We start from the raw sequence: 57,671 nt of genomic DNA, 5'->3' as shown, positions 1-57,671 counted from the left end.
AATAAATTCTGTAGTATCAATATCCGGATTTACTTTTAATAGCTCGTTCATGTCTTTTCTTGTGATAATAGGAGCCGAAAGCTGTTCCAGTGAATTGGAATAAGGTCCGTAGTCATAATAAATAGAGTCATGATTTTTTGTAACAATAATTCTGGCATTGCTGTCATAAGCATCCAGTCTCAATTGATGCCAGTCTTTTGGAGCCTGAAATGTAAAACTGTGAAAATCCATTGATTTTGTTGTTTGAGAACTCTCGGTACAGTTCAGTAGTATACAAGAAACGAAAATGAATAAGAATCTGTTTTTCATGGGTGTTTTTTTATTTAAACTGAGCGTAGCTTTCTGATAAAAAATAATATTCATAAAAATTACAGTTCAGTTGTAAAAGAGCTGCAGGTTCTAAAAAAATTATTCATAATTTGATCATCATGTAAAGTCTATGACTTTTTTAAAATAAAGGTTCACCGTTCAAATCCGTGGTCAGCACTTCACTCATATAATCAAAAAAGGGACGCATGGCAAGCAGGGTAAGAAGTACCTCTTTCTGAAAAGTATCTGATAAAACTTCTCTATCAGTAAATTTCCGCATCACCAGGAATTGCTTTTTCCTGATCAGGTCTATGGCCGGGTGATTTTTATCAAAACCGCGTGGTGCTGTTTTTACAGAATCACCTTTTAGTTCTCCAAAATATTTTATGAAAGTTTTATCGGAGGTGATTTTTTCAATTTCTGTACTGCTGATTTCGAATTCTTTGCGGATACGAAGTAAATCTTTGGCATCAGGTCCCCAAAACCCACCTCCTACAAAACTGTTGCCCGGTTCCAGCTGAATGTAATATCCGCCTCTCAGCATGGGCTTTGAACGGGAATATCCAACGCCAAAATTGGTTTTATAAGGTGTTTTGTTTTTGGAAAAACGTACGTCATTATAAATCCTGAAAATATGAATTCCTTTGAGCTGATCATACTCCTGAAGTTCATTATAAATCTTAGTAAATAAAACTTTATTTTCTTTTACAATGGCATCGTATTCAGATTTATGTCTGGCAAACCATTCACGATTGTTGTTTTCTTTTAAATCGGTAAGAAATTCAAATGCTTTTTTCATATCTTTTATTAAGTGAGGATTATGTTTTTATCCATTGCAATTCAATGTATTTTGTACAGTCATTTTTCATCTCATCATATCCATCGAGTAAAATGGCTGAACCTCCTTTTTTTACTATTTCTTTAACTATTTTATAAGTTTCTTTTGCTCCACTCAAGTCTTGCCCTACTAAATCAAAAATAATATTATTTGTTTTTGAAAGAGTTGCATATAAAGTTAATAAACGCCTTGGATTACCTGGAAGGGTATTGACTTTTATTTTTTTATTGATCCATTCTGTCTCATAAATTTTTGTGGCATAAGGACTTTCAGGATCTGCGTTCTTTCTTAAATATTCTCCTACAGTTACAGGAAAAAAAATGTCTCTGAACTTTGATTCTCTGAAATGCTCTGCAAAAGTCATGTTATTGTGGATGATAACATTTTCATGGCTTGTCTTACCACAGAATATATCTTTGAGAAACATTTCCGTTTCGTAGAAATGATATCCGTTGTAGAGATGCAATACTATAATTTCTCCAGAGTTTAGAGTGAACGGTGGAATATAAAAAGTATCAGTTTTTATTCCTTTATTTTCGATGATTATTTGTGTATTTCTTGTCCAGCCAAGCTGGTTAAATATGAGTTTTTCATATTCTTTGTTCCCATTTATGGCTTTTATAAGATCTTCAGTGTTGTCCGGAATATTACTTGCGTGTTTTAGCTTATTTTTATAACGTAGCTTATAGTGATACAATTCTACTAAATTAGATGTGTTATTAGCTTTTTCTAAAATTGTATGATGTAATTGGTCTGCTTCACCATTTTCTTGTGGATGCAGCCAATATATCAAATTCGAAATTCCTATACGTTCTATGATGTCTCCTTTGTTGAATTGATCAACAAGATAATCGGCAACAGCTTTAGTGCCAAACGTTCTCAGGCAAGGTCTCAGAAATATTCTGTTGAAACTGGGATCTTTATGATTTATGGCTGTTTTGAGTAAAGATTTAAATAGGTCTTTGCTAAAATTGTCATATAAATACAGTAAACTGGCTACAAAATACTTGTCTGATATTTCAGAATTATTTTGGAGAATATTTATTAATTCGGCTGTTTGTTGTTCTGATAAATTTTGATTATTTGTTTTGAATTCAGATAGTGCTTTATTCTCCTGCTCATAATCATGAGCCAATAGGTTACCTATGGTTTTATACTTTTCTAGAATGGCTTTAATTTCCATATGTAATAATTGGACTGTATAAAGTACTTAATTTGTTGGCTTAAATAGAAAATCTTATTTCATAGAAGAAAAAACTCTTTTAGCAGTACTAAACTTAAATTCATTTTAACCATCATATTTTATAGTTTATGATATTATTAAATATTATTTTTATTATCTTCTAATCTTTCTTTCAATCCTTTAGAGATCAGGTTATTTTCTATCAGATAATTACTCATCATTTTAAGAAAATATCTGCATTCTTTTAAATAATCTTTGTCAGGTAGAGGATTACCCTTATTTTTGAGATAAGTGTTTGCTTGGTTGACGAGTACTCCAGCACTTTCGAATTCTTTGCTGATGAACAGGGTTCCAATTAAGGATATGTATGAAACAAATTCGTATTCACCTTGATTTTCTCTTAGATATTGAGAAGGCATCTTTCTGTTCATCTCCTGAAAATAGGAGGTAATTTCAATGTCTTTCAGATATTTTTCCTTTTCTATCACAAAGCAGTCGTCCACTATTTCGCCATCAAAATCTATTTCAAGATCATAATACCCGATGGGTTCTAGGTTTTTAAGATATATTTCGTTTTCCACATACAGGCCTATTCTTGCCCGGATAACAGGCTCGCTGTATCGCTGTTCAATCAGGTATTGATATCCATCAAAAAGAAAGGTGATTTCCCCAGGCTCAAAGCCCCCTATAAGCTCTTCAGGATCTTCTGAAAGTATTTTATGAAGAGTATCAAATGCAATCCTTTTTAGATCAAATGTTTTAACTCTTTCGATGAGTAATGTTTTAAGTTCCTGAGCAGCCATATTATGGTTATTAGCTTTCAAAGCTACACATAAATATTATAATAAATTGATGATATGATGATATCAGATTCAAAAAATTAAACCGCTCGGAAAGCAGGGCAGTTAGAATGGAATCTATTTTTCAGACATTATTTTATCTTTCTCCTTTTGGAACTCATCTTCAGACAGTACGCCTGAATCTTTAAGTTCTTTAATTTTTTTCAGCCTGTCATATTTCGTTTCCTGATTAAGACGTTGGGATTTATCTTTGGGCAGAAATTCATCAGGAACAATAAGCTCACCTGATCTGATTGCATTTTCAATGTCAATTTCATAGTTCATGAGACCACTTCCAATTTTAGCATAGTAGACAAAACCATTTTTCTTGCTGCCTCTCGGCATAATTTTTTTTACTTTGAATATCAGTCTGGAGTTACTTCTTCTGAAAGAATTGGCTTGATTAGCTAATCCCTGATATCCCGTCGTTGAATAATAGTTGAATAATGAAGAAGCATTGGTTCTGATGAATTTAAAATCTCCGTCATTCATAGAACCTGTCCCTATTTTTAGATCTAAATTTTCATATATTTTAAAACCAGTTGACGTTGTGAGGGTATCATTTTGAAATTTTGGTGCATTCTGAGTGTAGTACACTCCGAAAATTAGGAGTGTAAATAATACGGCTGATTTTTTCATTGTTTTATTTTAATAATCAAAATTGAAAGCCAAAAATAAAACGGATGAAAGGGATTGCCTTACGGGAATCCTTATCTATAAGAGGAAATACATCAATATAAAATATCGGAGTCAGAAATGATAAGAAGGATCGCTTCAGTAAAAGTCTCTGCAATTAACTCATAGTTTTCATTAAAATTTTTGAATACTCCTTTTTTTCCTTTTACAAAACCCATATGATGTGAATTGATCAGATAATCCGCAAATACAATGAAACTTTTATTATTTTCATTATGATATTCTTTCAGAATTCTTTCTAGTGGCCAGATAGAAAACATATTTTGTGTCCAGTCCCAATCTGCAAATCCATCCAGTCTTAAATAAAATTCTTTACAATCATCCGGAAACTGAAACCCGAGAATTTCTTCAGCTTCTTTAATGGACTCAGGTGTTGCAGGTGGACTAAGTTTTATGTTTTCACTGGTCCATTTCTCTTTAATTTTATCGATCCGCAAATGTATCATCAAAGTTATTAATGAAATTATCGTACAATTTTAATCTGCTGCAAAACCCCTTTCTCATCTTTAAAACTAAAAATATAAGTTCCTCTTTGTACTTTTGATAAATCTATATTTCTGTTATAATAGGCAAAGCCCCTGCTGATTACCTCTCCATCTGTAGAATAAACGGTAAATTCGAATTGATTACTGTTATTTTTATTGCTGATGATAAAACCGTCTCTGGATGCATTGGTATAGACTCTTGTTTTAGTCTCACGGTCTTCCCCAGCTGTATTTGAAGAGAGTGCATTCTCAGAAATATCAGCTGCCTGTAAGCTTTTAATAGCTGATTTGGTTACAGAAGTTGTACTTCCGCCGATGATGTATAATTTATCATTGTATACTTCCGCAGCAGCGTGCCTTCTGGGAATCATATTGGATGTTAGCTGATGGAATTTATTGGTTGTAGTATCGAAATAGGCCAGAAAAGTCTGATTATTATAACCTCCTGCAATAAAAATCTTATTACCGGATACAGCTAATGAATGTCCTGATATGCCGGCTGGCATTGTAATCTGATCGGTCCAGCGATTGGTGTTGAGATCGAAAATATTGATCAGGCGGGATGAAGTACCGTTAAAGCCACCAATGACATACAGCTTATCATTTACAATCTTGCCCTTTGCTTCTCTGGCAGTAGGCATATCCGGTAATGGATGCCATGTATTGGAAGCAATATCATAATATTGGAACCTGTTGGAAAAGGAAGTAGTGGCAGCGCCGTTAAGTCCGCTGCCGCCAAACACATATATTTTTCCGTTATGGATGGCAGAACCTGCATTTCCTGTATAGGAATGGTTCACAGCTCCCTTCGTTACTTTCTGTGTTTCAAGGTCTACAATTTCAAGATGACTGTTTCCCCAACCGTTAAAAATATAGATTTTATTATCATATGTCTCCGAATTAGCAAATTTTTTAGGACTGATAGTAACATTGAGAAGACTCCATTTGTTGTCTGTAATATTGTATTTTTCAATATAATTGGCAGTACCTCCGCTTTCCTGATAGCCGTTGCTCACATAGATATTATCATCCACGATAACACTGGTTATAGCCCCTCTGCCTACAGACATATTCGCCAGATTTTTAAATTGAAGCGTTTGTGCATGGGTTAGCAATGAACCAAAAAATGAAAAGAGTAATAATTTTGCTTTCATATGCTGAAATTTAGTTTTTGGTTTTGAAATTAATATAAATTTGATTGTTAGAGTTATAATCCTTCGTAAAAGAATATTTTTAATAATGTTAGGTTATCCATATATTAATTCTTTGGACAATTTCCCAGGCTCCATTATTTTTCTGAAGTATATAGCCCGTTCCATCCCCATAAATTCCTGCATAATAATTTACTTCAATATAAGCAGTTTGTCTGTCATGAGAGAAAAAGACCTTTGAGAATTCTAAATATTCATAAATAGCATATTTTTCTTGGTCATGTTTAATTTCAGATAATTTTAAATTTCGATATTTTTTCTTTATGGTTTTACTTATTTCGGTAACCTTGTTTTCGTTGTATTGTGATACAAAATCTTTATGGTCTTCTTTAAACAGGAATTTTTTTGCAGTAGAATCACGTTTTCCCTCTGCTCCTATGGGTAAAAAATATTTTTCAAAATCATTTTCATCCATAAAATTGAAATTTGTTTCAACTTTTATTAAAGTGCTGGAAATTTTATTCTGGGTTGAATCTGTTTTTTTTGCTTTAAAATGATTGGAATCAATAATCTTTTCAATAATCAGATCGTTATCTGAGTATTTATTTCCCACTTTTTCAACGGAACAGTTTAATATTATTATACAGGAAAATAATAACAGGAAAGGTTTCATCAGTTTTTATTCAGCTTTTAAATTGGTTTTTATTGCAGCAGGCAGTCCATCTTTGTTTTTTACCTTCTCATAATATTTTTTAGACTTTTTCATCAGCTTTTCATCAGAATTTTTTATTCCGACCTCCTGCAGGCACAATGCGTAGGATCCATTAAATGTATCATCTTTCTTAAAGTTTGATTCTGCTTTTTCAAAATACGGAATAGCCTCTTCATATTTTTCATTGAGAGTTAACAATACCGCTTTGAGGCATTGGGTATCTTTGTTGGGAATGTTATATTTACTTTCAGCAATATTTATATTGTCAAGACCATTTTTATAATCTTCTATAAATAAAGAAGTGAGCCCGATGCCATAATATCCTTCAGGACTTTCAGGAAAATATTCTGTCATTTCCTTGAATTTTCTTCTTGAAAAACTCATTCTCCCTACTTTCATAGCAAGAGAAGCAAGATTTTGCTTAAATTCTATTGATTTGTTTTGGGCAAGACTGTCTGCAGCATGGTAGAAAATTACAGCATCATTTTCCATATTACTTAATCTTAAAGTGTATCCCGCCCAGAAATAGGCATCACAAAAAGAGTTGTCAGTTTCTATTATTTCTGAAAAGATTTTGAAAGCGGCTCCGAGATATAAATTTTGCTGCACAGATTTTATTCCAAGAGGATATATTTTATTAAATCTTTCAGTGTCCGGTTTTTTGCAATAGGTTCTGTTTCCTAAAAAGTAATCTGTTTGATTTTGCTGTGCTGAAATATTGATCAGACATAACATAGCAGATAAAAGCAATAGAATTTGTTTCATGGGTTAAGTTTTATACTGACGAAAAGTATGGGCTATACAGAAGTTCAGGCTGAATTTTATTTAGTTTTTAATAGGCATTGCCAATATTTTTCCTGGACTAAACTAAGAAAAAAATGTGAAAAAGGGAGAAAGAATATTTAAAATGGAATTGTATTTTACTGTCTCAAAGTTGAGAGGTTTTGAGGAGCTGTGATTTAGTTTTCTATGAATAATTTAAATTTGACAATTTCGGTTGGCGATTCCACAAGGATCCAGTAAAAATTATCTTCTTTGTTTATGATCTGGTACATATACCGATCTCCTTTTTTGCTGAAATTCTTTCTTCCGTTATTATTGCTTTCAATAAACTCTAACTCAAATCTATTTTTACCAATCCACTTGTAAAATAATTTTGAATATGATCCATCAGCAAAACTTTCTTTCCAAAAGCTTTTGTCTGTTTGTACAGTTGTTTTTTCACCTCCATACTCAAAGTAGTGGAAAGTGGTATTTTTTTTGAAAAGATTGATTTCATTTTCAGATACTGTAATGGCTGGGTGTTCATTCAGTCTTACCCAATCATCAGTCTTGGGTGGATCGTTTTTCTGTAAATAATCCCTGAAGGACTGACATCTATTTTGTAATCTGAAATATATCTGATCAAATTTATCCTGACGTTCTGAATCCGTAAACTGAGCCAGATAAGGAAGAATAAATTTCTGGTTGATACTTTCTATTTTTAATGAATCATTAAGCGATTCATTGTCTTTAAGATCTAAACACATTTTATCGATAAGTTGGTCGGTTGTATCTGAAAGATTTTGGGTGTATAAAAATGCTGAGCAGAATAAAGCGGTTATTGACATTATGTTTCTCATGAGAATGGTTTTAGTTTTTGTTACCAAATCTACAAATTACCATAATGTTTTTGAATAAAGCTGTGGATTTTTATGTAACTATAAAATCAAAACCACCCCTGTGAGGGTAGTTTTATTTTTACAAATCCTGAGAGTTGCATAGGCCGGAGAGGATAAGATTTTTATATCTGGCAGTAAAATTTTTTCATCAGCGCCTTTTTTTGTTGAATTGTATTCAACCAATGTTGCAAATGCTTTCTGCAATCTTTCAACCAGGGCCTGGTCTGAACCAAAGTTGAAAGGTGATCTGTATTTATTATAATTGGGACCGCTTATTGAAATATAGTCATAATAATTTCCTTCGCCTTCACGGTCATAATCACAGTGGGCAAAAAGTTGTTTATTCCCCGAAACATAAAAGTCAGAATAATCAGTTTTCATTCAATAAAGTATTTTAACTACAATAAATTGCCAGCCGTATCTGATTGAATCCACCTTTTCCTCTGAAATCTAATAAATAGGCACTCAAATTTTTACTTTGCCATTTAATATCATTCCTTGCCATTTCTTCTTTAGACTTTTCTAAATCTTCATATACTTCAAGGTAGGGTTTTCCAAGATTTTCAGTTATATATTTTTTTATTTCGTGGAATTTTTCGTTAAACATTTCATTCGAAGTTTCAATTTTTTCATTTTCATTCCATTCATAAGACTTGAATTTGATTTGCTCATCTTTGGTGAAAAAATAATCTACTTTAAGAATGAAGTTGTTTTCGTTTCGTTGATATGATCTGGGAATTTCAAACTTATACATTTCAAAACTTGGATAAATATCTTCCCCAATTCCCCAAAAATAGCCGAGGGAGATATCTTTTGATTTTTTATCTATTTCTTCTTTTTTAATTTCAGAGAACTTTTTAAAGAAAAAATCAATTTCATCCCAGACAGGAACATTACTATATTTATTTCCTGAACAACTGTAAAATATTAATATAATAAAGAGAAAAAGAATTCTTGATTTCATTAGTATATATTGTTGCGATTGTATAGGTGAAAAAAGGTATTGATGAAGTATCGAATTTTATTTAGTATAATCTCCTGCAATAATAGATTTCTCCATTGTACTTATGATCTCAGAAACGGGAATGGTAAATATCCCGGCATCTCCTTTATCGAATTCTCTTTTCCAGTAAGAATATCCGTCCATTTCAAGGGAATCTGGTTTTTTGCCGGTTTCACTTTTCAGAGTGGTGACACTTTTGTCCAAAGCTTCTTCTGATATAGGAATATGGCTGAAATATTCTGCAAAACCCGTAGGACTGGCAGGGTTTTTAATTTTCAAACCACTGATGGAAATATGAATCACTTTTCCGGTTTCAGGATATTCTTCAATTTTTAAGATTTTAAGAATTGAGCTTTTTTCCGTTGGGCGGGTTTTGTAATTCCATTCCTGGCCGGCGCTGTATTGGTCTTTTTTTGTGCAACTGAAAAACAGTAAGAATATTCCTACGATTAAAGTATAGAGTTTCATGAAGGGTGGTTATTAGTTTTGTTTTTATTTCAAATAACTTTGTTCAAGAAGTTCCACTGATTCTGCTTCAGTTAATGGTGTCTTCTTATCGGTATTATTTGTTAAATTGAATGAGATCAGATTGTTGTTTCTCACGGCATACAGCAAATAGGAAGTACGGTCCTTATTATCATTTTGGGGCATATTTTTTATGATAATTTTCCAGATAATATAATTTTTTTCTTCGTTTCGCTTTACTTCGGAAACTTCAGCTTTTACTCCGGCTGAAGAGGCCCAGTAATCATATTCCCATTTGTAATATGCATTCAGCAATTCTTTTTCTGTTAAGCCTTCTTTATAAAATTCAAATTTTTCAGGTTTTCTTACTGAAATCAATAAACTTATTTTTTCGTCTTTATTGCTTAAGCGAAACTGTCCAGATTGTTTCAGTCGATCTTTATATTCCCATTTTCCGGGAACTTCAAATAATTCTCCATTGATTTGAAAAGGAGTTTTCTTTTGTGCAAAAGAAGAGCTAGAAATCAGAAAAAGAACAAAGATTGAAAAAAGTTTAATGTTTAATTTCATTTTGATAACAGTATGTTGTGATAAATTTAGTTAAACCCAAATTTACATATTGTACCAATATAAATTATATACTATGATGATGTTGTTTGAGCTATTTTTCTTTTTTCCTTCTTTGCTATCCGAAGTCCCCTGACTTTGGATTTTCTTTTTATTGACGCAAAGTCGGGGAGACTTTGTGGAGCGAGGTTACAGCCTTCTACAATGGTGCAAACTCATGTGAGCAACAGTTATTATTTTAATTGAATTTCAATCTTTTTATCTTCCATAAATAACTTTATCCAATTCGGATTTTCATTATTTCCTGGAATGCATTCGATTAAACTTTTATTATTTTTATAATTTTCTATGGCTTGTTCCCCAAACTTGATTTTCATTTCATAAATTTCATTGCCATTATATCCAATCCAGGCTTTTGTTATTATTTGCCTGTTGTTTTCAATATTATGATAAAGTAAAGATTTTGTGTCTTCTGGTAAATGATTTATACCATCACACCAAAAAGTCTTAGCATAATATTTTATCTTTTCATTTTCAATGTTTTTAAAATCCAGAGACCATTCTAAATGACTGCAAAATTCTAAATTAAACATGGGTTCATTAAGATTATAATTAAAAGCACCACAATTGGGACATTCAATATATTCTCCATTCAATTTTTCAAACTCACATTCTGCACATCTGCCATTTCTATTGTTTAAATGCTGAATAATAATTTTTGCTTCATTTTTGTCTACATTGAATTCGTCAATTATTTTTTTTTCAGCAAATACTTTTAAATCGTTTTGTATTAAAATATAAAGATCAAGCTTTTGTTCTTCAGAAAAGTTTAGAGTAATAACTTCATTTTTACATTTGTTGCAATTAATTTTCATTCTGATTTTCTTACAAATATCCAAATTTAGATAAATTATGGGTTCAAATTTAAATAGAGAGCATTTGAACAAAAATTGTTCTTTTAGAATAGCTTTTATATTTTCCCTTTCCTTTCAAGAAGGAGATACGCTGCATCCAGCATTTTGATCAAATGGATGTACGGGTTTATCATATTCCTTTCCGGAAGATTGCTGTATACCCCAAGTGAGAAATAAGCCATCCCGGATATAAAATAATCAAACTCCTGTATGCTGTATTCTTTGAATGCTTTTTTGAAAACCAACAGAGGATTTTGGTATTCTTTCTCAGAAAGCAAGCCAAGAACTAGTGGAGAGACTTCTTCCAACGGAATATTGACGAACCCTTTCTTTTCCTTTGTCGCTATGAAGTAACCTGCACGGATGAATGAACGCATCGCCTGGTAAAAATGAAGAATGACGGACGGATCTTCTTGTATCCGGCTGTTTCGTTTGAGAGCATAATTCATAATGCTGTTTAGTTGTTCTTTGGATGCTGTAAGGTCATTGAACTGAAAATAGCTTTCCATCAGCTGTAAGCCGTAGTATTTTTTGTGGTCTTTTCCCATCCGGGACTGAAAGTCTGTTCTGTTTTTTTTCATGAGTTTGTATTTTTTTAGTGATTTTAAAATGATTGATTGGTGTACAATTTTTTGAACCATTAAGAATGTTTAAGGGATTAAGAATCATTAAGATCATAGCTGAAGCTATGTGTTCAGCGGACTGCTTCATCCATCTTTGATGGATCTTAACTTACCTTATTCTCTTTGTTTCTCTTAATGGTTACTATTTTTCAGGTATATTTTTTTTGAACCATTAAGAGTTTTTAAGGGATTAAGAATCATTGAGATCATAGCTGAAGCTATGTGTTCAGCGGACTGCTTTATCCATCTTTGATGGATCTTAACTTATCTTATTCTCTTCATCTTTCTTAATGGTTATATTTTTTGTTTTTATTGTACGATTTTACTGGCCATAAAGGAAGAAGTTCTGAACTTTTTACCCATACAAGCCTGATGAATAGTATAGAATTTGTGTTTTTCTAAAAAGCCCGAAAGCCGCAATGGATTGTACACCCCATTGTACCGTATCATGATACTTTATGTTGTAAAGCAGGCTTAGAAAAAGATGTAGAAAACAGAACTGCATGAAATAAAAACGGCATGAGACTCTACAATATCTGTAATAGGGGTACTGGTATACCTTGAGACAGATAAGGAGAGCCCACGCCTAGGTCGTGAGCTTCCTGCTTATCTTCTTGTCTCTTAAAAATTACCAGTTTTCTATTACAAGATTCTAAGCAATAGCTTCTATATTTCTTTGAAGTATCGCAAAATTACATCTTCGGATGTAATCTAATAGCAAATATAATATATTTTCTCGCATATGGTAATATATTACCATGAAATATTTAATTGAAATTCCAAAATTGCTACTAATTATAAAATTAATGGATAGCAAAGACGTTTTAAAATTGTATATGCAGTGTTTTTCTGAACATCTCAAGGAGATAAGAAAGGAGAAATATAATTCTATGGATGCTGTTGCACAAAATTCAGTCTTTGATTCCAGTAATTATAATAAATATGAGAATGGTAAAGGAAACCCAACCATTGAAACTATTCTTAAAATGGCTTCAGCATTTAAAATTCCACCGAAGGAATTATTTGATTTTGACTTCGATATAGAAAAATATAAAATTGATGAATAAATCCTGACGAAAGTTAGGATTTTTTATTTTAAGGGGGAGTTTTTATTTGCTTAAGCTTGAGAAATTTTGCCAATAAAATGATGTTATATGAAGTCATATGTTCCAGTATTTTCTAATAAGTGATTATACATAGCCTTAACTTTAACTTTTTCTTCTTCATTTTTTGCTTTATCAATGATCTTTTGGAACATACCATTATTTAAATAATATGTTGAAGTTCCAGAATAATAAAAGTCCATAATGAAATCGTGACAAAGCTCAAACACGTTTTTGATTTCAAAAAATTGATCAGGGTGGAAGATAATTATTGTATTATCTTCTGGGTTGTCATCATATTTTACAAATTGTTCTTTAAAATTTCCAGGAATTGTATTGACATATTCTACTATTTTAAAAATTTGATCTATTATTCTAACTTGAAATAATGAGTCATTTTGTTGTTTATCAAACATAACTTCAATTAATTTTGAAAAAACTGATGTTAGTTTATGCGTAAATGGGGAATTTACATTATTTAAAGATAAATATGACTTGCAAAAAACTTCGATATAGAATATAATGTTTTGAAATAACGCAGGAGTTAATTCGGATAAATGGCCAAAATTATATGAATCAATGTCATATATTTTTTCACTTTTACTAATTTCAATTGCACGATCTAATAGTAATGATATTACGGTATACTGAATCGCACATGAATTTACCATGCTATTTTCTGTAGTTTTATTTTTTGCAATTAATCCATAAGTACTTATCCATATATAACCAAATTCACTCTCTGAAATATGTAAAGTTCTATTTCTATCATAATAGAAATATTTTTTGGAAAATTCTTTATAGTCAACATTTATTGAGTTAAGGAGCTTTATAAAATAATCTCGATCAGTAAATTTGAACTCATGCGCAAAAGATTCCTTTTTGTTTATTCTCTTAATTAGATAATCTAAATCAGCTTTTGTTGATATTTTAATAAATTTAGCTTCGTTTTCTAACATAGGCGTTTGGTGATTATTTATTATTTAAAGTTGGTAAATTTTGTGCAGTAGGTAATGTTTTATTTTGATAAAGTTAGAATGTTTTTAATTCCTAATTCTGTTACTTGTTCTTTGAATTTTTCAATATTTGGATAAATAAAATCCTTTGTAATTCCCATTTCTTTTAGTTTGTCTTTAATAGCTGGAATCAAAGATTTGTGTATATTAAAACAACCTGATACACATTCTAAAAACATATTCTGTTTATATTCTTCTTCATCGAGTAATTCTTTTATGTCATGAATGTATTCCTTATAAGTTTTCTCAATGGGATACCATGGGTGATTATTATATAGAAATAGCCCATCTTGATTAATAATGTTTAAGCTATTAACAATTTTATATAATTCTTTATTTGGAATTATTATACTCATAAAATTTTCATTGACTTTCTCATATGGAATATTTTCATCTTCAAAATTTTTATCAAAAGCATATTTCCATGCTTTAAAAGCTGTGCTTTCTTCATAGCAATAATACAATGAAAAGTAATTTTCAATAGGATTATCACTTGGTGTATATTTTATATTGTCTATTGCAAAATATAAAGCAACGTATGGATTGTAAGTAAAATCAAGAAAAGGAGTAGGTAAACCATAATGTTGCATATAGCTTAAAAAAGCAATAGAGTTTTTAGGGTTTATGCCTGATACCTCTAATAACTTAGAAATAACTTCATTATTCCATTTTTCAGCTTCACTTATTAATTCACTTATAAAGCGACAATAATGTTCGGGTATTTTATCTTCAGGGGCTTGTAAATGTAAGTCTTGTGCTATATAAAGTCTTTGTGCAGAATTATACATTCCATATTTTGCTTCAGCACATCCTCTATATATAAAGCCTGTTCCTTTTGTTTGAAAAGTTTCTAATTTTTCAAATATTGCATTTATATTTATATTGATTGGAAGTTCTCCATCTTTAAAAAATTCTGCTTTCTCTTCAAACGTTGAATATTCAAATAATTTCATTTTTGTTTAAAAGTATTATTGTAAGTTATTAAACTATTCTGTATATCTCAGCAAACATAAAAACTTTAAAATATAGAAATATTTAGGCAATAAAAAAAATAAAACCGCCCTATAAAAATAGAACGGTTAGTATATTAAATTGTCTCAGCAACAGCTGTTACATCATTCTTGGCATTCCGCCACCCATTGGCATAGCTGGTTCGTCTTTTTTCACTTCAGTGATTATACATTGAGCTGTTAAAAGCATTCCGGAAACAGAAGCTGCGTTTTCAAGGGCAACCTTAACCCATATTTTGCCAATATAATGTTATCTGTAGTTGCATTATTCGGTTTTTGATCGAACGAATTTAAGTGTGTCAGTAATTATTGGTTTTGTCCAACCAATGTTTTCATCGGGATTTTTTTGTTCAAGGACTACTTTTACAGTATCATAAAGTTTGTCAAGATAAATTATTTTTCTTCCGTTTCCAATTTCGCTGGAATTTTCATCTGTCGATAATCGAAGTTCAAACGGAAAATCTATAAAGTAGTCCCTATAATCATATTTAAAAATTATTTCCAATGGATAACTGATATTTGAAATTTTATTATTTTCATCGTATTCTATTTCAATTTTTGCAGTGTAAAACATTACATCTTTTTTGTTTAATAAGGTATAATTATTTTTTAATGGTTTATAAAAAACATTTTCAATACGCTTTTGTTTAGCTTGTTTTACATCGTTTTCTTTTGTTGCTGCAAATACTATAAATGAATAGCTTAAAGCATTTCCAATTAAAAGAGGAATAAATAATTTTTTAAAACTGAATTTGAAAATTTTTGATATTGCGAAAGTTTCAATACACACACTTCCCAAGCACATCAAAAAATAAGTTGCAATCCAGTTAAATTTGTCAAAAGTTGCATTTGGAAGAAATCTATCAATTGCAAAATGCCAAATTAACATTGCAAACATCATCACAAGAGTTCCAAGAAATCCAGAAATTAAATTTCCGATTATTGATATTAGCACAGATTTTTTCCAACCAATTTTAAGAAATACATAAATAGTTATGGTTTCAATAATTATTGTAAGGAAAATTAAATACCAAAATTTTTGAACTTCTTCACTAACATAAATAGCGGGCCAAATTACATTTAATAAAGTCATTTATTTTTTGCGAGATATTGGTTTTGCAATTACAGATAACGTCCAAATATACGCATTGCGCACAAATATCACATATATATTATTGCGCTTATTTCATATATGTATTGTACAATTGCTTGTTAAACAGCGGTTTATTTTTAGTTGTTTTGGATAAACGCAATAGTATATAATAAATGATAAACAAAGGAGTTATCTACAAAATAAAAAACCGCTCCACAAAAGTAGAACGGTTTATATATTAAATTTGTCTTAGCGACTCGCTATTACATCATTCCTGGCATTCCACCACCCATTGGCATAGCTGGTTCAGCGCTCTTCACTTCTGTGATAACACATTCTGTTGTAAGAAGCATTCCGGAAACAGAAGCTGCATTTTCAAGGGCAACTCTTGTTACTTTAGTTGGGTCAATGATCCCTGCTTCAAGCATGTGAACGTATTCGTCAGTTTTCGCGTTGTATCCGAAGTCTCCTGAACCTTCTGCTACTTTAGCAACGATTACAGAACCTTCACCACCTGCGTTGGCAACGATTTGTCTTAATGGCTCTTCGATCGCTCTTTTCACGATCTTGATCCCTGTTGTTTCATCAGCGTTAGATCCTGAAAGATTGTCAAGTGCAGAGATGGCTCTTACTAAAGCAACACCACCACCAGCAACGATACCTTCTTCAACAGCTGCTCTTGTAGCGTGTAGGGCATCATCTACTCTGTCTTTTTTCTCTTTCATTTCTACTTCAGAAGCAGCACCTACGTAAAGTACAGCAACACCACCAGCTAACTTAGCTAATCTTTCCTGAAGTTTCTCTCTGTCGTAGTCAGACGTTGTAGTTTCCATCTGAGCTTTGATCTGAGCTACTCTTCCTTTGATTTTCGCTTCGTCACCACCACCGTTTACAACTGTAGTGTTGTCTTTGTCGATCGTTACTTTCTCAGCAGTTCCAAGCATATCTAAAGAGATGTTTTCCATTGTGAAACCTTGCTCTTCAGAGATTACCTGTCCACCTGTAAGGATCGCGATATCTTCCAGCATTGCTTTTCTTCTGTCTCCGAATCCTGGAGCTTTTACAGCAGCAATTTTAAGAGAACCTCTTAGTTTGTTTACTACCAAAGTAGCTAAAGCTTCTCCTTCAACTTCTTCAGAGATAATCAATAAAGACTTACCGCCTTGTGCAATTGGCTCAAGAACAGGTAACAATTCTTTCATTGAAGAGATTTTCTTCTCTACTAAAAGGATATATGGGTTTTCTAGTTCAGCTAACATTTTCTCAGGGTTCGTCACGAAGTAAGGTGACTGGTATCCTCTGTCGAACTGCATACCTTCTACAACGTCTACTGTTGTATCAGTACCTTTAGCTTCTTCTACAGTGATTACTCCTTCTTTACCTACTTTTCCGAACGCTTCAGCGATTAAAGAACCGATGGTATCATCGTTGTTGGCAGAAATAGAAGCAACCTGCTTGATTTTTTCTGAAGAATCTCCAACCTCCTGAGATTGAGATTTAAGGTTTTCAACAACAGCAGTTACCGCTTTGTCGATTCCTCTTTTAAGATCCATCGGGTTAGCACCTGCAGCTACGTTCTTAAGACCTTCTCTTACGATAGCCTGTGCCAATACAGTAGCGGTAGTCGTACCGTCTCCTGCGATATCGTTAGTTTTGGAAGCTACTTCTTTTACCATCTGAGCTCCCATGTTTTCTACTTTATCTTCAAGTTCGATTTCTTTTGCTACAGAAACACCATCCTTAGTTACGTGTGGAGCACCGAAAGATTTTTCGATCACTACGTTTCTTCCTTTAGGACCTAAAGTTACTTTTACTGCATTAGCCAATGCATCTACCCCTCTCTTTAGAGCGTCTCTTGATTCAATATCGAATTTTATTTCTTTTGCCATAATTTTTTATTGTATTAATGTACTTTGTACAATGTATTAATGATTTTGTATTCTGAAAATATCATTTTACATGAATACATTTTACTTTTTACAAATTAACCGATGATTCCCAATAAGTCAGCTTCTCTTACGATTAAGTAATCTTTCCCTTCTAACTTCAATTCAGAACCTGAATATTTACCATAAAGAACTTTGTCACCTACCTGAACTGTTGTAGGCTCGTCTTTTTTACCAGGACCTACTGCTACTACAGTACCTTCTTGCGGCTTTTCCTTTGCAGTATCCGGAATAATAATACCTGAAGCTGTTTTAGTTTCTGCTGCGATTGGCTCTACCAGAACTCTGTCTGCCAATGGTTTAAAGTTTACTGACATAATATATTTAATTTTTTAATTATTTCTGTCTTCTAATTCTCTAAATGTATGCCATGAGACGCTGATGGATGAAATGGCAGATTTTTATTTCCGAATGTGAAAAATTGGCAGAAAAATTATTTTTTGCGGGCTGGAAATCCGAAAAGATAACTGGTCATCACAGGGACAAGGAACAAAAGGACAGTAACGGTTGAAACCAATATCTCCATAGTATGGCTGCCTAAAAATTGAGCGAATGCCGTGGAAGGGCAGAAGTGCTCATATAGAGATAAGCTTAGTTTAATTCCTAAAACAGCAATCACAATAAAAGCGGCAGTTTCCAGGAAAGGAAATACCTGCATCAAACGGACAAACCACTGCGCAATAAATCTCATTGCTAAAATTCCTATAAAAACTCCTAATGTAATCAGAAGTAAGTTGTCTGAAAAAGCGACTGCCGCAAAAACGTTATCTATGGAAAAAGCAAGATCCATCACTTCTACAATGGCAACCGTAGCCCAGAATGGCCCCAACAGTCCAATTGAATTTTTATACAGCCAGCTGGATTCTTTGTTAGGGCTTTCTTCCGGACTTTCTTCATCACTTGTGTTTTTTATTTTTTTGATAAACCAGTCAATGGAGATGTAGAGCAGATAAATTCCTCCCAGGGGTTTCAGCCACCATACGGAAATCAGTACTGAAGCAAAGATCAGGGCCAGGCCGCGGAATACATAGGCGCCCAGAATCCCATATTTTAAGGCTTTTTTTCTTTGCTGTTCCGGAAGATCCATTACGATGGTAGCCAGTACTGCAGCATTGTCTACGGACAGAAGGCTTTCAATAAGAATAAGGTTGGCAACGATGGCCATAGATTTCGCAGGGTTTTGAAGAATATCATTAAGAAGATGTGAAAAATCAGAAAGTATCATTTTTTAAGAAGTGGTATTTTGATTAAGTTTTGAAATAATGGCGGCAGAAATAGTAATGCCGATGAAATTGGTAACAGATCTGGCTTCATTCATAAAACGGTCTATGCTGTACAGCAGGGCAAGATCTGTAACAGGAATTTTTCCGAATCTGCTCAGGGTAAACATAAGGGCGAGGAAACCGGACCCCGGAACACCGGAGGCTGTCTTCGATGCAATGGAAATAATGATGAACAGCCAGCAATAGTCCTGCACAGTAAGGGAAATATTATAAAACTGAACAAGGAAAATGCATGAAATAGAAAGGTAAATACAGGCTCCAGCCAGGTTGAAATTATACCCGAGAGGAATGACAAAGCGAAGAATTTTGCGGTCATATCCCTGAGATTCCATTTTATCAAAAATCATCGGAAAGGCTGTCTTGGAGGAAGAGGTGGCTACTACCAGGATGATTTCTTCTTTAATGCTGATCAGAAAATCCCAGAGATTAATTTTGAAATAAGCCGTCACCAATCCCAATATTCCGAAAATAAAAAAAAGACAGGCAAGATAAACGGTGGCAACAATCTTACTTAAAGGCAGTAAAGTATTAATTCCGTAAACGGATATTGCATAGGCGATATTACAGAAAATGATTACCGGAAGAAAGATATAAACATATTTGATTAATTTAAAAAACAGATTTTTCCCCTCATCCAGAAAGTGAAGGATTTTATCTTTTCCTTGATACATGCCGATGGCAATTCCTGCAGAAATTGATATCAACAGGAAGATCAGATAATTGCTGATCCGTAAAGGATTCGTTACTCTCGTTAAAAGGCTTTCGGGCAGGCTTTTATTAATGGCAGCCAGATTAATTCCCGTGTTGGCCCCAGGTTTTAAAAGAAGACCGAAAGCAATTCCTAATACAATACTGACAGAGGTGATGATCAAAAAATAAAGAACCATTTGACCCACAATCCGGAACGCATTTTTAATACTGAAGATGTAGCTTATCCCATAAGTGACAGCAATGAAGATAACGGGAACAATCAAGACCTCAAGAAGTACAAAGAAATAATGACTTACACTTTGCAGCTGCCTGCCGGTTTCCGGAAAATAATAGCCGGTTAATGCTCCACAGATAATGGCTGTGAATACATATAAAGTAAGGTTCCTCAGATAGGAATCTGTAAAGGTTTTTTGTTTGAATAGAGGCTTCACCGTATATCTTTTTACAGGATAAGAATACAAAAAATTATAGAAATAATCTTATATAATACCAAGAATCAGTGCTCCTAACAGCATCACAATAGAGGAGCCGATGGCCCATTTTAAAGTGAATTTCAAATGATCTGAGAATTCAACTCCGGCCAGTGATACCAGCAGATATGTTGAAGGAACCAAAGGACTCAATAAATGAGAGGCCTGCCCCACAAGGCTTGCTCGTCCCAGAACATCAGGTGAAATGCCCAGCTGATGGCCGGTAGCGGTAATGACTGGTAATATCCCGAAATAGTAAGCATCATTTGTCAGGAAAAAAGTTAAAGGTACGCTGAATATAGCAGTAATTACATTCAGGTAGCCGCCCCAGTTTTTAGGGATAATATCAATGATACTGTTTCCCATTGCATTCATAATGCCGGTACCGTTTAATATTCCTGTGAAAATTCCCGCTCCGAAGATCATTCCTGCTACAGATAAAGCATTTCCTGCATGTTTTGAAATGATTTTCTGCTGGTCTTTCAGTTTAGGATAATTAATTACTGAAGCAATACAGAAAGCAATCATAAAAGCAATTCCTAAAGGAATGATATCGAGAATCATGACACAAAGCAGAATAATAGTCAGGATCAGATTGATAACAATCAGTTTGGGACGTCTTAATGCCGGATCGTTCTCCCCTGCAATGTCCTGTCCGCTGTATTGGGTATATCTTCCGTGTTTACTTATTCTTTTTTTCTCCTTTACCCCCAGAATATAGGCAACAATAATTACCCAGACAATTCCGATCAGCATTACCGGGATCATAGGAACAAAAATTTCTGTATGACCTAGTTTCAGAGAGCTCATAACTCTTGCAGTGGGGCCTCCCCATGGCAGGATATTCATAATACCGCCTGCCAGCATAATAATGCAGGTAAGCACAAGAGGATTCATTCCCTGTTTTTTATACAGAGGTAGCAAGGCTGCTACTACGATAATATAGGTAGAGGAACCGTCGCCGTCCAAAGAGACCAGAGTGGTAAGGATAGCCGTTCCGATGGTAGTTTTTACCGGATTATCACCTACAGCTTTCAATATGGCATTTACTAAAGGTTCAAAAAGTCCGGTATCAATCATCAGGCTGAAATACAGAATGGCAAAAATCAGCATGACTCCTGTAAGGGCTATTTCTTTTACTCCCTCTTTCATCATTTTTCCTAAATCCGGACCGAATCCGGCTATTACGGCTATAAGCACGGGGATAAGAACAAGAGCGGTAAGGGGAGTCATCTTTTTGTTCATGATCAGGATCATGAAGATGAAAATCATTAAAAAACCGAGAAATGTAAGCATAGTGTGTTGTAAATGTTAATGAGATTATTGATTCTTTTTTCTCCAGTCAAACGTGTTTCTGAAACCTATAAATCCGTAATTGCTTGTTTTTTTGGTTTCCATCTGATTGATGAAGGCAAATTCCAAAGCAGAGTTTTTCCCTGTTTTTATTCCAAGACCTGCTGTAATACGATTGCTGTCGAAAGGTTCCAGTTTATCCACATTCATTCTGATTTCATTTTTCAGAATACCATAGAGTTTTTCTTTCTCTCCTTTTTTATTGAAAGGAATTCTGACGGAAATGAGGTAACGGATTCTTACTTCGAATTCATCCGGATTACTGATAAAACGCTCTTCCACTCTAAGCCTGTTGGATATTGATGTTCTGCCAATATAATAATCAGCAGTTACCTGTTGAAAAGGTCTTTTTTCATATCTTATTTTTTTAGAATCGTCAGCATTATAAGATTCAAGGATCAGAAACATAGCTCCTGCAGCAGGCTTTATATTTTCAGCCACTTCATAATCTACATAGGCATTCACCAGAAAAAGTCTTGTGTCATAGGCAAGGTCAAAGGAACGGTATTGGGTAAGCGCAGTAAGGGTGCTTTTATCAGTGATCTTGGCCGACATCAGATACTGAAACCACATATTGTAATTATCTTTACTCTGGCTGTAAAGTCCGTTGAATAAACATAATGATAAAATAAGGGTTAATTTTATATTAATTTTCATATAATATTGGGTTAATATTGTACTTTTTCAAATATATTTATTAGAAGGAGCGGCTCTGGAATTTTTCAACCAATGACAGTTTTTATCAACAAACTGCATTTTGAGTTAAAAAGATATTATATTTGATGCGCTTCAAAATAGGGCAGTTTTTATGTTTTTAATCATTAATTTTATTATTATTTTACTGATAATCAGGATTTTGTTTAATGATAAGATTCTAAGAAGCCTTATGGAGTATCGTTGGAAGCTTTTGTTGAGGTTTCAGCATATTTTTTTCTTTTTTATCTTCATTTTGATTACTTATTTTACCGAAAATTACTTCCTGGACTCCACCGAATTGATGGTAAGTATCATTTTGAATACTTTTTTTAACATCGGAATTTACTATCTGGTCTATTATTACCTGGTTCCCCATTTTTACCTTTCAAATAAATATCCGGAGTTTATACTCTACGCTCTGATTTGTTTTTTAACCTCCAGTCTTTTCAGGATTCTGTGGGAGCCTGCCGTTTTTAAGGTAGATTTCAGCAGAGAAGGGTATTATGTGGGATTTCTCTATAATGTTTATATTTCGCAGGGTATTGTGATTCTTGTTGCCTCATTTCTGGGAATTACCAAAGACAAATTTTTAATAGAACAGAATGTGATTGACCTTGGAGAAGAGAAAGAGCAGCTTTATCTTGATCTCATCAGGTCTAAGCTGAATCCGCATTTTTTACTGAATACACTTAATAATATGTATGCCAACAGTTTTACCCATTCAGAGAAAACACCGGATTCTATTCTGCAGCTCAGTAAACTTTTACAGTATATTATTTATGATAGCGGAAAGGAGAGGATAAGCATTTCCCAGGAATTTTCCTCGCTAAAAGCACTTGCTGCTCTATACCAGCTTAAATACAGCAACCGGCTTGATATTGTTTTTGATATTCAGGATCAGGATGAATTTGATATTGTGGAAATTCCGCCTTCCGTATTGCTTACCTTATTTGAAAATGCTTTAAAGCATTCTGCAATAGGGGAAGAAGAAAACAGTTTTATAAAATTGTTGTGTATCATTGAAGATTCAGAACTGTTTTTTGAGATCATCAATTCTGTGGCAGAAAGCAGGACCGGGCTTGTAGATACAGGTTATCAGGGATTAGGAAATGAAGCGGTTATCCATATATTGGATAAGTTTTATTCAGACCGGTATGAGTTACATTCCGGGGCGGAAGAAAATAACCGCTATAAGATTACTTTAAAAATTAATATGAATGGCTAATTTGACTATCGTTAATGTAGACGATGAATATCCTGCATTGCAGCTTGTAAAACAATATTGTGACCAGCTTGAAGAAGTAGAGCTGCTGGCTTCATTTCAGAATCCGGAGGAAGCTTTGTCTTTTCTTAAGGAAAATAAAGTGGACCTTGTTGTTTTTGATATCAATATGCCAAGAATGAACGGGGTAGAACTTTTGCAGAAACTTCCTGAGAGGCCACTGTGCATTTTTCTCACCCTGGAATCAAAATATGCGGTGAAGGCATTTGAACTGGATGTGGTGCATTATCTGGTAAAACCGGTAGATTTTGAAACCTTTAGGAAAGCTGTTAACAAAGCAAAAGATTTTCTTCAGTTTAAAAACTCCGCAAATAATGCCCGTCAGGAAGACTATATCATGTTCAAATCCAATTATGTGATGAATAAGGTTTTCCTGAAGGATATCCTTTGGATACAGGGTTTTGGGGAGTATATAGTGCTGATGACGCCGTTAAAGAAATATATGATCCTTGACAGGATGTCAAATTTTGAGGAAAAGTTTCAGAATTTTGGATTTATCAGAATTCATAAATCTTATATTGTATTGTCTGACCGGATCAATTCTTACGACTCAAATAATGTATACCTGAAGAACGGAGATCAGCTTCCCTTGGGAAGAACTTATAAAAAGAATTTAAAAGAACATTTAAGCTGAAAATAAAAAGCCGGAAACTTCCGGCTTATTCAAAATTGTTATCATGTGATTGAACTATGGACAATATTGTCCCGGTCCGATCCACAGGATGCATTGTCCTTTGTAGTTGTATTCACAGCAAACACGTCCTGCTGCTCCGCCATTGATTGATTTCTGAGCGTCTCTGCTTAATAATTTAGCATTTTTCATAGTTAGAATATTTTGATTTGTACATTCCTGAGCATTTAAAGTCAATCAGGATTTTGACATTTGGTGTAAAAGAAGTGAATCAAAGATACTGTTTTTCCTAATTATGTGATATATTTTAATTGAAATTTTTCCTAATAAAATTTTGATTATCAGCCTATAAATAAGATGTGTGGTAAAAAATAGATAAAGCCGGAAATTTCCGGCTTTATTCAAAATTGTTATCAGATCATCGGACTAAGGACAGTTTTGTCCCGGCCCGATCCATAAAGTACATTTTCCGTTGTCGTCGCGTTCACAGCATACAAGTCTTGCTGCAATTCCGCCATTGACAGTTTTTTGAGCATCTCTGCTTAATAATTTGGCATTTTTCATAAGTTAATATTTTGACGTGTACGTTCCTGAACATTTAAAGTCAATCAGGTTTTTGACATTTGGTGTTATGGTGATTCAAATATAAAAATTTTTAAGTCAGACTGTTATGTTTTATATCCGGAATACAGCCGTTTGTATTGGCCGTAATTTACTGAACCCTTTCCAGTGACATTTTTCTCCCTGCCATATCCATGTCCTGTCTGATGATCTGTCTTGTTGCAGCATCAATATAATAGGTAGTTGTCGTGGTTTGGCTACTGATGTCATCATTGGTTTTTACAACCCAAACCGGCTTCCCTTTATATTCTGCTTTTTGAGTATCCAGAATGTAGGCTTTCATTATTCCCTTTTTTTCAGATTTGGGATTGTAATCAAAAATAGAAATCTCAGCAGTATAGTTTTCCTTTAAAGCCAGGAAGCGTATCAGCATAGGATAGCTGCTGCTGTCAAAATAATTATTGGCAGGAATATCTATGATATCTTTTTTCTGGGACTTTTTATCAAGATAGTATCCGCTGACTTTATCTTTCCCGGATGTAAGTGCCATATCTCTCATCATATTGTAGGATGAATGATATACTGGGCTGAAATTCGAGATTTTGACAAGAGTAGAATCCGCCCATTTGGCATCCGGTACCTGCTTCAGCTTCACGGTTGTTCGGATAAGAAGATCGGTTTTGTTCAGTTTTTTGAGCTCTGTAACAATACTTCCGATTTCTGTTTTTGTACCGGCTGTTTCAGTATACCATACGGCTTCAGAAGTTTCATCTTTGATTAATTTTGAATCAATGTCTGCGTTTTTAGGAGTAAGCAGGGTTTGCGAAAAAAAACGAGCACTACTTAATAGCAAAAGGAAAAGAAATGTTCTCATGATCTTTTTACTAATAAGTAGTGCTGTATTGGTTAAAAGTTACAACCTTTTGATTTTTAGCTTTTTCCTGCTGCCTGCATCGGGTTGACTTTTCCTGTGGAACCTCCTCTCACCGGTCCGCCATCCTGCTTTTGTTTGAAGAGCTGGAATTTTGAAGTTTCAGTACCGGATCCTGTACTGCTCCAGAAATTATTGGTTGTATCAATATCAGCAGTTTCTCTCATAGGGTCAAGCTGGATTGATTTAAGTTTTTTATCAAAGTAGTAGGTTTTGGAAACTTTTTGTTCATTCAGTCTCCAGATCTGCGCTGCAGATTTATCATATAATTTAGTGCCATCTTCAAAAGTGAATTCAAGAATGATAGGCATTACCAGTCCGCCTTTGTTTACAAAATCAATCTGATACGCGGTAATATTTTTGAATTTCTCTTTGTCCTTAGCATCTAAAGGAAGGCCGGCTTCTGTTTTAATAGTGTATTCCTTGTTGTTATCTACCTTTTCCTGGCCTCTGTCATATCTGTAGTAAAAATCCTGAGCGTCTTTATCTCCGTCTACATAGAATTTGATATTCTTGTCTTCTCTGTTTCTGATTTTTGAAAGATCTTCAAAACTGTTGACCAATGGTTTGTCAACCTGATATTTTACTTCAGCAGCAGCTTTTGGATTGGTTTCAAGATCAGGAACAGCTACTGTTACTTTATCAATAGCAATATCTACAGGATCTGTACCATAGAACCAGCCTCTCCAGAACCAGTCAAGATCTTCGCCACTGGCATCTTCCATTGTGCGGAATAAATCTGCAGGTTCAGGATGTTTGAATGCCCATCTTTTGGCATAGGTTTTAAATGCTTTGTCGAAAAGTTCTCTTCCCATGATTGTTTCACGAAGGATATTCAATCCGGTTGCAGGCTTGGAATATGCGTTTGGCCCATACTGAACAATGTTTTCAGAGTTGCTCATGATAGGTTCCAGCTGGTCTTTCGGTAGTTTCATATAATCTACGATGGTCCATGCCGGGCCTCTTTTGGATGGGAATTTATTATCCCATTTTTCTTCTGTTAGATATTCTGTAAAGGTATTCAGACCTTCATCCATCCATGCCCATTGTCTTTCGTCAGAATTGATGATCATTGGGAAGAAGTTGTGACCCACTTCGTGGATGATTACCCCGATCATTCCGTTTTTGGTTCCTTCCGAATAAGTTCCGTCTTTTTCAGTTCTTCCGAAATTGAAGCATATCATCGGATATTCCATTCCGTTGGCAGCCTCCACAGATTGTGCTACCGGATATGGATAAGGGATGGTAAATTCTGAATACGTCTTGATTGTATGGGCAACCGCTTTTGTGGAAAACTTTCTGTAAAGACCGTAAGATTCTTTTGGATAGAAACTCATGGCCATCACCTTATTATTGTTTTCAGGAATTGTGACACGCATTCCGTCCCATACAAATTTTCTGGAAGATGTCCACGCAAAATCACGAACATCTTTTGCTTCAAAAACCCATGTTTTTCTCTGTTTTGAATGATTTTTTTCTGCTTTTTTAGCTTCATCCAATGTTACGATTTCAATAGGCTCAGAGGCATTTTCAGCTTTTCTGTATCTTGAGAGCTGATCAGATGTCAATACCTGATCATAATTTTTACATTCTCCTGTTCCCCCTACAATATGATCAGCAGGGACATTCATTGAAACTTTAAAATCTCCGAAAACAAGGGCAAATTCTCCTCTTCCGGTAAACTGATGATTCTGCCAGCCCTGGAAGTCACTGTATACACACATTCTTGGGTACCATTGCGTCATCGTATACAGGTCGTTGCCGTCTTCAGGGAAATTTTCATAACCACCACGGCCCCCCATTTTCATTCTGTTGGAAATATTATAGTTCCAGTCTACTTTGAAGACGAATTTTTCCCCTTTTTTCAAAACTTTAGGAAGATCAATACGCATCATGGTTTTATTGACGGTATATTTTAGCGGAGTGCCCGAAGCATCCGTTACTTTTTCAAGAATGACTCCGTAGCCATTATCCTTTACAGGAAGTTCTGTGGCTTTAAGTTGTTGGTCAGTTGTTGAAGGGCGAAGAACAGATGATGTATCATATCCTGCATTTCTGATGCTTGAGTGTTCGTTTTCATCAAGCTGCAGCCAGATATAATCGAGGTCATCCGGCGAATTGTTATAATAAGTTACTGTTTCTGAACCTTTCAGATTCCTTTTATCCTCATCCAGATAAGCAGTGATGTTGTAGTCAGCTCTGTTCTGCCAGTATCCATGACCGGGAGCTCCTGAAGCTGTTCTGTAAATGTTGGGTGTTGGCAGGATAGTTCCCAGCTGCTCAAACTTGTTACCGTGATTGCTGCCCGGATTATTCTGAATATTTTGTGCGGTGAAACCTGTATATGCAAATACAGAAAGTGAAAGTATGGCAACTTTTAGTTTCATAACCGAAAATGATTTATTAATGATCAAAGATAATAATAAGCTGTTTAAATATTGAAAATATTTAACTTTTAAAACGGAATTCTTTCCAAAGTCATTTTTAAGGATAAAGCGAATACTCCGGAAGATACAAACAGGATCCAGTCTTTCTTATTTACCTTAAAAAGATTAAGCAGAATAAAAAGAGTGACTAAAATTGCAAAAACAATTACAATTTGTCCGAGTTCCAGACCAATATTGAATCCAAGCAATGGCAGGGCAATGCTCTGGCTTTTTGAGATCATTACTCTTGCTGTATTGGCAAATCCCATTCCGTGAACCAGGCCGAAGATGAGTGCAAGATAATAATTGGCCCGCATCAATGTCTGCTTCTTGTTTTTCATGATAATATTATCCAGAGAAGTCAGAACAATGGTCAGTGGAATTAAGAATTCAACCCAGTCAGAAGGAACCCTGAAAACATCAAGAATACTTAAAGCTAATGTAATAGAATGTCCTATTGTAAATGCGGTGACAAGAATCAGGATTTTTTTCCAGTCACTGTACGAATAAACAGCGATGAGTGCCAGAACAAACAGTTGATGATCAAGAGCGTCCAGAGAGATAATATGTTCCCATCCAAGGTTTAAATAAAAAAGAAAATCCTGCATTTTGATTAAAATATTTTATATTTTGAATATTTTGTTAAAATATTATATTATTTATGTTGATTTGGTTTTTTAGGTGTGTTTTTTATTGATACTACACTTTGTTTCTGTTCTAAATAAAAATTGTATAATTGTATTGTAAAAAATGTAATATGGATATTAAAAAATTATTTTCTACAAAAGTAAACATTTCGCCTGGAGGAACGAAGCTTCTGAGAAATGCCGCTGCCGCCTTTTTGGGGTTATATTCTTATGCTTTTAATGCACAGGTTCAGAAACTGGATTCCCGGTTTGAGCTTTTATTAAAAAATAAAGAGAATATAGCTAACGGAATAACTGTCAGGGAATTGGAACGTCCTGATATGAAACTTGACCGGCATTTAGTGGTGACATCAAAGGGAGCCCAGACCATGTATTCATGTATAATTTATACGAAAGAGCCGAAAAAGCTTAAAGCTGACGGTTTACTTGTTCAAAGCAGTTTGCCGGATTTTTCCACAGCTCTGGTCACAATTGAGGATATTGAAAGATTAATGAAACTGCCATATGTTACCTCTGTTATGGGACCCGCATTTGATGAGCTGCATAATGATGTAAGCAGAGCTCAGTCCGGAGCAAGTCTGTTGCAGGATGGAACCTTTAATAATACCGCTTATAATGGTACCGGTGTTTTGATAGGAATTTATGACAGCGGAATAGACTGGAAGCATCCTGATTTCAGAAAAGCTGATGATCAGACAAAAAGCAGAATTGTTTCGATCTGGGATCAGACCTTAACGGCACAGGGAGGGGAGACGTCGCCTGCCGGATTTTCAACAGGTGTAGAGTATACCAGAGCACAGATTGAAGATGAACTGGATGGAACACCAACAGGATTTGTACGTGAAAATGATATCAACGGACACGGAACCCATGTTTCCGGTACTGCTGCAGGAAATGGGTCTGCTTATACAGATAAAAGACATAAAGGATTTTCATCTGATGCAGATATTGTCTTTGTAAAAGGAGGTAACGGATCTTTTCCCACAACAAATACGATCAATGCTTTAACTTATTTTAAAAATGTAGCTACGGCACTTAATAAGCCTATTGTCGTTAATATGAGTATTGGCGGACAGGCAAGTGCACATGACGGAACTTCTTCACACGAAGTGGCTGTTAATAATTTTACCACTTCAGGGCCGGGAAGAGTAGTGGTTATTTCTGCAGGAAATGACTATGGAGCTAATCTGCACAGAAAAGTTGATATAGCAGCCGGAGCTTCACAGACCTATGCTTTTACTGTTGCCAGCAATACTTCTGCAGCAACCGTATTTTCGTTTATTATGTATGCCAATGATAATACGCCTGTCACTGCAAAGCTGACAACTCCTGACGGGCAGCAGTATACCCAGAATATAAGTACGACTACACCTCACAGCATTTTGGGAGGAGGCATTACCGCAACAATGTATAACTATTGGGGGAATGATAACAACAAAAGATATGTTCAGCTGGTTATCACCAGAACTTCCGGATCAGCCAATGTTCAGGGAAACTATACGCTGGAAATTACAAACAACGGAGCGCAGCAGATCACTACTCATGGCTGGCTGTACAGCCAGGGAGTCGCTACAACTTTACAAAATGGCGATAATGAATATATTGTAGGATCTCCGGGGAACGCTTCCAATGCCATTACAGTTGCGTCATATATGGGAAGAGCAAGCTGGTATAGTGGAGCAAGTGGCTATTATACCCTCACTCCACAGGAATCTATATCGTCATTCAGTGCACAGGGGCCCAGGGTAGATGGTTTTCAAAAGCCGGATATCGCAGGTTCCGGTCAGAATGTGATTTCATCGCGATCAGGTGATTCTTCTCCCGGAACTACGGATATTATTGCAGGTACCAGCTATTATGTAAAAAACCAGGGTACGAGTATGTCTTCACCGGGCGTTGCTGGTGCTGTAGGGTTGTTGCTTCAGGCCAATCCGGCGTTGACGGCGGCACAGGTGAAAGCACGTCTTACGGCTAACGCAAGAATGGATGGAGCTACAGGAACTGTTCCAAATTTGAGATGGGGATATGGTAAATTAGATATTTATAAAGCCGTTACCGATGAGTTAGGGTGTGTGAAATCCAATTTCGAAACGGTGGGATATGATGAACCTTATATCATAGCGAATACGGAAGCCAATTATTATTTTGATAATATAGCTCTTGCTGTAAGATATACCCCAACTCTGACAGGGAAACTGGGAGGGTTTTCATTCTTAACAGGAACTTCACTCCCTTCTGATATTCCGGTAGATATTCAGATCAGGAAAGTGGATGCCAATGGGAATCCGGGAGATATTATAGCCACTAAAACAATTACTTCATGGCTTAACAGTACGCAGAGGTTTACCTGGAACTACGTGAGTCTTTCTGATTTAAACGTACAAACGGTGACAGGAAAAGATTTTTATATTGTTGTCAATGGCCTGGGAGGAAGAATTGCAATGAAAGCTGAAAATGCAGTGGTAAATAACAGATCCAAAACGTCTACAGATGGCAGCACATGGACTCCCAGAACATTTGACCTTAAAATGAGAGCTGTAGTATATGAAAATGTGGCTGAAGTAAAGAACCTGGCAACTTCCAACCAAACTAAGACCAGTGCAGCAGTTAATGGCTATAACTATTTTACCAGCAGCTGCCAGCTGATCTCAAGGGTTGAAAAACAAACCGGCAGTACGGTGACAGGAAATGTGACCTCAAAAGTATGGGTAGATAACGCGCAGCCTAATTATGTGTCAAGAAGATATGAAATAAATCCTGAAACAAACGCCGCCACCGCTACCGGAAAAGTGACTTTATACTTTAAGCAGAGCGATTTTGATGCCTATAATCTGACCAATGGAGTGAAGCTTCCTACTTCACCTAACGATGTTGCGAACAAAGCAAATCTGATTATTGAAAAATATACAGGAACAAGTACTACAGGTACCGTAGCTTCTTTTGGTGAGCCTGCTTCAAGTATTACTCCTGATATTGCAGATATTATCTGGAATGACACCTATCAGTATTGGGAAGTATCATTCCAGACGACAGGTTTTGGTGGATATTTTGTTAAAACAGGAACCACATTGGGAACTGCAGATGTTAAGGTGAACTCAGAAGTAAATATTACTCCGAACCCTGCGAAGGATTTTGTGAATGTAATGCTGGGCAGACATTCCAAAGGATCAGTAACCATTTATGATGCTTCAGGAAAGCTGATTAAGACGGTACAGATTACTGCCAATTCAGGCAAAATTGATGTTTCAGAATTGGTAAGGGGAATCTATCTGTTTACCGTTACGCTGGATGATAACACAAAAATTACGAAAAAAGTAATTAAAGAATAATTCTTTATCAATCAAATCCGATAAAAAGCAGCAGTTTCTATAACTGTTGCTTTTTTTATATTTGCTGTAAAATAAAATAATTCATGCCAGGTAAGTTTTTTTGGAGTTTTCTTTTATTCACAACAGTCGTTTTTCAGAGCTTTTCGGTTGGTAAAGCTTTTCACCCATATCATGTAGGATCTGTCGAAATTAATTATAACTCAAAGTCCAGAACATTTGAAGTGACTGGAAGATTCTTTTTGGACGACATGGAGAATGGTCTTGGGAAAAAATATGGCGGAGCTTTTCATTTCAATGATGTGAAATATAAGGCAAGATTAAATGAAGCTCTGCAAAAGTACTGTTCAGAATATTTCAAATTAAAAGCTGACAATAAATTTTTAAAGGTCAATTATATCGGGTATGAAGAAGACCAGGAATCTGTAAATATTTTTATGGAATCTGAACCGGTGGCCACTCCTAAAAAAGTGGAGACAGCAGTAAGTTTTCTGTATAACCTTTTTGATGACCAGATCAATATAGTCCATATTATTGTCAGTGGAGAAAGAAAAAGTGAAAAACTATCATATCCCAACCGTTATCTCTATAAACAGTTTTAATTTTCCAGCTGAAGCATTGCGTTGATTCCTTTTGTATGGGCAAGCAGATCAGGAAAAAAATCATGATAACACTCTTGAAGAAAATCTTTGTTTTTTAAAAAAGCTTCAAAGACAGGGATGTCCTTATCCAGATATTTAGCTTTATTCAGTACATTCTGAATGCTGAATTTGATGCCCCAGTCTTCGCGGTAGTTGTAGAGCCAGTCGTCCTGTTCCATTTTGACCAGCATCCTTTTAAAGTTTTCAGGAAGCCATTGCTGATGGGCATTCAAAACACTGTAAACATAAAGGGAATGGGTTTTCCATTCAGCCAGAGAATTCAGGGAGAGGTCTCTGGCTACAAAATGATCCATAGAAACATCTACGAATGCACCTGCATACAGTCTTACCAAAGGAGCAAAAACTTTTTTGGCTTCATGGATTGCCGGGTGGGAATCGGTAAATGTATCAATCGCCCTGTGAAGGGTAATTCCGTCCTGTATATCTTTCGGAAAAGAAAAACGATCTCTGTTTCTGATGAAGTCTTCCAGAAACTGACCAACAATTTGACCATCAGTGAAAGAGAGAAAGGAATGAGCCAGATAATTCATAACTTAAAGGTATGAATTAAATGTGAATGTCTGATACTGGAGAATAGTGAATCCGCTTAGCTTGTGAATTTTTTTATTCTCATTCAGATGGACTATTGACCTGCGAAGCAAAATTGACCATTCACCTTAGAAAAGCCTCTCGTGAAAATCTTCAATCTTACTCACTTCTTCAATCTTAATTCCAAATTTTCTTTTTGGAATTTTATTGAGATTGGAAACAAATATCTTTTCATAGCCTAGCTTTTCAGCCTCAGTAATTCTCTGTTCAATCTGTGCTACAGGACGTATTTCACCACTTAACCCGATTTCTCCGGCAAAGCAGTAATGTTCAGAAATGGCAATGTCTTCGTTAGAGGAAAGAACAGAAGCAATGACTGCCAGATCCAGTGCAGGATCATCTGTCTTTATTCCCCCGGTAATATTCAGGAAAACGTCTTTTGCTCCCAATTGGAACCCGGCTCTTTTTTCAAGTACGGCCAAAAGCATATTCAGCCTTTTGGAGTCAAAGCCTGTGGAACTTCTCTGAGGAGTTCCGTAAACGGCTGTACTTACCAGGGCCTGGATTTCAAGGAGCATCGGCCTGTTTCCTTCGAGAGTTACAGCAACAGAATTTCCTGAAAGTTCCTCAAACTTTTTGGTGATCAGAATTTCGGAAGGATTCTTAATCTCTTTTAATCCCTGCGAAATCATTTCATAAATTCCAATTTCGGAAGTGGAGCCGAAACGGTTTTTATTAGCTCTCAGCAACCTGAAAAGGTGATTCCGGTCTCCGTCAAAATTCAGAACCACATCCACCATATGTTCCAGAACCTTTGGTCCTGCAATTTGTCCGTCTTTGGTGATGTGACCTACAAGGAAAACCGGAGTATTGTTTTCTTTGGCATATTTGATAATCTCATTGGAACATTCCCGGATTTGGGATACGGTTCCCGGAGAACTTTCTATCAGTTGAGACTGCAGTGTCTGAATGGAATCGATGATCATAAAGTCTGGTTCCAGTTTTTTGGCTTCATGAAGAATTTTCTCCAGTGAAGTTTCAGTGAAAAGGAAACAGTTCGGATTTTGGATATCCGTAAGCCTGTCCGCTCTCATTTTAATCTGAGAAGCACTTTCTTCCCCGGAAACATAGAAAATCTTTTTCTTCATCTTCAAAGCGAGTTGCAGCAATAGGGTAGACTTTCCGATTCCCGGTTCACCACCTATCAAAGTCACGGAGCCTAAAACGATTCCACCTCCCAGCACACGGTTCAGCTCTTCAGAAGGTGTTTTTATTCTTGGTTCCTCACTTGTTTCCACTTCAACAATATTAATCACATGCTGTTTGGATTTTGAGAAAGGAGGGGTTTTATGAGAAGTCTTTTCCACCACTTCTTCCACTAAGGTATTCCATTGCCCGCAGTTTTTACACTGTCCCATCCATTGGGAGTATTGCGTTCCGCAGTTTTGACAGAAATATGCTGTTTTCAGTTTTGCCATACCGCGAAGTTATAAAAAAAGCCTTTTTCTTACAGAATCTGATTGGATTTTAATATTAAAAACTAATGCATCCACCATAGAAATAACTTTCATATCTTCGTTTTATTCAATTAAAATATTAATGTAAAATATCATTACAATGAAAAAAGTATTTTTATCTTTCGTATTTACGTTTTTAAGTATTGTTGCATTTGCCCAGGGTACGTGGGATGTTGACCCGATGCATTCTTCCGTTAATTTTAATATTAAACATATGGGAATTAGCTTTGTACAGGGAAGGTTTGATAAATTTGAAGGGAAAATAGCCAGCAGTGGAGCTAATCTGGATAATGCCGATTTAAGTTTTGCCATAAGTGTTTCTACCATTAATACAGGGGTGAACATGAGAGACAGACACCTTATCAGTGAAGATTTCTTTGATGTGGCTAAATATCCTGTTATTGAGTTTAAAAGCTCTTCCGTGACTAAAGATAAAAATAACAATTATATCGTCAAAGGAAAGCTTACAATGAAAGGGGTAGAGAAAGAGATCAGTGCTCCGGTTACATTCGGCGGTATTACAAAGAATAAAGACGGAAAAGAAGTAATGGGAATTCAGACCAAGTTTACAGTGAACCGTTTGGATTATGGAATTAAATATGATCCTTCAGGAGCTGGTATTGCGAAGGATGTTGAAGTAATGGCTTACTTTGAACTGGTAAAACAATAATATTTCCAGTGATAAAAATTAATCGGGTTTTCCATTCTGATGGGAAACCTTTTTTATTACAAAAGCTAAATTTTAATCAGATTTTATAATTGTTTGAACGGTATTTTCGTATTTTAAAAACTTAAATAATTGCTTTGTATTTCTTTTTCCCCTAACTTTGCACAAACCTAATCTAATGAGTAAAAAGAATACAAAGTACATCTTTGTGACAGGAGGTGTAACTTCATCTTTGGGAAAGGGAATCGTTTCTGCTTCTCTGGGACTTCTACTAAAATCACGCGGCTTTAATGTAACGATCCAAAAATTAGATCCTTATATCAATATCGACCCGGGAACTTTGAATCCTTATGAGCACGGAGAGTGTTATGTAACTGAAGATGGTGCGGAGACAGATCTGGATTTAGGCCACTATGAGCGTTACCTTGATGCTCCTACATCCCAAAACAACAACGTTACTACAGGAAAAATTTACCAGACTGTAATTGAAAAAGAAAGAAAAGGAGATTTTCTTGGAAAAACAGTTCAGGTAATTCCTCATATTACTAACGAAATCAAACGTAGAATTAAAATTCTTTCAAAACAGAACTACGATATCATTATTACTGAGATCGGGGGAACTGTAGGAGATATTGAATCTTTACCCTACATTGAAACTGTACGTCAGCTGAAATGGGAATTGGGAGAGCGCAATTCTATGGTGATTCACCTGACTTTACTGCCTTATCTGGCTTCAAGTGGAGAATTGAAAACAAAACCATCGCAGCATTCCGTTCGTCAATTGATGGAAAGCGGAATTATGGCAGATGTTTTAGTGTGCAGAACAGAACATAAGATTCCTAAAGATCAGAGAGCAAAACTGGCTCAGTTCTGTAATGTTCCTTTAGATAATGTTATCGAATGCAAAGACCTTGAAACGATCTATGAAGTTCCAATGTATCTTCAGAAACAGAATTTCGATGATGTAGTATTGAAAGAACTGGATCTGAAAAGTGATAAAGATGCTGATCTTAAAGACTGGAAAAGTTTCCTTAAAAAATTCCAAAACCCTAAGAAAACTGTTGAGATTGCCTTGGTTGGAAAATATATTTCCCTTCAGGATTCATATATTTCAATTGCTGAAGCGTTCAAACATGCAGGAGCTGACCTTGAAACGGAAGTTAAGGTAAGATGGGTATACAGTGGAGACATTACTGAAGAGAATATCAAAGATACTCTGAAAGGAGTGAATGGTATCCTTGTCGCTCCAGGTTTCGGAGACAGAGGAATTGAAGGAAAAGTGCTTACGGCAAGATATGCAAGAGAAAACAAAATTCCAATGCTGGGAATCTGTTTAGGAATGCAGATCATGACGATTGAATTTGCAAGAAATGTTTTAGGACATACAAAAGCCAATTCTATGGAGTTTGATACAGCAACTCCGGATCCTGTAATTTCTTTGATGGAAGAACAGAAAAATGTAGTTGATAAAGGTGGAACAATGCGTCTTGGAGCATGGAAATGTGCTTTGAAAAACGGTTCCAAATTATATGATATTTACGGAAGCAAGAATATTTCTGAAAGACACCGTCACCGCTATGAATTCAACAGTGATTATCTTCAGGAGTTTGAAAAAAATGGTTTCCTTGCTACAGGGACCAATCCTGAAACAGGTTTGGTAGAAGCCCTTGAACTTCCTGATCATCCTTTCTATGTGGGAGTTCAGTATCACCCGGAATATAAGAGTACGGTAGCGACGCCGCATCCTTTGTTCAGAGCTTTCATCAAGGCTTGCGAAAAAAAATAAGGTAAAAATTTTATCATCAACGTCTATACATAAACTCAGGCTGATTATTCTCAGCTTGAGTTTATTATATAGTAACAACGTAAAGCATAGAGTTTTGATAAAAAAACAGTATTTTTGTCAGCTCAAATTACGTATACCAGTACGTATATTTTAAATGTAAAATTTTAATATAAAATAAAATGCAACAAAACAACGGAATCGATAAGAAGCAGATGATTAGTTTCGCGGTTTTATGCCTTGTTCTCTTCGGTTTTATGTTCTACTTCCAGAACAAACAGACAAAAGAAGCCGAGCTGAAAGCTCAGGAGCAGAAAACGGAACAGGCAAAAAATGCCGTAAAACAAACTCAGGCCACCAATATCAATCCAAATGTAACTCCTGGCGCAATTCAGACGGCAAGCCTTGGAAATAACGAATTGAAACTTGAATTTTCAAGCTTAGGAGGACAGGTTTCTAAAGTAGAGCTTTTAAAATATAAAGCTTATAATCACAAAACAGACAAAGCAGATCAGCCACTTTATCTGATCACTAAAAATAATTCAAACTACGGTTTTCAGTTTAAAGATAAAACAGGGAAGGTTGTTAATACTAAAGACTTAGTTTTCTCCCCTGCTGTTAACGGGAATGCTGTAACTCTAACTGCAGATTATAATGGTGCTGTTATTCAGTTTATTTATACCCTGCTTCCTAAATATACTCTTGACTTCAAAGTAAGAACTCAGGGGCTTTCTAAAATTACTTCGGATAATAAGGCAGATTTTATCTGGGATTATAATGTGAGAAACTTAGAAAAAGGTAGAGCCCAGGAGCAGTCTCATTCAGAATTTTCTTATGCTTTCAACAATTATAAAGACTATGATTATGATGGAAGAACTACAATGGAGGAGGAAAAAGAAACCCTTAACTGGCTTGGTGTAAAGCAGCAGTTCTTCTCTTCGGTAATCGAAGCTAGAAACGGATTCACTCAGAGTAAAGGAAACCAGGAAAATGTTGAAGAAGGAGAATATCTGAAGAAATTCAACTATGAAGGTTTTGTTCAGATGACCGGAAGTGAACTGAATCAGGATTTCACTTGGTATTTTATGCCACTGGATTTGCCATTGCTTAAATCTTATGATAAGAACTTTGATGAGATTCTTCCATTAGGCTGGTCATTCATTGGAGCTATGAACCGTTATTTCTTCATGTGGCTGTACAGTATTATTGCTGCCTGGGGATTATCAGCCGGTTGGGTAATTTTTGTAATGACCATCATTGTAAAACTGATTCTTTCGCCAATTATGTACAAGCAGCATAAACTGAGTGCGATGATGAAAGTGATCCGTCCTGAAATTGATGAGGTAAATGCTAAGTTCAAGGATGCGGATCCGATGAAGAAGCAGCAGGCTACAATGGAAGTGTACAGAAAGGCCGGAGTGAATCAGATGGCGGGATGTTTACCTGCGTTGGTTCAGATTCCGATCTTCTATGCATTATTCCGTTTCTTCCCGAACTTTATTGACCTTAGAGGCCAGGGATTCTGGTTTGCCAAGGATTTAACGGCTTATGATGACTTGATCAAGCTTCCGTTTAAAGTTCCTTTCCTTGGAGATCACCTGAGTATTTTTGCATTGGCTTGTACAGTCGTTATTTTGATCTATACCGTAATGACTTCAGGAAACATGCAGCAGCCTCAGCAGGAAGGAATGCCAAATATGAAGGTGTTAATGTATATCTTCCCGATTACATTCCTGTTCTTCCTTAACACATCGGCTTCAGGTCTTTCATGGTATTATTTTGTATCGAATGCGATCAATATCCTGATCATTCTTGTTATTAAATACTGGATTCTTGATGAAAAGAAAATTCATGCTCAGATTCAGTCGAACAAGGAAAAGCCTAAAGCAGAAGGTAAATTTCAGAAGAGAATGAGAGAAATGATGGAGAAGGCTCAGGAGCAGCAGAAAGCTCAGGAACAACAGAGAAGTAAGAAAAAATAACTTCCGGTTATATGATAAAAGAGCAGCAATTATTCAATTGCTGCTCTTTTTTTTACCTGTAATCTGTATAAATTTTTTCAGGATGGGTTGTTTTATTTAGAAAGGTTTTAAATTTCCTGTAGAATTGTATGAATTTAATAATTGAAAAAATAATTATTTTCAGTCATATTTCAGTCTGAAAGATTGTCTGTGGTGTATTGTTGGGCCATGCTTTATAAGGGCCTCCTGGTGTTTTTTCGTAGCATAGCCAAAATTGGTGTCCCAGCCGTATTCAGGGTGCTCTTCATGAAGCTGGATCATGAGTGTATCTCTGTAATTTTTGGCAAGAATAGAGGCTGCCGCAATAGATAAAACTTTAGAATCTCCTTTAATAATACATTGATGGGGAATATAATTATAGGGGTGGAATTTGTTTCCATCTACCAGAATAAGCTCCGGAGTTATGGTCAGCCTATCCAAAGCACGATGCATCGCGTGAATGCTGGCATTAAGGATATTATGCTCATCAATAAAGGAGGGAGGAAGCTCTGCGATGGCGTAGTTTTTCACATTATCTTTGATGTAGCTATCCAGCTCCATGCGGGTTTTGAAGGTTAATTTTTTTGAATCGTTAACCAGGTTTTGCTGAAAATCATCGTCTAAAATTACCGCTGCAGCTACCACCGGACCACTTAAACATCCTCTTCCTACTTCATCACATCCGGCTTCGATGTAAAGGTTTGACCAGTTTTTTATTAGCTCCATGTTTGTTTAAATACTGATGACAAAATTAAACAAACAAAAATATTAATCCAATGTTTGTCCTGGTGATTTTATAAAGTGAAGTATTATTAAGATTGTTTTATGTTTGGTTTTGAATATTTTAGATTAGCAATTTCTGTTAAAAAGAAACTTTTTTTTGATAATATTGCTATTGAGTGAGATTGTTTATATTTTTCTTTTCTTTTTTTATGATTGAATAATGTAGTGCGGATTGATGATATGTTGGTGTTGTGTTGTTTTTTTTGAATTTATCTTATTCTTTTGTTGTTGATTGTGGTGTTTATGGTTGTATTGTTGTATGTTTAATGTGATAAATGTTAATTATTGATATTGTTATTGTTTTCTAAATAATGTAGTTTAAATATTTGTTAATATTTGTTAAATAAAGTGTTTTTAACAGATATTAATATTTCATCTGTTGTTTTTTTTAGTAATAATTGAAATTGTTATCTTTTTTAAGAAAAAATTTTGTGATTTTAAGAAAGTTTTACAAATTTGTAGCCTGTAAAAAATAATTGAATTCAATATGAAGAAATTAACTGCAAGTGTATTTGCGGTGGTGCTATCATCATCATTTGTGATGGTATCAGCTCAAAACACTAAAGATACTCTAAAGACCAAAAATATAGAGGAGATCGTTGTTACGGGTGCCTTAGGTATTAAGAAAAAAGCTGATGCTGTTACAAATGCACAGCAAATAGTAAATACCAAGGAACTTAATCAAGCTGCAGCTCCTGGTGCTGTTCAAGCATTAACAGGAAAAGTGTCCGGATTACAAATTACCAACACAAACAGTGCTGTAGATCCAAGTTTTAAAATCATTTTGAGAGGGTCAAAGTCTATTACCGGTAACAATCAGGCTTTAGTTGTTATTGATAATGTGATTTCAGACGCTACAGTTTTAAACTCATTACCTCCTGAAATTATTCAGAATGTAAACGTTATAAAAGGCCTGCAGGGAGCTGCTTTATATGGATCACAAGGGGTGAATGGAGCAATTATTGTTACAACTAAGAGAGGAACAAAATCTGAAAAAATTCAAGTTAATTTGACTTCTGCTGTTGAAGTGACTCAAGGGTTTAAGTATCCGCTTGTTCAAAAAAAATATGGAAAAGGGGTTCAGGATGACAGTTATAGTGATGTTGATTATGGAGGAACTAATTATGTGCCATGGGAAAACTCATCTTGGGGACCTGCATACGACTATCCGGGATTCGGAGGTACATTGGTTCCAAGTGGTTTGCCACAAGCTGACGGATCATTTATTTATGAAAGATTTTCTCCGGTAAAAGATCACTTCTCAAAATTCTTCACCAATGGTGTTAGTTTCCAGAATGGTGTAAGTGTGAATGCGGGTGGTTCTGATGGATATGCATTTATGTCAATCAACAGACTTGACAACACGTTTGTGGTTGATGGAGATAAGATGAGGCAAAATAACTTCTTATTTAAAGGAGGGAAAAAACTTGGAAAATTAAGAATAGATGGTCAGTTCAATTATATAGGAAGATTGGTTAATAAAACTGATTCTGATTTATATGATAATATTTTGCAAACACCTTCTAGTAATGATATCAGAAATTATAGAAATTCTGGAATAGGAGGATATCTTACAGCGTATGCTACCAATCCTTACTGGACTACACAACATGCAAGATATAATACTAACAGAGATTATTTGAATGGTATATTGTCATTACAATATGAGTTTAATAAGCATATTAATATTAGCTATACAGGAAACTTAAATCTTACAACAACTAAGCAGGATAACTGGAATGACGGATCTACTGGTATTATCCGCTATTCTAATACAGGAGTAGAATTCTTAGATACTCATACCTTAAATCAGTTTGGGTCACCGGATGTTTCAGCATACTATTTTAATAGAACCTATAACGATAGAAAGTATTATGGAGATTTAATGTTAAATTTTGATTATGATTTAACATCAGATTTAAATTTGAAATTCAATCTTGGAAATAATATCCAGGACAGTTATTCTACTGCTAGAACAGTTGGAGGTACTGGATTATACATCCCAGGATGGTATAATTACAATAACGTATCCAACCCCTCTCAATATGGGAATACTGATGCTCAGGCTGATGGTGGATATATGGATAATTATACTGTTAGAAACAGAGTGTTCGCAGGATTTGCAAATTTAGATTTAGCGTACAAAGATTATTTATTCCTAAACGGAACATTCAGATATGAAAAGAACTCTGTTTATACCGTAAATAGTAGAGATCCTCTTACAAATGATAGATTGACTGATAATAAGCCATATTCTTATTATTCAGTTGGGGTGTCCTTTATTCCTACTAAAGCTTTTAATTTTGGAGGAAATGTGTTGAACTATATGAAAATTGCTCCGAGTTTCACAAAAGTTGGAAACTCATCAGGGATTAACCCATATAACGTGAATGCTACAGGTAACATTCCTACAGGATATCCTTTTGGACCAATGCCTTCTTATATTATGTCAACTTCTATTACGAATCCTAACATAAGACCTGAGTTCGTAAATACTTTAGATTTAAATGTTGCTTTAGGATTCTTGAAAGATAGGATTACGTTAGAAGGGTCTGTTTATCAGTCAACTACGCAGGACTTAATAAGTAATATAACCCCTTCGAACTCTTCTGGTTTATCTTCTTACAGAGATAATATCGGTAAGTCTAGAATGAGGGGATTTGAGCTTGATTTAGGAATAACTCCGATTAAAACACAGGATATTACCTGGAATCTTCACGCAGGGTATGCAATGTCTAGAACAAAATTATTAGAATTGAATAGTGGAGCAGAAAGGGTTCCTATTTTAACTTACACAACTCCTTCAGTTGGTTTGGCAGCGGTAGTAGGAGAGAATTTCTATTCAATTGTTGGAACAACTTATCAAAGAGATCCAAATGGTAATATTATTGTAAATGCTAACGGAGTACCATTAGTAAATTCTGCAACAAAAGTATTGGGAAGTTTAAATCCTGATTATACAATGACATTTAATACTTCTTTCAGGTATAAGGCGTTTACATTATCTGCTGTAGCTGATTATCGTAAGGGAGGTAAGTTTGTGTCATTTTCAAAAAGATTGCTAGCATTTACAGGTGCACTTGAAGAAACAGCTAGCCAGGATAGAACGCAAGGATATATTGTTCCTGGTTCAGTACAGCTTGTTAATGGTTCATATGTCCCGAATTCAACGCCTGCTTACGGTGCTGATTATAGTGGGGCAACAACATATTGGTCAGGTTCAATTTACAGAAACGTTGGAGAGAATTTAGTAGTGGATGCAACTGCATTTAAAGTAAGAGAAATTGCAATATCTTATGACGTTCCAAAGTCTGTTTTAAATTCTACTTTTATCAACAGTCTTAGTTTGAGCTTGTATGCGAGAAATCCTATTATTATTTATTCTAAAGATAATAGAAATTTTGCAGATCCGGAAACGGCAAGCAGCAATGATAATGCTGCAGGGATTGCATTAACAACCCAGTATCCTACGACAAGAACTTTTGGTTTTAAAATTAACGCAACTTTTTAATTAAGAAAATGAAAAATAAATTATATATAATTGCATTGGCAGGTTTGTTACTTGGAACAACTTCATGTAATGATTACTTAGATGTCAATGAAAACCCAGATAAAATCTCTGTAAATGACCTGACTCCTAATTTTGTTTTTCCAGGAGCTGTCACTAACAGTTATTTTGTGCAGGCAAGAAGATTGAACCTTTTTTCAGGGGTGATGATGAACAGTATGGCAGGGAATTCTTATTCCTTCGGAACCCCTTTTGTAGATGAATACTCTCCAAACATAACAAGTGCTTTTTATGCTGACATTTGGGATCAGTTGTTCAGAAATGTTTCCAACTTCCAATTTGTTTTAGATTATAGTGATCCAACTGGTGAATATACTCAGTATAAAGCAATGTCTAAAATTATGAAGGCTTATTATGTTCAGATATTGACTGATTTATGGGGAGATATGCCATATTCTGAAGCTTTTAAAAGAGAATTGAATCTGACTCCTAAATATGATAAAGGAGAGGATATTTATAAAGCTTCTATTGCAGATATTGAAAGTGCAATCCAAATGATAGATTCAAATAAAGGAAGTAATCCAGGAACTGCAGATGTTGTTTTTAAAGGATCTATGAGTAGCTGGAAAGCATTTGCAAACACATTAAAGCTTAGGTATCTTATCAGAATGTCTAATGTTACAGGAGATTTAGCCACTTATAGAGATCAAAAGCTTGCTACTTTACAGGGAGCGACTTTTAATGCAGCTGATGTTACGGTTAATCCAGGATATTCTCCAAGTTCTGATAATCAACAGAATCCATGGATGAACTATTATGTTTATACCAGTGCAGGAGTCCAGCCTCAAAACTGGACTTTAGTGGTACCTTCAGAACATATTGCTATTGCTTTAAATGGTAATGCTGTTCACTTAGATGGGCAGGCTACAACTTCTGATTCTAGAAGTGTATATCAGAAGTTTAATGGGATTGTTGATGGAAGAAGAGGTAGAATCTTTACGTTGGTTACAACTAAAGATAATGCAGGAGTTTCTACAAGTAATGTTGAAGGAGTAAGGCAAGGGGCAACTCCTGGGCAGCCAGGTGCACCATCACTTAGATCTGTTTCAAGAGCAGGAGATGGGTTAATTGCAGGATCCCAGACAATTATTGCTATAGATGGTCCTGGAAGAAAAGCTGAATTAATTCAGAAGGGTTCTTCAAAGGCTGGTGTTCTAATGACGAAAGCCGAAACAGAATTCTTATTAGCTGAAGCGGCTTTGCGTTATCCTTCTCAATTTTCTGGAGCTCAATCTCACTTCCAGGCTGGTATTACCGCATCATATACTTATTTAGGTGCTTCTGGTGCAGCAGCTTATATTACAAGTGTAAATGCTGTACCTAAGTTAGGTTGGGCTGGAACTGATACTAATAAGCTTGAGGCAATTATGACACAAAAATGGATTGCTTTAACGGGAATCAACCCTGAACAATCTTATTTTGATTATACAAGAACATCTTATCCGGAAACTCCATTACCAACAATATCGCTTAAATCAGTGAAACCTAACAGGTTATTGTATCCAAACTCTGAATATCAATCTAACGCCAACAATGTTCCAAATATGGCAGCTGATGATGTTTTTGCTAAAAATAAATTTACCCCATTCTGGGCTAGAAATTAATTTTATAATTACAAATTTCAATATATTTTACCGCCTTCGGGCGGTTTTTTTATTTAAAAAGATTAAATATTTCTACAGTTATAGATATATGCTTAGCATAACACCTGTTCGGGGTTTTTCGAATTTTCATCCTTTTTGCTTTTAATTAATTGAAAATCAGTTTGTTTTGAAGATAGTTTGTATTTAAAATATAGATTGTATCAATTTGACTGATTGTTATTATTTCTTAAAAAAAATAAGTTTAAAATGATTTTGTTTTTGTTAAATATTTTTATTTTAACTTATTTTAATAGTTTATTTGTTGTTTTTGTTTGTAAATATTGAATAAGTTGTAATTTTTTCACATTTTGCTTTGTGGTATTGATAAAGTTTTACAAATTTGTAAAGTCACAAAAATTAATTTGATATGAAGAAACTAACAACCAGTCTTATTGTTTTGGTATTGTCTTCATCTGTTGCTATTGCAAATGCTCAGCAGAAAAAAAGCGATACTGTTACACAGACAAAAGAGATTGAAGGTGTGGTGGTAACTGCACTTGGAATAAAAAGAGAGAAAAGATCTCTCGGTTATGCTACCCAAGAAGTAAAAGGGGAAGATGTGAATAAGAACCCTACTACTAACTTCTTAAATAACCTATCTGGTAAAGTTGCAGGTTTGGAGATTAAACAGAGTACAAACTTTGGAGGATCTATCAATGTGGTTACAAGAGGTTTTAAATCGCTATTGGGAGATAATCAGGCCCTCTTTGTTGTAGATGGGGTGCCTATTATGAACAAAAATATCAATACAGCTAGCCAGGCAACAGGTGGTGGTGGTTATGACTATGGAAGTTCAGTGTCAGATATTAACCCTAATGATATTGAAACTTTGAATGTTCTTAAAGGAGCGGCAGCAACAGCACTTTATGGTTCTAGGGCTCAAAATGGGGCAATCATTATTACAACGAAAAGAGGAAAGAGAAATAAAGAAGGTATTGGAATGGAGTTTTCTACTTCTATTACAATGTCTACAATAGATAAGTCTACATTCCCTACCTATCAGACTCAATATGGACAGGGATATACTGGAAACAGTTTTAGCAGTACATTATATCAGGGAAGTCCAAGAGTAGCTTTCGGAAACGATGCTTCATATGGATCTCCTTACGATGGATCAATGGTCTGGCAATATGGTGCATTTATTCCGGGATCACCTACCCAAGGACAGAGAACTCCATGGCAGATGGCAAAAAATGGTCCCATTAAGTTTTTCAACACAGGAACTAATTTCGTAAATAGCTTAGCGTTTAGCGGTGCCGATGACAAATCAAGCTATCGTTTAAGTTATACAAATACAGATGCAACAGATATTATGCCCAACAGTTCGCTGGTAAAAAATAACTTCAGTGGGAATGCATCATATAAGCTGACAGATAAATTGACTGCTAATCTTTATGCAAACTATATTACGCAGAAAACGATTGGCCGTAATACAACTGGTTATAATGATAATATCATGACTAATTTCAGGCAGTGGTGGCCTACAAATGTTGATATAAAAGATCAGGAATATTTATACCGTGCTTTCCAAAAAAATTACACATGGAATATGCGAGGTATTTCTGATTTAACTCCGGCATTTTGGGATAATCCTTATTTCCAGAGATACGAAAATTATCAAAATGACTCCAGAGATAGATTCGCAGGAAATTTTAGCCTAAGTTATGATGTCACGAAGGATATTAATCTATTGGTGAGAATGGGAAGAGATGGATATACCATGATTACTGAAGACCGAAAAGCAGTGGGGTCATATGCCGGAAATAGTTTTGGTTTAAATGGTGCGGTTAATCAGCCCTCAGGTTATGCAACAAGTCTTTATAAATTTTCTGAAACCAATTATGATTTTATAGGAACTTATAAAAAGAATATTACGGATGACTTTAATGTTAATGCATTGTTAGGGGGTAATATTAACGTACAGAAAACATATTCTAATCAGCAGTCAACCTCAGGAGGATTATATATTCCAGGTATTTATACTATTGCAAACTCGGCATCTGCGCCAGTTCGTCCGTTGATTTCTGACTTGACAAAGTACGTGTATGGAGTATTTGCCCAAGTTTCATTGGGGTATAAAAACACTTACTTTTTGGAAGGGACCTACAGAAGGGATCAATCTACAGCACTTCCTGATAATGATGCTGTATACTGGTATCCATCTTTATCTGCAAGTGTGGTGTTTTCAAACTTAGTGAAAGCGAATTGGCTAAGTTTCGGGAAAATTCGGGCTGCTTATGCAAAAGTAGGTTCTGATACTGCTGCTGATCAGCTGTTGAACAGATACTTTGCACAGCCATCCTACGGAGATATCCCTATATATGCTTATAATACCACTTTAAGAAATTTTGAACTTAAATCTCAGGGGCTTAAAAATTTTGAAGTTGGTATTGAAGCAAAAATGTTTAAAAACCGTTTTGGGTTTGATGTAGCTTGGTTCCAAAACAAAGCATATGATCAGATATTACCATTGCCAGTATCTTTTGCCAATGGAGCACTGGCGAAAACCCAAAATGCTGGTGAATTAACCACAAAAGGATTTGAGGTATCCATTAATGCAACCCCAATTAAATCAACTGATTTTTCCTGGGATCTTAGCTTAAACTGGTCTAATCCTTGGACAAAAGTAACAGCATTAGCACCAGGTATTGAAAATATTACAATAGGAAGACTGCAAGGAGGTGTTAGTATTAATGCCCCTCTGAATGGTGATTATGGATCAATCTGGACTTCTGATTATGTTTATGATTCAAATGGAAATCCTATCGTGGGAGCCAACGGAGCCTACTTGGTGACTGATACTCCTACTTATAATCAGGGAAGTTTCCAGGCTAAATGGACTGCAGGATTAAGCAACACAATCTCCTATAAAAATCTGTCATTAAGCTTTTTAATTGATTGGAAAAAAGGAGGTAAGGTATATTCTTTAGATCAATATTATGGATATGGAACAGGTATATATCCTGATTCTGTAGGATTCAATGATTTAGGTAATCCTATTAGAAATACACTAGCCAATGGTGGTGGTGTTATCCTGCCAGGAGTAATGGAAGATCCTAATAACCCTGGACATTTTATTACAAATACGATCAGGTTGGATAAATCTCAGTCCAGTCAGGTTTTGGGAACAGACCTTCCGGGAGCGGCTTATGTTTATGATGCAAGCTTTGTGAAATTAAGAGAAGTGGCTATTACTTACAGGTTTGATAAACATGTGTTTAATTCTAAATTTATACAGGGAATGTCTGTAAGTTTAGTAGGGAACAATCTCTGGATTATTCATAAGAATTTGCCATATTCTGATCCTGAGGCAGGCTTGTCTTCAGGGAATATTCAAGGATATCAATCAGGACCTATGCCGGCTACAAGAAATATCTCCTTTAATGTAAAAGTTAATTTCTAAAGAATATGAAAAAATATATATTAACACCAATATTAGCTCTGTTGTTTGTAGGTTGTACAACGGGTGATGATGTGAATCTAGATCAGCATGCCAACTATAATACAACCCAAGAGTCTTTGCTTACCTATGCGCAAAAAGAGCTCAGTGATTATATGAATACACCTAATGTTAATGAAAATAACTTTAGGCTTACAATGCAATACTGGCAAGAAACGATTTATGTAAATGAAAGTAATTATGATTTTACGAACAGAAACGTGTCAAATAATGTTTGGACGGATAACTATGTAAATGTATTAAAGAATTTAGATCAGGCAGAAAAAATAATCAATGCCTATGTTCCGGCACCTTCAGAACAGTCTGTCTGGCCAGGAAAGAAAAAAAATCAACTGGCTATCGTGGATATAATGAAAATCTTTACTTACCAGATTTTGGTAGATACCTATGGAGATATTCCTTATACCCAGGCATTAAATATTGACCTTTATCCGCTTCCTAAATATGATAAAGCAGCTGATATATACTCTTCATTGATTTCAAAATTAAATACGGATATAAGTAATTTGTCCAATAATGGTGGAACTTTTGGTAATGGAGATATATTTTACAACGGAGATATTTCAAAATGGAAAAAGTTTGGTAATTCCCTGCTGTTAAAATTAGGAATTGCTCTGGCGGATGTTAATCCAACTTTAGCCCAGTCTACTGTAAACCAGGCAATTTCTGGAGGGGTTATGACATCATCTAATGATAATTGTCAGTTTGCTTATTTGGATGCTTCTCCCAATCAAAATCCGATATTTCAGGAGACAGAATCAAGAGATGATTTTATTGCAGGAAAAACATTGGTAGATTATATGAATGCTACTATGGATAGTAGAATTGCTGAATATTATACCGATGTTGATGGCGTTTATCTCGGACAGGTAATAGGGGCTCCTGGAGAATTTTCAGAATTTTCAAATGCTGGTGATTTTGCTTATACAGCTACGACACCTGGGCTTATTATGACCTATACCGAAGTTGCATTTTACCTTACTGAAGCTGCAGCAAGATGGGGGATAGGAGGAGCGCCGGCTACTCTATATAATACAGCTGTTACATCTTCTTTTACAGATTGGGGATTAGCATCTGATGCTGCTGCCTATATTGCATCACATCCTTATAATGCAGCTAATTGGAAAAAATCAATTGGTGAACAGGCTTGGGTAGCAATGTATAATCAATCAGTGACTTCATGGAACTTCTATAGAAGATTAGATTATCCACAACTTGTAGCTCCTGCTACGGCAATTCCAAATGCAGGAGGGAAAGTTCCTGTGAGACTTCAGTATCCAGCTGCAGAAGCAACAACAAATGGAACGAATTATGCTGCTGCAAGTGCTGCCATTGGAGGAGATAAACTGACTACAAAAATTTTCTGGGATGTAAATTAATATTAATGATTTATTTAACATAACTAAACCGCCTTCAGGCGGTTTTTTATTTAATAATATCGTTTGTTTAATAATTAAATGGTATAATGTGGTTAACTAAATTAAATTATTTTTCTTAATTTTTTTAAATAGTAGTATTTTTTTTATGTATGTGGTTTTTTTAACTTATTTTTTTTGTTAATTATTATGTTTTATTGCTTGTTGGTGATAAATTTTTATTTTTTTTAACATTTTTGTTTGAATTATTGAATATAATCGACAAATTTGTGCGGATATAAAAATAATTGATATGAAGAAACTAACAGCAAGTCTTCTTGTTTTGGTATTGACTTCCCCTGTGGTAATGGTAAGTGCTCAGGAGAAGAAAGATACCATTAAAGCAAAAGAAATTGAAGGAGTAGTAGTAACTGCACTGGGCATTAAAAGAGAAAAAAAATCTTTGGGGTATGCATCACAGGAAATTAAAGGCAGTGCACTTACAGACGGAACAACAAATACCGGGAATATTGCAGCGCAATTATCAGGTAAGGTTGCCGGTCTTAATGTTACTACAAATAACAATTTTGGAGGATCTTCCAACCTCTTAATTAGAGGAATTAAGACACTGGGAGGAGGTAATCCTTTAATTGTTATTGATGGATCACCTGTTAATAATGCCAGTACCCGGGAAAATTCAATTGACTATGGGAATGCTCTTTCTGATATTAATCAGGAAGATATTGAATCCATTAATGTATTAAAAGGAGCCGCAGCCTCTGCCCTTTACGGTGAAAGAGGATTAAATGGAGTAATTGTTATTACCACTAAAAATGGAAAAGGAAAGGATGACGGTTCATGGGGGGTAACGTTCTCCTCTGCAATACAAGTGGGATTCATTGATAAATCTACTTTCCCTGAATACCAGACAAAATATGGAGCCGGTTATTCTCAAAAATTCGGTACACAGGCTTCCGATGGCTTGAATAATGCAAATTTTGGAGCAGATGCTTCTTGGGGCCCGAAATTTGACCCTAATTTATTGGTGTATCAGTGGGATTCATTCAATCCCCTGTCCCCAAATTATCAAAAAGCTACTCCTTGGGTAGCCGCTAAAAATGGGCCGATTAAATTTTTTGAAAATCCAGCCTCATATATTAATAGTGTTACATTAGAAAAAGGACAAAAAGGGAAAAACATTAGCTTTAATTATGAGAATATGATGTCTGATGGGTTAATACCTAACTCACATCTGAATAAAAATAATTTCTCTTTAAAGATTAATTATGATTTAACCCCTAAATTGCATTCTTCCTTTTATTCTACAATGACTTTACAGGAAACTAAAGGTAGAAGTATTACAGGGTATTCAAACAATATAGCTACCGGTTTCAGACAATGGTGGCAAACCAATGTGGATATTAAGGATCTGCAAAACTTATATTTTGCAAATGTAGATCCGCACATAGCCAATGCATCCAATAACTATGGTAATGTCACATGGAACAGAAAGTCTGCCGCAAACGGAGCTCCTGCGTATTGGAACAACCCATATTTCCAGGCCTATCAGAATTATTCTTCAGACAAGAGATACAGAAGTTTTACCTATGGTCAGTTAACATATGATGTGATTGATAACATTTCTGTTACCGGAAAAGTTTCTTATGACAGATCAAATCTTATGGCGGAAACGAGATTGGCTGTTGGATCTTTACCTCAGGCTTTTGGACAGTCAAATAACTCTATTGGTTCCGGATATGGAAGACGTGATATACTACAGACCGAGACCAATTATGACTTAATGGTGAATTATAAATTTGATATTACAGATAATATTAACCTTTCCGGAGTTGTAGGAGGAAATATACGTCGAAATTATTATAATTCAATCTATGCTTCTACAGAGGGAGGATTGATAGTACCTGGAATTTATGCTTTATCCAATTCTAAAAAAGCACCTTTGGCACCAGATGAAAATCAGTTTACAACCCAAACAAACTCAGGGTATGTTACCGCTTCATTTGATTTCTTTAAAAAATTCTATATAGATGGAACCTGGAGAGTAGACCAAAGTTCAACATTACCTGCGGGAAATAATGTTTATAACTATCCTTCTGTAACTGGTTCAGTTATTATGTCCGAAATCTTAAATACTAAGAGCTGGATGAATTTCTGGAAGCTGAGAGCAAATTATGCAGAGGTTGGAGGAACAGCAGATCCTTACCAACTTGCTAATAATTACAGATCTTCGGGGATTTTATCGGGGGTAGGAATATATAATTCAATTTTAAATCAACCAAATCCTAACTTAAAACCTCAGAGATCTAAGGAATTTGAAATAGGAACTGAAGCTCATTTCTTAAAAGACAGAATAACTGTCGATTTTGCCTATTATAAAACCAAAACAATCGATCAGATCATTTCTCTTCCTATTTCTTCAGGAGCTGGATTTACAGCTAAAATAATTAATGCAGGTAGAATTGATAATACCGGTTATGAAGTACAGCTGGGATTGGTACCTGTAAAATTAAAAGATTTCACATGGAATATTGATGTAAACTGGTCAAAAAATAAAAATGAAGTAGTGAGCCTGTACCCGGGAATCACCAACCTTTTATTAAACAGTTTTCAGGGAGGAGTCTCTTTAAATGCAAGAGTAGGAGAGTCTTGGGGAACACTGGTAGGTGCTGATTACACTTATTTAAATGGAGAAAAAGTAATTGATCCGAAGACAGGAAAATATTTGCAAAATCCTAATCAGGTGATAGGTAATACTACTCCAGACTGGATTGGAGGAATTAGAAATAGCTTCAGCTATAAAGGCTTCTCTTTAAGTTTCTTGATTGATATGCGTAAAGGAGGTGATATATTCTCAACAGATATGTATTATGGATTGTCATCTGGTCTGTATAAAGAAACTGCTGAAGGTGACTTTAGAGACAAACCTATTGTTGTACCTGGTGTTCTTCCTGATGGAACTCCAAATACTATTGCAATATCACAGGTTGATAACAGTGGCTCTACCGGGTACAAAACCCAGCCTGCACGCGAATTTGTTTATGATGGATCTTTTATTAAGCTAAGAGAGGCAAGTATTGGCTACATGCTTCCAAAGTCTCTGTTGGCAGGTACGAAGATTTATGATGCTAAGATTTCAATTGTAGGTAGAAATCTATGGATTATTCATAAAAATTTACCTTACGCTGATCCGGAAGCTATGGTGGGTGGAGGACTTAACTCTTACGGATGGTCCATTGGTTCAATGCCTACGACAAGAGATCTGGGTATTAATGTTACATTTAAATTCTAAATTACTTTAAAAATGAAAAATATTATAAAAATAAGTTTGGTGTCTGCATGTATTGGGTTGGCTTTAAGTTCATGCCAAAGTGATTTAACTTCTCTTAATGATGATCCTAAACATCCGTCAGTCCTTCCATCTGATAACTTATTAGCTACGGCCTTATATCAGTCATCTTATTATATGGATAACCCTAGTGTAAATTTTAATAATTACAGATTCTTTACACAACAATGGGCGGAAACTCAGTACCCGGACGAAACTCAATATAATTTGGTAACCCGTAATCAGCCTCGTAATCATTTTAACAGAATGTATGTTTACAGTATTAACAACTTGAAACAAGCAAAAGTGAATCTGATGAATGAAGTAGAGACGGATGATATACGTACCAATAAGTTGGCAACCTTAGAAATTGAAGAAATCTTTATTTGGGAAAATATTGTGGATACTTATGGGGATGTTCCTTATTCTGAAGCTTTCAAACCAGATGAGATTTTAACCCCTAAATACGATGATGCTAAGACAATTTATCTTGACTTGATTAAAAGAATCGATGCTGTTACTGCTACTATAAAGCCTGCAGCTACGGGTTACAGTGATTTGGTTTACGGAGGTAATATGGCTAAATGGAAGAAATTGGCTAACTCTATTAAATTAAGACTGGGGATGAATTTAGCAGATGTTGATCCTGCATTGTCGAAATCGACTGTTGAATCTGCAATTGCCAGTGGTGTTATTTCTTCTGATGATGATGCTTATAAATTTAAATATGATGGCGGAACTTTTTCGAATCCGGTATTTGATAATTTAGTGGCTTCAAATAGAAATGATTTTTTACCTAGTGAATTAACAATTAATACGATGAGCGCTCTTTCCGATCCAAGAATGGATGTATGGTTTACAAAGATTACAGGAGGAGTATATAAAGGAGGCGTTTTTGGAGAATTAAATGATCCATATACCAACTTCTCTCAATTAAGCGCCTATTTCAGGAGTGCTACTGCAGCATCTAATCTGCTTAGTTATGCGGAAGTGGCCTTCTTAAAAGCTGAGGCTGCTGCAAGAGGATATTCTGCAGGAGGTACTGCAGTAGAGCTTTATGCAGCTGCTGTGAAGGAGTCTATGAGAGAGAATGGAATAAGCAGTACCATTGCAGATGCGTATGTGGTTGCACACCCTTATAATCCGGCAAACTGGAAACAGTCTATAGGTGTACAGGCTTGGATTGCCATGTTTAATAAAGGTTTTGCCAGCTGGAACTTTACAAGACGTTTGGATTATCCTATTCTTGTGAATCCTCCAAAATCTAACTTATCTTCAGTGCCTTACAGAATGCCTTATTCTGATCAGGAATATGTATTGAACGGAGCAAACGTTAAAGCTGCAGGAGATAAAATAGGTGGTGATAAAGCAACAACTAAGCTTTTCTGGGATAAGAATTAACACATATTTTAATAAACATTCATATTATACCGCCTTCGGGCGGTTTTTTTATTTCCGTATATTTGTACTTCAAAATTTTGAAATAAAATGCAGGCTATTACAGGTGGCCTTTGAAAAAATAAGTATGAACCCATGAATATTAAAGATATTATAGAGCAAAAACTTTCGGAAGTCATTTTAAATGTATATCAGTTAAAAGACATTAAGCTGGAAGTTCAGGAAAATAAAACGGAATTTGAGGGCGATTTTACCATCGTTACTTTTCCATTGGTAAAGCAGCTGAAAAAGAATCCTGAAAGCATCGGGGTTGAATTAGGGGAGGCTTTGACAGAGCAGACGGAGCTTTTCGAAAGCTTTAATGTGGTAAAAGGTTTCCTTAATGTTAAGGTGAAAAATCAATTGTTTGTGGATAATTTCAGATCCGTAAGTGAAAATTTCTTTACAATAGAAAAGAAAAACGCTACGGTAATGGTAGAATATTCTTCACCGAATACTAACAAGCCATTACACTTGGGGCATATCAGAAATAATTTATTAGGATTCTCTGTTGCTCAGATTTTAAAAGAGGCTGGATATGATGTAATCAAAACTCAGATTATTAATGATAGAGGAATTCATATCTGTAAATCCATGCTGGCATGGGAGAAATTTGGGAACGGAGAAACGCCTGAAACGACTAATACCAAAGGCGATAAATTTGTTGGAAACTATTATGTGGAATTTGACAAAAACTATAAAAAAGAAATTGCAGAGCTTGTAGAGCAGGGCGTAGGAGAGGAGCAGGCTAAAAAAGAGGCTCCGGTAATGAAAGAAGCTCAGAAAATGCTTTTGGACTGGGAAAATGAAGATGAGAAAGTAAGAGCGCTTTGGGCAGAAATGAATTCATGGGTTTATAAAGGATTCAATGAAACGTATAAAAGATTAGGCGTTGACTTTGATCAGGTTCAGTATGAAAGCAATACTTATATTTTAGGGAAAGATCTTATTCAGGAAGGGTTGGATAAAGGGGTTTTGTATCAGAAAGAAGATGGTTCTGTGTGGTGTGACCTTACCGATGAAGGTCTTGATCAGAAGTTACTGCTTCGTTCAGATGGTACTTCTGTTTACATGACTCAGGATCTTGGAACAGCTGTAGAGCGCTTTAAAGATAACAATATTCAAAAGTTGATTTATACTGTTGGAAATGAACAGGATTATCACTTCCAGGTTTTATTTAAAATTATGAAAAAGCTTGGATATTCATGGGCTGATCAGTTATTCCACCTTTCTTATGGTATGGTTGAACTTCCGGAAGGAAAAATGAAATCCCGTGAAGGAACCGTTGTGGATGCAGACGACCTGATGGCAGAAATGCATGAAACAGCAAAATTAAAAGCTATAGAACAAGGAAAACTTGAAGGTCTCTCAGAAGAAGTAAAAGTAGCTTCTTATGAAATTATTGGAATGGGAGCACTCAAATATTTCATGCTGAAAGTGGATCCTAAGAAAAAGATGTTGTTCAATCCGGCAGAAAGTATTGAATTTAATGGAAATACAGGACCGTTTATTCAATATACCTACGCTCGTACGCAGTCTTTGCTGACAAAAGCAGATTACCAGTATAAAGAAATCTCGGATGTAACTTTAAACCAGTATGAAAAAGAACTGATCATGCTTTTGGCTAGCTACAAAACAATTGTTGAAAGAGCAGCAGAAGCATTGAGCCCGGCCCTGGTTGCCAATTATGTTTATGATCTGGCTAAATCTTATAATTCGTTCTACCAAAGTAATATTATTCTGAAACTGGAAGATGAAAATTTAAAACAATTCCGTTTAAACCTTTCAGATCTTACAGCAAAAACAGTTAAAAAATCATTAGCTCTTCTCGGTATCGGAACCGTAAACAGAATGTAAAAATAGAAATCCTCCTGAATTTGGACTGCCCCCAAAAAGTTAGACACTTTTTAGGGGCATTTTTTTATGTATAGAAAAGAAAAATTTAGCGTTGCTTTCAAGTTAGAATGTATTAATCTTCACAAAAATTCTCATTGTTCAATTAAATCTATAGCAACAGAGAAAGGATTTAATGAAAGCAATCTGCGCAAGTGGATTGGTTTTTATAACAAGTACGGAATCTCGGGACTATACCCTCGAAAAAACATGAGTTATTCCGTGAATTTCAAATTTAAAGTTCTAAAAACCATCGAAACAGAACATATCTCACAAAGGGAAGCATGTATCCGATTTAATATTGCAGCTCAGTCTACCGTGTTGAATTGGCAAAGGGATTACGAAAAAAGTGGTATTTTAGGGTTAAAGAACACCCCCAAAGGAAGACCCGTCATTATGAGTGATTACAAACGTAAAAAAAGAAAGTCTGATAAGCCATTGACCAGAGAAGAAGAACTTTTATTGGAAAACGAAAGGCTTCGAGCTGAAATTGATTTTCTAAAAAAAGTTAGACGCCTTAACTCTCAAAAAGAACAAGCAGAGGCCATCGAAGGATTAAGGCGAAAATATGATCTGTCACTTCTGTTGGATTGTACAGGTATGGCCAGAAGCAGTTTTTATTACCATCAGAAAGCTCTTGACAAAAAAAGATAAATATGGAGAAATAAAAACTTTGATAAAACAAATTTATCATAGGCATAGAGGTCGGTTTGGATACCGTCGTATTACTTTGATTATGAAACAACAAGAAATTGTAATTAATCATAAAACGGTATTAAGACTGATGAAGTCCCTGGGATTGAAAAGTATAGTTAGGGTTAAAAAATACAGATCCTACCGGGGAGAGCAAGGCAGGATAGCACCCAATATTCTGGAGAGAAACTTTAAGGCAGATCAGCCAAACAGAAAATGGGCCACTGATGTGACAGAATTTAACGTTTCGGGCAGTAAATTGTATCTTTCGCCAATAATTGACCTTTACAATGGCGAGATTATCAGTTACGATCTCTCAGAAAGGCCTGCCTTTGCGCAGGTTGTGAATATGCTCAAAAAAGGATTCAGAAAAATTAAAAATACTGAAAACCTCATTATACACTC

Annotated in this window: 50 protein-coding genes and 1 pseudogene (2 of these 51 only partly in view); 18 read left to right on the top strand and 33 right to left on the bottom strand. The window is 35.2% G+C overall.

From position 1 onward, the window contains the following. The 16 genes from AC3FI7_RS13075 to AC3FI7_RS13000 form a co-directional block, all read right to left on the bottom strand. On the bottom strand, positions 1 to 231 hold the 5' end (the start) of the coding sequence (locus tag AC3FI7_RS13075; RefSeq protein WP_491460281.1) for a hypothetical protein. It extends 261 nt beyond the left edge of the window; only the first 231 of its 492 coding nucleotides appear in the window; it begins with the start codon at positions 229 to 231; its stop codon lies off the left edge, out of view. A 217-nt stretch (positions 232 to 448) separates the two neighbouring features. Next, complete coding sequence (locus tag AC3FI7_RS13070) at positions 449 to 1,108, bottom strand: DUF2461 domain-containing protein (protein ID WP_491460280.1); 660 nt, start codon at positions 1,106 to 1,108, stop codon at positions 449 to 451. A 19-nt stretch (positions 1,109 to 1,127) separates the two neighbouring features. Beyond that, a complete protein-coding gene (locus AC3FI7_RS13065; protein WP_491460279.1) occupies positions 1,128 to 2,330 on the bottom strand; it encodes a hypothetical protein in 1,203 nt (400 codons plus the stop codon). A gap of 137 nt (positions 2,331 to 2,467) precedes the next feature. Beyond that, positions 2,468 to 3,133 carry a hypothetical protein gene (locus tag AC3FI7_RS13060; protein WP_343659830.1) on the bottom strand — a complete coding sequence of 222 codons (666 nt, stop codon included), beginning with the start codon at positions 3,131 to 3,133 and terminating at the stop codon, positions 2,468 to 2,470. A 114-nt stretch (positions 3,134 to 3,247) separates the two neighbouring features. Continuing rightward, positions 3,248 to 3,808: an SHOCT domain-containing protein gene (locus tag AC3FI7_RS13055; protein ID WP_491460278.1), complete on the bottom strand. Its 561-nt coding sequence runs from the start codon at positions 3,806 to 3,808 to the stop codon at positions 3,248 to 3,250. Between the two features lie 92 nt (positions 3,809 to 3,900). Continuing rightward, the gene (locus AC3FI7_RS13050; RefSeq protein WP_343659828.1) at positions 3,901 to 4,311 is read right to left on the bottom strand and encodes an SMI1/KNR4 family protein; all 411 of its coding nucleotides are present in this window, start codon (positions 4,309 to 4,311) and stop codon (positions 3,901 to 3,903) included. 17 nt (positions 4,312 to 4,328) lie between these two features. Further along, complete coding sequence (locus tag AC3FI7_RS13045; protein ID WP_491460277.1) at positions 4,329 to 5,504, bottom strand: Kelch repeat-containing protein; 1,176 nt, start codon at positions 5,502 to 5,504, stop codon at positions 4,329 to 4,331. 88 nt (positions 5,505 to 5,592) lie between these two features. Continuing rightward, entirely contained in the window at positions 5,593 to 6,174 is a 582-nt protein-coding gene (locus tag AC3FI7_RS13040) for a hypothetical protein (RefSeq protein ID WP_343659825.1), read from the bottom strand. A 6-nt stretch (positions 6,175 to 6,180) separates the two neighbouring features. Beyond that, complete coding sequence (locus AC3FI7_RS13035; protein WP_491460276.1) at positions 6,181 to 6,978, bottom strand: tetratricopeptide repeat protein; 798 nt, start codon at positions 6,976 to 6,978, stop codon at positions 6,181 to 6,183. A 194-nt stretch (positions 6,979 to 7,172) separates the two neighbouring features. Beyond that, positions 7,173 to 7,835, bottom strand: a complete 663-nt coding sequence (locus AC3FI7_RS13030) for a hypothetical protein (RefSeq protein WP_491460275.1) — start codon at positions 7,833 to 7,835, stop codon at positions 7,173 to 7,175. A gap of 78 nt (positions 7,836 to 7,913) precedes the next feature. Further along, the gene (locus AC3FI7_RS13025; RefSeq protein WP_491460274.1) at positions 7,914 to 8,255 is read right to left on the bottom strand and encodes a hypothetical protein; all 342 of its coding nucleotides are present in this window, start codon (positions 8,253 to 8,255) and stop codon (positions 7,914 to 7,916) included. Positions 8,256 to 8,268: 13 nt separating this feature from the next. Further along, a complete protein-coding gene (locus AC3FI7_RS13020) occupies positions 8,269 to 8,838 on the bottom strand; it encodes a hypothetical protein (protein ID WP_491460273.1) in 570 nt (189 codons plus the stop codon). A gap of 57 nt (positions 8,839 to 8,895) precedes the next feature. Further along, positions 8,896 to 9,345 carry a hypothetical protein gene (locus AC3FI7_RS13015; RefSeq protein WP_343659818.1) on the bottom strand — a complete coding sequence of 150 codons (450 nt, stop codon included), beginning with the start codon at positions 9,343 to 9,345 and terminating at the stop codon, positions 8,896 to 8,898. A 24-nt stretch (positions 9,346 to 9,369) separates the two neighbouring features. After that, entirely contained in the window at positions 9,370 to 9,912 is a 543-nt protein-coding gene (locus AC3FI7_RS13010; protein WP_491460272.1) for a hypothetical protein, read from the bottom strand. A 230-nt stretch (positions 9,913 to 10,142) separates the two neighbouring features. Beyond that, the gene (locus AC3FI7_RS13005; RefSeq protein ID WP_491460271.1) at positions 10,143 to 10,784 is read right to left on the bottom strand and encodes a hypothetical protein; all 642 of its coding nucleotides are present in this window, start codon (positions 10,782 to 10,784) and stop codon (positions 10,143 to 10,145) included. Positions 10,785 to 10,879: 95 nt separating this feature from the next. Continuing rightward, positions 10,880 to 11,404, bottom strand: a complete 525-nt coding sequence (locus AC3FI7_RS13000; RefSeq protein WP_491460270.1) for a hypothetical protein — start codon at positions 11,402 to 11,404, stop codon at positions 10,880 to 10,882. Positions 11,405 to 12,204: 800 nt separating this feature from the next. Between AC3FI7_RS13000 and AC3FI7_RS12995 the strand changes: the two genes are divergently transcribed. Next, positions 12,205 to 12,513, top strand: a complete 309-nt coding sequence (locus AC3FI7_RS12995; RefSeq protein WP_491460269.1) for a helix-turn-helix domain-containing protein — start codon at positions 12,205 to 12,207, stop codon at positions 12,511 to 12,513. Positions 12,514 to 12,596: 83 nt separating this feature from the next. On the opposite strand, the gene AC3FI7_RS12990 is transcribed toward AC3FI7_RS12995, so the two are convergent. The 9 genes from AC3FI7_RS12990 to AC3FI7_RS12950 all read right to left on the bottom strand — a co-directional run bounded on the left by AC3FI7_RS12990 (position 12,597) and on the right by AC3FI7_RS12950 (position 22,088). Beyond that, positions 12,597 to 13,508, bottom strand: coding sequence for a hypothetical protein (locus tag AC3FI7_RS12990; protein WP_491460268.1), 912 nt, complete (start codon positions 13,506 to 13,508; stop codon positions 12,597 to 12,599). Between the two features lie 59 nt (positions 13,509 to 13,567). Beyond that, positions 13,568 to 14,518 carry an FRG domain-containing protein gene (locus AC3FI7_RS12985; protein WP_491460267.1) on the bottom strand — a complete coding sequence of 317 codons (951 nt, stop codon included), beginning with the start codon at positions 14,516 to 14,518 and terminating at the stop codon, positions 13,568 to 13,570. A 322-nt stretch (positions 14,519 to 14,840) separates the two neighbouring features. Next, positions 14,841 to 15,668: a hypothetical protein gene (locus AC3FI7_RS12980; protein ID WP_413960137.1), complete on the bottom strand. Its 828-nt coding sequence runs from the start codon at positions 15,666 to 15,668 to the stop codon at positions 14,841 to 14,843. Between the two features lie 263 nt (positions 15,669 to 15,931). Beyond that, complete coding sequence (gene groL, locus AC3FI7_RS12975; protein WP_062675889.1) at positions 15,932 to 17,557, bottom strand: chaperonin GroEL; 1,626 nt, start codon at positions 17,555 to 17,557, stop codon at positions 15,932 to 15,934. 95 nt (positions 17,558 to 17,652) lie between these two features. Beyond that, entirely contained in the window at positions 17,653 to 17,931 is a 279-nt protein-coding gene (locus AC3FI7_RS12970; RefSeq protein WP_002976538.1) for a co-chaperone GroES, read from the bottom strand. A 116-nt stretch (positions 17,932 to 18,047) separates the two neighbouring features. After that, complete coding sequence (locus AC3FI7_RS12965) at positions 18,048 to 18,839, bottom strand: TerC family protein (RefSeq protein WP_491460266.1); 792 nt, start codon at positions 18,837 to 18,839, stop codon at positions 18,048 to 18,050. A 3-nt stretch (positions 18,840 to 18,842) separates the two neighbouring features. Then, a complete protein-coding gene (locus AC3FI7_RS12960) occupies positions 18,843 to 20,039 on the bottom strand; it encodes a cation:dicarboxylate symporter family transporter (RefSeq protein ID WP_142723809.1) in 1,197 nt (398 codons plus the stop codon). Positions 20,040 to 20,087: 48 nt separating this feature from the next. Continuing rightward, complete coding sequence (locus tag AC3FI7_RS12955; RefSeq protein WP_142723810.1) at positions 20,088 to 21,374, bottom strand: CitMHS family transporter; 1,287 nt, start codon at positions 21,372 to 21,374, stop codon at positions 20,088 to 20,090. A 24-nt stretch (positions 21,375 to 21,398) separates the two neighbouring features. Next, on the bottom strand, positions 21,399 to 22,088 hold the full coding sequence (locus AC3FI7_RS12950; protein ID WP_491460265.1) for a DUF2490 domain-containing protein: 690 nt from the start codon (positions 22,086 to 22,088) through the stop codon (positions 21,399 to 21,401). 355 nt (positions 22,089 to 22,443) lie between these two features. Here AC3FI7_RS12950 and AC3FI7_RS12945 point away from each other — a divergent pair, with 355 nt between their 5' ends. Next, the gene (locus tag AC3FI7_RS12945; protein ID WP_491460264.1) at positions 22,444 to 23,352 is read left to right on the top strand and encodes a sensor histidine kinase; all 909 of its coding nucleotides are present in this window, start codon (positions 22,444 to 22,446) and stop codon (positions 23,350 to 23,352) included. Beyond that, the gene (locus tag AC3FI7_RS12940) at positions 23,345 to 24,043 is read left to right on the top strand and encodes a LytR/AlgR family response regulator transcription factor (protein WP_343659806.1); all 699 of its coding nucleotides are present in this window, start codon (positions 23,345 to 23,347) and stop codon (positions 24,041 to 24,043) included. Before AC3FI7_RS12945 ends, AC3FI7_RS12940 begins: the two co-directional genes overlap by 8 nt. A gap of 54 nt (positions 24,044 to 24,097) precedes the next feature. Here AC3FI7_RS12940 and AC3FI7_RS12935 read toward each other — a convergent pair whose 3' ends face one another. The 5 genes from AC3FI7_RS12935 to AC3FI7_RS12915 form a co-directional block, all read right to left on the bottom strand. Then, positions 24,098 to 24,232, bottom strand: coding sequence for a hypothetical protein (locus AC3FI7_RS12935; protein ID WP_262497574.1), 135 nt, complete (start codon positions 24,230 to 24,232; stop codon positions 24,098 to 24,100). 234 nt (positions 24,233 to 24,466) lie between these two features. Then, positions 24,467 to 24,604 carry a hypothetical protein gene (locus AC3FI7_RS12930; RefSeq protein WP_172617029.1) on the bottom strand — a complete coding sequence of 46 codons (138 nt, stop codon included), beginning with the start codon at positions 24,602 to 24,604 and terminating at the stop codon, positions 24,467 to 24,469. 148 nt (positions 24,605 to 24,752) lie between these two features. Then, positions 24,753 to 25,475 carry a DUF3108 domain-containing protein gene (locus AC3FI7_RS12925; RefSeq protein WP_491460263.1) on the bottom strand — a complete coding sequence of 241 codons (723 nt, stop codon included), beginning with the start codon at positions 25,473 to 25,475 and terminating at the stop codon, positions 24,753 to 24,755. Between the two features lie 56 nt (positions 25,476 to 25,531). Next, complete coding sequence (locus tag AC3FI7_RS12920) at positions 25,532 to 27,919, bottom strand: M1 family metallopeptidase (RefSeq protein ID WP_142723814.1); 2,388 nt, start codon at positions 27,917 to 27,919, stop codon at positions 25,532 to 25,534. A 68-nt stretch (positions 27,920 to 27,987) separates the two neighbouring features. Beyond that, the gene (locus AC3FI7_RS12915; protein WP_142723815.1) at positions 27,988 to 28,566 is read right to left on the bottom strand and encodes a HupE/UreJ family protein; all 579 of its coding nucleotides are present in this window, start codon (positions 28,564 to 28,566) and stop codon (positions 27,988 to 27,990) included. A 149-nt stretch (positions 28,567 to 28,715) separates the two neighbouring features. On the opposite strand from AC3FI7_RS12915, the gene AC3FI7_RS12910 reads away from it, so the two are divergent. Together AC3FI7_RS12910 and AC3FI7_RS12905 are read left to right on the top strand one after the other, a co-directional pair. Next, complete coding sequence (locus AC3FI7_RS12910; protein ID WP_491460262.1) at positions 28,716 to 31,934, top strand: S8/S53 family peptidase; 3,219 nt, start codon at positions 28,716 to 28,718, stop codon at positions 31,932 to 31,934. Positions 31,935 to 32,017: 83 nt separating this feature from the next. Continuing rightward, positions 32,018 to 32,533 (top strand): DUF6702 family protein, encoded by a 516-nt coding sequence (locus tag AC3FI7_RS12905; RefSeq protein ID WP_491460261.1) that lies wholly within the window; start codon positions 32,018 to 32,020, stop codon positions 32,531 to 32,533. On the opposite strand, the gene AC3FI7_RS12900 is transcribed toward AC3FI7_RS12905, so the two are convergent. Both AC3FI7_RS12900 and radA read right to left on the bottom strand, forming a co-directional pair. After that, positions 32,530 to 33,123 (bottom strand): acyl carrier protein phosphodiesterase, encoded by a 594-nt coding sequence (locus AC3FI7_RS12900; protein ID WP_142723818.1) that lies wholly within the window; start codon positions 33,121 to 33,123, stop codon positions 32,530 to 32,532. The genes AC3FI7_RS12905 and AC3FI7_RS12900 overlap by 4 nt on opposite strands. A 126-nt stretch (positions 33,124 to 33,249) precedes the next feature. Beyond that, positions 33,250 to 34,599 (bottom strand): DNA repair protein RadA, encoded by a 1,350-nt coding sequence (radA, locus tag AC3FI7_RS12895; protein ID WP_142723819.1) that lies wholly within the window; start codon positions 34,597 to 34,599, stop codon positions 33,250 to 33,252. 139 nt (positions 34,600 to 34,738) lie between these two features. On the opposite strand from radA, the gene AC3FI7_RS12890 reads away from it, so the two are divergent. From AC3FI7_RS12890 to yidC, 3 genes are all read left to right on the top strand, one after another. Continuing rightward, complete coding sequence (locus tag AC3FI7_RS12890) at positions 34,739 to 35,308, top strand: YceI family protein (RefSeq protein WP_491460260.1); 570 nt, start codon at positions 34,739 to 34,741, stop codon at positions 35,306 to 35,308. 175 nt (positions 35,309 to 35,483) lie between these two features. Next, positions 35,484 to 37,091 (top strand): CTP synthase, encoded by a 1,608-nt coding sequence (gene pyrG, locus AC3FI7_RS12885; RefSeq protein ID WP_142723821.1) that lies wholly within the window; start codon positions 35,484 to 35,486, stop codon positions 37,089 to 37,091. 179 nt (positions 37,092 to 37,270) lie between these two features. Beyond that, positions 37,271 to 39,070: a membrane protein insertase YidC gene (yidC, locus tag AC3FI7_RS12880; RefSeq protein ID WP_142723822.1), complete on the top strand. Its 1,800-nt coding sequence runs from the start codon at positions 37,271 to 37,273 to the stop codon at positions 39,068 to 39,070. Positions 39,071 to 39,229: 159 nt separating this feature from the next. Here yidC and rnhB read toward each other — a convergent pair whose 3' ends face one another. Further along, a complete protein-coding gene (gene rnhB, locus AC3FI7_RS12875; protein WP_142723823.1) occupies positions 39,230 to 39,814 on the bottom strand; it encodes a ribonuclease HII in 585 nt (194 codons plus the stop codon). 544 nt (positions 39,815 to 40,358) lie between these two features. On the opposite strand from rnhB, the gene AC3FI7_RS12870 reads away from it, so the two are divergent. The 10 genes and pseudogenes from AC3FI7_RS12870 to AC3FI7_RS12825 form a co-directional block, all read left to right on the top strand. Beyond that, positions 40,359 to 43,382 (top strand): SusC/RagA family TonB-linked outer membrane protein, encoded by a 3,024-nt coding sequence (locus tag AC3FI7_RS12870; RefSeq protein ID WP_491460259.1) that lies wholly within the window; start codon positions 40,359 to 40,361, stop codon positions 43,380 to 43,382. Between the two features lie 8 nt (positions 43,383 to 43,390). Continuing rightward, entirely contained in the window at positions 43,391 to 45,043 is a 1,653-nt protein-coding gene (locus AC3FI7_RS12865) for a SusD/RagB family nutrient-binding outer membrane lipoprotein (protein ID WP_491460258.1), read from the top strand. 406 nt (positions 45,044 to 45,449) lie between these two features. Beyond that, positions 45,450 to 48,485, top strand: a complete 3,036-nt coding sequence (locus tag AC3FI7_RS12860) for a SusC/RagA family TonB-linked outer membrane protein (protein WP_142723826.1) — start codon at positions 45,450 to 45,452, stop codon at positions 48,483 to 48,485. Positions 48,486 to 48,490: 5 nt separating this feature from the next. Then, positions 48,491 to 49,921 (top strand): SusD/RagB family nutrient-binding outer membrane lipoprotein, encoded by a 1,431-nt coding sequence (locus AC3FI7_RS12855; RefSeq protein ID WP_491460257.1) that lies wholly within the window; start codon positions 48,491 to 48,493, stop codon positions 49,919 to 49,921. Positions 49,922 to 50,210: 289 nt separating this feature from the next. Continuing rightward, on the top strand, positions 50,211 to 53,207 hold the full coding sequence (locus AC3FI7_RS12850) for a SusC/RagA family TonB-linked outer membrane protein (protein WP_142723828.1): 2,997 nt from the start codon (positions 50,211 to 50,213) through the stop codon (positions 53,205 to 53,207). Between the two features lie 12 nt (positions 53,208 to 53,219). Next, a complete protein-coding gene (locus AC3FI7_RS12845; RefSeq protein ID WP_491460256.1) occupies positions 53,220 to 54,644 on the top strand; it encodes a SusD/RagB family nutrient-binding outer membrane lipoprotein in 1,425 nt (474 codons plus the stop codon). 132 nt (positions 54,645 to 54,776) lie between these two features. Next, on the top strand, positions 54,777 to 56,537 hold the full coding sequence (gene argS / locus AC3FI7_RS12840; protein ID WP_491460255.1) for an arginine--tRNA ligase: 1,761 nt from the start codon (positions 54,777 to 54,779) through the stop codon (positions 56,535 to 56,537). Between the two features lie 66 nt (positions 56,538 to 56,603). After that, positions 56,604 to 56,720 (top strand): annotated as a pseudogene (locus AC3FI7_RS12835) (hypothetical protein); the annotation flags it as partial. A gap of 63 nt (positions 56,721 to 56,783) precedes the next feature. Then, positions 56,784 to 57,227 (top strand): helix-turn-helix domain-containing protein, encoded by a 444-nt coding sequence (locus AC3FI7_RS12830; RefSeq protein WP_491462095.1) that lies wholly within the window; start codon positions 56,784 to 56,786, stop codon positions 57,225 to 57,227. Next, positions 57,142 to 57,671, top strand: the 5' portion of a protein-coding gene (locus AC3FI7_RS12825) for an IS3 family transposase (RefSeq protein WP_491460254.1). The gene runs 292 nt beyond the window's last position; the window shows 530 of its 822 coding nt (coding positions 1-530); the start codon lies at positions 57,142 to 57,144; its stop codon lies off the right edge, out of view. Before AC3FI7_RS12830 ends, AC3FI7_RS12825 begins: the two co-directional genes overlap by 86 nt.

It is taken from the genome of Chryseobacterium sp. TQ-BC-N36 (genome assembly GCF_058382295.1).
The sequence above is the reverse complement of the archived record's forward strand: the minus strand, read 5'-3'. Positions and strand labels throughout refer to the sequence as shown.

Coding starts and splice junctions, on each gene's coding strand:
- AC3FI7_RS12930 (WP_172617029.1), bottom strand. CDS start 24,604: ATGAAAAATGCCAAATTATTAAGCAGAGATGCTCAAAAAACTGTCAAT.
- AC3FI7_RS13050 (WP_343659828.1), bottom strand. CDS start 4,311: ATGATACATTTGCGGATCGATAAAATTAAAGAGAAATGGACCAGTGAA.
- argS (WP_491460255.1), top strand. CDS start 54,777: ATGAATATTAAAGATATTATAGAGCAAAAACTTTCGGAAGTCATTTTA.
- AC3FI7_RS12985 (WP_491460267.1), bottom strand. CDS start 14,518: ATGAAATTATTTGAATATTCAACGTTTGAAGAGAAAGCAGAATTTTTT.
- AC3FI7_RS12905 (WP_491460261.1), top strand. CDS start 32,018: ATGCCAGGTAAGTTTTTTTGGAGTTTTCTTTTATTCACAACAGTCGTT.
- AC3FI7_RS13040 (WP_343659825.1), bottom strand. CDS start 6,174: ATGAAACCTTTCCTGTTATTATTTTCCTGTATAATAATATTAAACTGT.
- AC3FI7_RS12855 (WP_491460257.1), top strand. CDS start 48,491: ATGAAAAAATATATATTAACACCAATATTAGCTCTGTTGTTTGTAGGT.
- AC3FI7_RS12925 (WP_491460263.1), bottom strand. CDS start 25,475: ATGAGAACATTTCTTTTCCTTTTGCTATTAAGTAGTGCTCGTTTTTTT.
- AC3FI7_RS13070 (WP_491460280.1), bottom strand. CDS start 1,108: ATGAAAAAAGCATTTGAATTTCTTACCGATTTAAAAGAAAACAACAAT.
- AC3FI7_RS13065 (WP_491460279.1), bottom strand. CDS start 2,330: ATGGAAATTAAAGCCATTCTAGAAAAGTATAAAACCATAGGTAACCTA.
- AC3FI7_RS13000 (WP_491460270.1), bottom strand. CDS start 11,404: ATGAAAAAAAACAGAACAGACTTTCAGTCCCGGATGGGAAAAGACCAC.
- AC3FI7_RS12865 (WP_491460258.1), top strand. CDS start 43,391: ATGAAAAATAAATTATATATAATTGCATTGGCAGGTTTGTTACTTGGA.
- AC3FI7_RS12935 (WP_262497574.1), bottom strand. CDS start 24,232: ATGAAAAATGCTAAATTATTAAGCAGAGACGCTCAGAAATCAATCAAT.
- yidC (WP_142723822.1), top strand. CDS start 37,271: ATGCAACAAAACAACGGAATCGATAAGAAGCAGATGATTAGTTTCGCG.
- rnhB (WP_142723823.1), bottom strand. CDS start 39,814: ATGGAGCTAATAAAAAACTGGTCAAACCTTTACATCGAAGCCGGATGT.
- AC3FI7_RS12980 (WP_413960137.1), bottom strand. CDS start 15,668: ATGACTTTATTAAATGTAATTTGGCCCGCTATTTATGTTAGTGAAGAA.
- pyrG (WP_142723821.1), top strand. CDS start 35,484: ATGAGTAAAAAGAATACAAAGTACATCTTTGTGACAGGAGGTGTAACT.
- AC3FI7_RS12890 (WP_491460260.1), top strand. CDS start 34,739: ATGAAAAAAGTATTTTTATCTTTCGTATTTACGTTTTTAAGTATTGTT.
- AC3FI7_RS13005 (WP_491460271.1), bottom strand. CDS start 10,784: ATGAAAATTAATTGCAACAAATGTAAAAATGAAGTTATTACTCTAAAC.
- AC3FI7_RS12950 (WP_491460265.1), bottom strand. CDS start 22,088: ATGAAAATTAATATAAAATTAACCCTTATTTTATCATTATGTTTATTC.
- AC3FI7_RS13015 (WP_343659818.1), bottom strand. CDS start 9,345: ATGAAACTCTATACTTTAATCGTAGGAATATTCTTACTGTTTTTCAGT.
- AC3FI7_RS12910 (WP_491460262.1), top strand. CDS start 28,716: ATGGATATTAAAAAATTATTTTCTACAAAAGTAAACATTTCGCCTGGA.
- radA (WP_142723819.1), bottom strand. CDS start 34,599: ATGGCAAAACTGAAAACAGCATATTTCTGTCAAAACTGCGGAACGCAA.
- AC3FI7_RS12920 (WP_142723814.1), bottom strand. CDS start 27,919: ATGAAACTAAAAGTTGCCATACTTTCACTTTCTGTATTTGCATATACA.
- AC3FI7_RS12870 (WP_491460259.1), top strand. CDS start 40,359: ATGAAGAAATTAACTGCAAGTGTATTTGCGGTGGTGCTATCATCATCA.
- AC3FI7_RS13020 (WP_491460273.1), bottom strand. CDS start 8,838: ATGAAATCAAGAATTCTTTTTCTCTTTATTATATTAATATTTTACAGT.
- AC3FI7_RS12990 (WP_491460268.1), bottom strand. CDS start 13,508: ATGTTAGAAAACGAAGCTAAATTTATTAAAATATCAACAAAAGCTGAT.
- AC3FI7_RS12995 (WP_491460269.1), top strand. CDS start 12,205: ATGAAATATTTAATTGAAATTCCAAAATTGCTACTAATTATAAAATTA.
- AC3FI7_RS12955 (WP_142723810.1), bottom strand. CDS start 21,374: ATGCTTACATTTCTCGGTTTTTTAATGATTTTCATCTTCATGATCCTG.
- AC3FI7_RS13045 (WP_491460277.1), bottom strand. CDS start 5,504: ATGAAAGCAAAATTATTACTCTTTTCATTTTTTGGTTCATTGCTAACC.
- AC3FI7_RS13055 (WP_491460278.1), bottom strand. CDS start 3,808: ATGAAAAAATCAGCCGTATTATTTACACTCCTAATTTTCGGAGTGTAC.
- AC3FI7_RS12860 (WP_142723826.1), top strand. CDS start 45,450: ATGAAGAAACTAACAACCAGTCTTATTGTTTTGGTATTGTCTTCATCT.
- AC3FI7_RS12940 (WP_343659806.1), top strand. CDS start 23,345: ATGGCTAATTTGACTATCGTTAATGTAGACGATGAATATCCTGCATTG.
- AC3FI7_RS13010 (WP_491460272.1), bottom strand. CDS start 9,912: ATGAAATTAAACATTAAACTTTTTTCAATCTTTGTTCTTTTTCTGATT.
- AC3FI7_RS13060 (WP_343659830.1), bottom strand. CDS start 3,133: ATGGCTGCTCAGGAACTTAAAACATTACTCATCGAAAGAGTTAAAACA.
- AC3FI7_RS13025 (WP_491460274.1), bottom strand. CDS start 8,255: ATGAAAACTGATTATTCTGACTTTTATGTTTCGGGGAATAAACAACTT.
- AC3FI7_RS12915 (WP_142723815.1), bottom strand. CDS start 28,566: ATGCAGGATTTTCTTTTTTATTTAAACCTTGGATGGGAACATATTATC.
- AC3FI7_RS12845 (WP_491460256.1), top strand. CDS start 53,220: ATGAAAAATATTATAAAAATAAGTTTGGTGTCTGCATGTATTGGGTTG.
- AC3FI7_RS13030 (WP_491460275.1), bottom strand. CDS start 7,835: ATGAGAAACATAATGTCAATAACCGCTTTATTCTGCTCAGCATTTTTA.
- AC3FI7_RS12830 (WP_491462095.1), top strand. CDS start 56,784: ATGAGTTATTCCGTGAATTTCAAATTTAAAGTTCTAAAAACCATCGAA.
- AC3FI7_RS12850 (WP_142723828.1), top strand. CDS start 50,211: ATGAAGAAACTAACAGCAAGTCTTCTTGTTTTGGTATTGACTTCCCCT.
- AC3FI7_RS12965 (WP_491460266.1), bottom strand. CDS start 18,839: ATGATACTTTCTGATTTTTCACATCTTCTTAATGATATTCTTCAAAAC.
- AC3FI7_RS12970 (WP_002976538.1), bottom strand. CDS start 17,931: ATGTCAGTAAACTTTAAACCATTGGCAGACAGAGTTCTGGTAGAGCCA.
- groL (WP_062675889.1), bottom strand. CDS start 17,557: ATGGCAAAAGAAATAAAATTCGATATTGAATCAAGAGACGCTCTAAAG.
- AC3FI7_RS12900 (WP_142723818.1), bottom strand. CDS start 33,123: ATGAATTATCTGGCTCATTCCTTTCTCTCTTTCACTGATGGTCAAATT.
- AC3FI7_RS13035 (WP_491460276.1), bottom strand. CDS start 6,978: ATGAAACAAATTCTATTGCTTTTATCTGCTATGTTATGTCTGATCAAT.